This window comes from Streptococcus sp. CF8_St5-17 (assembly GCF_024295665.1).
Classification (GTDB): domain Bacteria; phylum Bacillota; class Bacilli; order Lactobacillales; family Streptococcaceae; genus Streptococcus.
In genome coordinates, this window is record NZ_JANCOU010000009.1 from 1 (window position 1) to 56,864 (window position 56,864).

Sequence of the window (56,864 nt, forward strand, 5' to 3'; positions counted from 1 at the left end):
TAAGCGGGTGTAGTTTAGTGGTAAAACTACAGCCTTCCAAGCTGTTGTCGCGAGTTCGATTCTCGTCACCCGCTTTGAACTTTTGTTCAAATACCAAGTTTTTAACTTGGGCGCGTAGCTCAGGTGGTTAGAGCGCACGCCTGATAAGCGTGAGGTCGGTGGTTCGAGTCCACTCGTGCCCATTTTTTATAAATATGGTCCGTTGGTCAAGGGGTTAAGACACCGCCTTTTCACGGCGGTAACACGGGTTCGAATCCCGTACGGACTATTTTGTTGGAGGATTACCCAAGTCCGGCTGAAGGGAACGGTCTTGAAAACCGTCAGGCGTGTAAAAGCGTGCGTGGGTTCGAATCCCACATCCTCCTTTATTATTAACGCGGGATGGAGCAGCTCGGTAGCTCGTCGGGCTCATAACCCGAAGGTCGTAGGTTCAAATCCTGCTCCCGCAATATTGGCTCGGTAGCTCAGTTGGTAGAGCAATGGATTGAAGCTCCATGTGTCGGCGGTTCGATTCCGTCTCGCGCCATTTTTTACAATCATACGGAAGGGTAGCGAAGAGGCTAAACGCGGCGGACTGTAAATCCGCTCCTTCGGGTTCGGGGGTTCGAATCCCTCCCCTTCCATCCTCTACGGGCATAGTTTAAAGGTAGAACTAAGGTCTCCAAAACCTTCAGTGTGGGTTCAATTCCTACTGCCCGTGTTTAATAGTATGGCGGGTGTGGTGAAGTGGTTAACACACCAGATTGTGGCTCTGGCATGCGTGGGTTCGATCCCCATCACTCGCCTATTTTATATTATTGGGGTATAGCCAAGCGGTAAGGCAAGGGACTTTGACTCCCTCATGCGTTGGTTCGAATCCAGCTACCCCAGTTACTATTTGCCGGCGTGGCGGAATTGGCAGACGCGCTGGACTCAAAATCCAGTGTCCGCAAGGACGTGCCGGTTCGACCCCGGCCGCCGGTATAGTTTAAAAGACAAGGTTTTCGGACCTTGTCTTTTTTTCTTTGTAGTATGTCGAGTTACCAATTTTTTCCATTTTAAAATAAATCGTCAAGTTTATTAGCTAATGTTTTCTGTTTGCTAGGGTACAAATGAGAATAAGTATCAATTGTTGTTGTAATAGATGCGTGTCCTAATCTTTCTTTGACAACAAGATAGTCTTCTCCTTGATTTATAAGTAATGATGCGTGAGAGTGTCTCAAATCATGAATTCTTATTTTCTTTAAATCTTTATCCCTTTCTAGTATTTGCTTAAACTTCTTATCAATCATATTTTTTGTAATTGTTATTGGTGTACTCTGTATCATTTGTAGTTCTTCAGTATTTTTCGTAAATTCCTCAAGTTTTTCTTTTTGTTTTACTTTCCAATCTTTTAGCATTTCTGCTAGTTTTTGATTTATTGTAATATTTCTAGTTCCTGAACGTGTTTTTGTTGTATTAATGTAGCTTGTATTATTGACAAAGTATACCGTTTTGGTAACGTAAATCGTATTTGTTAAAAGATTTATATCATTCCAGTTCAATGCGAGGATTTCTCCCATTCTCATCCCAGTAAAGAAAGCAATTACGAAAAACAGGTCATAGCTTATTTCATCATCTCGAATAAGTTCTCTAAATCTCGTGAATTCTTCTATACTCCAAAATTTGATATTAGGTTTCCTAATTGGTAATTTTCTCAGATTCTCAACAGGATTTTTATCAATGAGGGATTTTCTTATACCAGTATCAAAAATTTTTTTAAGTAGAATTAGAATTTTATTAATTGTATTATAACTTAATGTTTCGTTTTCATTTTGTTTTTTAGGTTTTGTTTTTAGGTATTCACGAAATTCGAATATATGGTCATACGTTAATTTATTTAAATTTGTATCTTTAAAATAAGGCTTAATATGACGCTCATAATTGTTTCTTTGTGTACTTGTGTAGCTTATTTTTCTGCCATTTTTTAGATCGTCTTCTTCAAGCAAGTCGAATAACATATCCGTTGTCACTACAAAGTCAAATTGTTTTTCTTTTAATTCTACAACTCGAATATGTTGTTCCAGTTCTAAGGCTTCCTTTTTAGATTTTAATCCTTTCCGAATGATACGTACTCTTTTTTGTGTGACGGGGTGGAAACCATTAGAAACATCAACAGTCCATTTACCACTTTTAGTTTTGCGAATAGTCATTCATTATGCTTCTTTCTGGAGTTCAATTCCTAATAGTTCTTCAGCAACACTGGCTGGAATTGTACCAATCCGTTTATTATCGTAGATATTAAAACCACGATTCACTAATAGTAATTTGCCAGTATGGATAATCTTTCTTGCAGTTCCTGGTGCAAATCCAAGTTCGATAAGGTCATCTTTTGTTACAGTTTTAATCATGTTATCTCCTTTTCTAATTAGATTAAGTAAGGGGAGGATTAACTCCCCTTGTCTTATACTTATTTTTGTTTTACGTCTACTAAATGGATAGCATCCGCCTTGTAATACATCGTTGAACTAATCATAGTGGCTTGTAAATTGTCAAATGTAACTGGTACTTGATCCATTGCTTGGATATAGTCATTATCAACCAAGGCATCTGGATTATCTACTGAGACTTGGGTTGATTTCTTTTTGAATTGTCCATCCTTGATTGTTACATTGTATTTCCAACCAATGATTTTATTGGTATTAAAACGTCTTTCGCTACCATCTCGGTTTTTGATAATTTCTCCGTTTGCATCTGCTCGGACTTCAGTTTCAAATTTTGGAATAACTTCATCCAATTCAAATTTTGTTCCAATGTTATTAAAATTCCAGTCATTTTGTGAAAGCATTTTTGCCATAATTAATTTCTCCTTTTGATATTTTCTTTTATTGTAGGGATTAAATCTTCTCTTTTAAAGAGAAGAGCCCTTTCTATTAATCCACTTGCTAAATCTGGTGGATATTCCATATTGTTGAGTGCGAGATAGTTAGATTTCTCATACTCATACAGTAAGTTATTGTCGTATAGAAATTTATACGCTTTTAGAATAGCTCCAGAACCTTTATAGGTAAACCATTCTAATTTTTGTTCTAGTTCTGTTTTTGGTTTTGAAATAATGATAGAGACAGGTTTTGAGTGACCTAAAAACTTTTCCCAAGATCTCAAGGGTTTTGAGAAGTGACTATCACTATAGAATCTCACTTTTTCTTTGAGATATCCCTTGGTAAAGTTGAGAAGGTCTATTTCTGAATGCAACCATTCTTGAATGAAGTAGTGAGCTTTTTCTTTCCTAAGTTCTAACTCAGTTCTTATCCAATTTTCTATAAAACGCTTGCTGATGCCGAGCTTCTCAGCTCGTTCTAAGCGTTTATCGTAAATTCTAAGTCTTTCATCATCATTGGGTTTTCTCAAATATAAGGTTTGGCCGATTGTTTCATCTCCGTAGGTATTGTAGTAAGTGCTTTTTCCATATATAAAGCGTTTCTTCTGACAAATCTTTAGAAGCTGATTAGGAGTGAAATAGGGTGTTTCATTAAAATCATCTATTGCAATATCAATTCGTCTTACTGAAAACTGATTGTAATTGTAGTAGAGGTTGTTCAGAAACTGTCTTTCGGACAGACTATTTGGATCTAATACCATATCTCTAAAGAACTCGAGTGCCTGTCCTGACATGACAAGCATGTAGGACGACTCTTTCGCTCCATAGTAGATACGGATATTCCCATGATGAAGCTGGCTATCATAGTTATAGTATTTAAGGCTCCCTTTATTCTCAATAAATAGGTCATAATCAAGAAATAGAATGTCTTCGATTATTTCTCTTGGCGAAAATTCAGTCTTATCAAACTGAATTTGAATCCAGTCAAATACAGAACGTAAATGTTCATTTTTTGCCATAGATTTTGATTCAACTTTTTGCCTAATTTTGCCACTCTTAAAATCTCCGAAACCCTTGGAAATACTGAATTCTTTCGATGGTACACCTAACTTGCAGAGGGTGGTGTTACTACACACCCTAACGGTCAAAAATGGTCCGTCCGCATCTACGCTCATTTTCGGCTTTCTGCCTCATGGCTCAGCCGAAAACTCGCTATTAGCCGAACCTATTTTTTGACCTCTTGTTAACAAACCCTAATAAGCCGGTTTGCATCGACTCTTCAATATCTTGGATTTTCTTTTTTAGATTGGCATTCTCATTTTTTATCAGTCGTATTTCTCGCTTAAATTCCTGTTTTAAGGCGCTCAGTTCATCATAGAGCTCATCTATTACTTGGTTTAGGGATTCGTGCTCATTGTCTGCTAGGCTCCCAAATACGGCTTGTATAGCCTCTTTTAGACCTATTTCAAGTTTTAGGTTAGCTAACTTTTGAAATTGTCTAAGGTCTTCGTTTGTAAAGTCATAGGCAACTGTATAACTTAATTGATGAGTTCTTGGATTTCTACTGATAGGAATTTTAATTTTTTTAAATTCCTTGCCACTTATCTCTTTAATCAGTTGAATCCAATTTTTAAGAGTAGAGGTAGAGTTTAGGCCAGAAATTTGATTGACTAACTCTTTATTGGTCATCTTTTTGTGAAACCTCCGAAATTTTCTTGTGCAACTGAAGAGTTTTCTGTGGTATAATTGTTACATAATATGTTTTGATCTTGGAACGAACGGCACATTTGTTTCAAGATTTTTTTATTTTGTCGAATCTTACCTCCTTTATTAAAATTTTTTAAATTGACTACTAATTACATACGCTTTTACCTCCTTTTATGCTATAATATTCTCAATGGAATATTTAATCTCAAAATAAATATTCCTTATGGAATAATTCTATTTTATACCGTTTAGAATATTTTGTCAAGCTAAAATATACAGAATCGAATATTAAAGAGGATACAATGTTTAGTAATAATTCTTTTGGAGATCGTCTTAAGGAACTGAGAAAGAGTAAGAAGTTAACACAGGTACAAGTTTCTGAGATGATTGATGTACAACAAGGTACTTATTCTCGTTGGGAAAACGGAACTTTAGAGCCTAATTTAGAAGCGGTTGTCAAATTAGCAAAATTATTTGATACCACGACCGACTATTTATTAGGAAAAACGACTTACAGTACTCTAGATGTTGTCCCGCATCCAATCACTAAAATTGATTTGAAAAAATTAAAAGAGTTTAATAAAACAGAACTAAATGATCTGAAGTTTGCTATTGTCATGCATGGGATAAAAAATCATTTCACTGCATTTGACTATATGGACGAGCTAGTCTCTGAATATAATTTAGATGAAGAAGAGCAAGAAATCTTGCAAACTCTCTTTAAAGAGGTTTATGATTATTTTAATGCAGATTGATGGTTTATAAGATTAAATCTCAATAGGTAAAGATGAGTATATTTTTGTTGAATGATTTTACATTTAGCTTTTTTATTATAGCATTTGATTATTAGTGAGTAGACACATAATAAGCAACACCAGCAATGATGACAACTTTAGTAACGTTGTATGCGATAGCAGCAGCAAGCATGTAATTTACCTCCATAGTTATAATGTATTTATATTTTAATATTATTTCTAATGATTCAAGTATTTTTGTTAAAAAAGGAGAACAAAATGATAAAAGTGGACAATCTTTCTAAGCGTTTTGGCAATAAAATCGCTTTAGAGGACATTTCGTTTGACATTAAGGAAGGGGAAATCTTTGGTTTTCTAGGTCCTTCTGGTGCTGGTAAAACGACGACCATAAATATTTTGACAGGACAGTTATCACAGGATAGCGGAAAAGCTTATATTTTAAATAAAGAGTCTAATCAGTTACTTCCTTCGGATTTTTTAAATATTGGTATAATGAGTGATACTGTTGGATTCTATGGAAAGATGACAGTTTATAAGAACTTGCAATTCTTTGCTAAGTATCACAATGTGAGTTTAGATAAACTTGATGTTTTGTTGAAGGAACTGGAATTATTTGAAGATAAAGATAAGAAGGCAGAAAAACTATCAACTGGTATGAAACAGCGTATGCTTCTTATTCGGTCAATTTTGCATCATCCTAAAATTCTTTTTTTAGATGAACCTACATCGGGGTTGGACCCTGCTTTATCAAATAAAGTACATGATATTCTGTTGAATTTAAAAAATGAGGGAACAACAATATTTTTAACAACTCATGATATGAGTGAAGCTACTAAAATTTGTGACCGTATATCATTGTTGAATTCAGGTCATATATTAGAATATGGTTCTCCTCAAGAAATCATAGATAAATATAGTCAGCAAGATAAGGCTGTTATTCGTTTTAAAAATGGAGATTCGATAATGGTGTCTCAAGCAGAGGCTGCTAGATATTTGGGTGGTTCTGATGTAGCTAGTGTGCATACTTTAGAAAATACGCTTGAGGATATTTTTATAAAGATTTCGGAGGATTCAAAAAATGTATAGATTGATGACACTTTTATGGTTACGTTGGGAATACTTAATTAGCAATAGAGTTTTGTTAGTTGTATGTGTAGCTACACCGTTTGTTGATTTTGCTATTTTACAAGCTATCCCTATGATTCATGGCGAATTGTATTTTTTAAACATGGGACTTAGTTTGATTTATAGTATGACAGCTGGTTCTTTTACCTCAATGATGATTTCTGAAGAAAAAGAGAAGAAGAATTTAAGAACATTGATATTGAGTGGTGTTACAAAATATAATTATATAATTTCTGTCATTTCATTCCCTTTTATTTTTTCTGTTTTATCGGCTTTGTTCATGCCTGTAATTTTTGGAGTCTCTATTCCAAATTGGCTAACGTATTTTGTTGTAGTAGTATTGACTACGTTAGCATTTATTCTGTTGAATTTATCTATAGGTTTGTTTTCTAAGACCCAAACTCATGCAACATTATTTAGTATGATTGTCTTGATTATAGCTACTTTTTTGCCTATGCTTTCATCTGATATGAGCAATAAAATTATGAGTTACATCACGAGATTTTCTTTTATAGGTGCTAACACAGAATATTTTATAAAACTTGAAAAATTTCAAATATCTGAATCAAGTGTGTTTGCTTTAATTTGTTGGGTAGTTGTACTTATCTTTATTTCAAATTTTGCATTTAAATGGAACTCTCGTGAGCATTGATTTATATAATTCTTTTAGAAATAAAGAGTTTGAGTGTATTATGCTTAAAGGTTCCTCATTTTACTACATACGGAAAGAATTACAGCCGTCGTTTTCAAGATAAAGAGCTCATTTCTGAGATTATTTCACAGGTTCTCAATCAAGTTTTATGTGATGGTTTAATTGATCGTTATCTTTTGTTTTGAATACCTTTGTATGAATATGACCGGTTGGGACATATCCTCTATTCTCTGATGATGCTCTTAGGACGATAAGGTATGAAGTGTTACCAAAAAGTTACAAAAATTTGAAAAATCAGTCTATTTTGCAAGATTCAAAATTCTTAAAACCCTATTAAATCAAGGTTATAAGATTTAAAAAATGTAGTTATGGAACTCAAAATCCAGTGTCCGCAAGGACGTGCCGGTTCGACCCCGGCCGCCGGTATAGTAATAACGACAAGGTTTTCGAGCCTTGTCTTTTTATTTTTTCTTCCAATTTTTTCTCTCAGAGTTACTTAAAATTACTATTTTTTTAAATAATTATTTTTATCTAGTAAACATTTTTTACTTTATTTTTACTAAATCTTCAATTATTTCACATTATTTTTAACTATGATAGGTCTATACCATTTACAAATTACTTATAAAGGTTTATAATGTAATTGACATAATAAATATTAGAAAATTGTATACGGAGGTTATCATTATGCCTAAATATATTAAAGCTGATCAATTTTTCTATCCTCATGGTGTTCGTCGCGGTGGTTACTTAGAACTTATTGATGGGAAATTTGGTAAGCATGTAGATCAAGTAGCTGAAGGTGCTGAAATTATTGACTATAGTGGTTATAGTATTGCACCTGGTCTTGTGGATACTCATATTCATGGTTTTGGTGGTGTCGATGTTATGGACAATAATATTGAAGGTACGCTTCATACTATGAGTGAAGGGCTTCTTAGTACTGGTGTTACAAGCTTTTTGCCAACAACTTTGACCTCTTCATATGAGCAGTTATTAGCAGTAACTGAGAATATTGGGGCTCGTTACCAAGAAGCTACTGGTGCTAAGATTCGTGGTATTTATTTTGAAGGTCCTTATTTTACTGAAAAGTATAAGGGAGCTCAAAATCCAGCTTACATGAAGGATCCTCGAATGGATGAGTTTCGTGCTTGGCAGAAGGCTGCTAATGGCCTTCTTAATAAGATTGCGCTTGCTCCAGAACGTGAAGGTGTAGAAGACTTTGTTCGTACTATTACTGGAGAAGGTGTAACGGTTGCTCTTGGTCACTCTAATGCAACATTTGATGAAGCTAAAAAAGCTGTTGATGCTGGAGCAAGTGTATGGGTACATGCTTATAACGGTATGCGTGGTTTGACTCATCGTGAACTTGGGATGGTTGGTGCCATGTATGAATTGCCTCATACTTACGCAGAGTTGATTTGCGATGGTCATCATGTGGATCCTAAAGCTTGTGATATTCTTCTTAAACAAAAAGGTACTGAAAATATTGCTCTTATTACAGACTGTATGACAGCTGGTGGTTTACAAGATGGTGACTATATGTTGGGAGAATTCCCAGTTGTGGTTGCAAATGGGACTGCTCGTCTTAAATCTACAGGGAACTTGGCAGGTTCTATTCTCAAACTTAAAGACGGTTTGAAAAATGTTGTTGAATGGGGTATTGCAAATCCTCATGAAGCAGTCATGATGGCCAGTCTCAACCCAGCAAAATCAGTTCACATTGATGATGTATGTGGACAAATCCGTGAAGGTTACGATGCTGACTTTATCGTTCTTGATAAAGATTTGGAATTGGTAGCAACTTATCTTGATGGGGAAAAACGTTATCAAGCTTAGAAACATAAAGCAGTGACTAGTTTTAGTTGCTGCTTTTTCGTTAGCTGCATTTTATTGTGTGACTTGATTAAAGAGAAAGTCCTTAAGGTAGTTACTGAAAACGAGCAAATTTCTTTCTTTGTACTTAAAATTTCGCTATAATAGACGATACAAAGGAAATGAAACTATGTATCGAGTTATAGAAATGTACGGGGATTTTGAACCTTGGTGGTTCATAGAAGGATGGGAAGAAGACGTCATTAGTAGTAAGAAATTCGAAAACTACTATGATGCCTTGAAGTATTATAAATCTTGCTGGTTTGAACTGGAAAAGAAAATTCCACTATATAAAAGTCGTGGGGACTTGATGACTATATTTTGGAATCCAGAGGATAAACGTTGGTGCGAGGAATGTGACGAATTTCTGCAACAATATCATTCACTGGCTTTGCTAGAAGATGGTCAAGTCATCCCAGACGAAAAATTCCGACCAGGTTATGAGAAACAAACTGGTATAGAAAGCCACAGAACTTGTCGTATCAAAAAAGATGGAACAACTTTTTAATGAAGTTGTTCTTTTTTTGTATTTTCTTCGAATAATTAACTGAGGAGGGAATATGGTACAAGCACTTGCACAAGAATTGATTAGTTTCGCAAAAAAGGATGGAGCTCAGGATATCTATTTTATTCCCAAGGATAAGGTCTATGAGTTGCATATGCGAATAGGAGATGAAAGGCGTTTGATTAATAGCTATGACTTTGAAAAGTTGGGAGCAGTTATTAGTCACTTTAAATTTGTTGCGGGGATGAATGTTGGAGAAAAGCGTCGTAGTCAGCTTGGGTCCTGTGATTATCAGCATGATGGCAAGGTTACTTCACTACGCTTATCGACGGTAGGAGATTATCGTGGTCATGAGAGTTTAGTTATTCGCCTTTTGCACGATGAAGAACAAGAGTTGCGCTTCTGGTTTCAAGGCCTTAAGGAACTGGGAAAGGGCTTTAGGCAACGCGGTCTTTATCTTTTTGCAGGCCCTGTAGGAAGTGGGAAAACTACCTTAATGCATGAATTAGCTAAGTCATTATTCAAGGGACAGCAGGTTATGTCTATTGAAGACCCAGTTGAGATTAAGCAAGAAGAGATGCTGCAATTACAACTTAATGAAGCTATTGGACTGAGCTATGAAAACTTGATAAAACTTTCTTTGCGCCACCGTCCAGATCTTTTAATCATTGGAGAAATCCGGGATAGCGAAACGGCTCGTGCTGTTGTAAGAGCGAGCTTAACGGGAGCTACAGTGTTTTCGACCATTCATGCAAAGAGTATTCGTGGGGTCTATGAGCGTCTTTTAGAACTTGGTGTCAGTGAAGATGAACTCGCAGTTGTTTTACAAGGTGTTTGCTACCAGAGACTAATCGGGGGAGGAGGAATTATTGATTTTGCAAACCAAAATTATTCAGAACACCAGGCAGAAAAATGGAATGAGCACATGGATCAGCTTCTTAAAGATGGACATATCACTGCCCTTCAAGCTGAAACGGAGAAAATTAGCTACCAGTAAGCAGAAGAAAATCATCACTCTCTTTAACAATTTGTTTTCGAGTGGTTTTCACTTGGTAGAAATCATTTCCTTTCTTGATAGAAGTCATTTGTTGGAGAAGGAATATGTTTCACAGATGCGCCTAGGACTATCGAAAGGAAAATCTTTCTCGGAAATGATGGGGAATTTAGGTTTTTCGAGTGCGATTGTCACGCAACTTTCTTTGGCTGAAGTTCATGGAAATCTCCATTTGAGTTTGGGGAAAATTGAAGAATATTTGGATAATCTTGCTAAGGTGAAGAAGAAGTTAATTGAAGTTGCGACCTATCCACTTATTCTGCTAGCTTTCTTACTGCTCATTATGTTGGGTTTGCGAAATTATCTCTTGCCCCAACTGGATAGTAGTAACATAGCTACCTTAGTGATTAGCAAGCTACCACATATTTTTCTTGGACTTACTCTAGTAGTAGCACTCGCATTTTTAACAGGATTGATTTTCTACAGAAAATCTAGGAAGATACAAGTCTTTTCTTTTCTAGCTAGAATTCCTTTTATCGGTGTGTTTATTCAGTATTATCTGACGGCCTATTATGCTAGAGAATGGGGAAATATGATTGGACAAGGATTAGAATTGTCACAGATTTTCCAGATGATGCAGGAGCAGGGAAATCCACTTTTTAATGAAATTAGTTTGGATTTATCTCAGTCATTACAAAATGGTCATGAATTTTCTAAAGTTGTTCAAGATTATCCCTTCTTTAGAAGAGAGTTGGGATTAATCATTGAATATGGAGAGGTCAAATCCAAGTTGGGAAGTGAATTGGAAATCTATGCGGAAAAAACGTGGGAATCATTCTTTACCCGAGTTAATAGGACTATGAACTTAGTTCAACCACTGGTCTTTATTTTTGTAGCCCTACTAATCGTTTTATTGTACGCAGCCATGTTGCTGCCAATGTATCAAAATATGGAGGTAAATTTTTAGATGAAAAAAATGTTGATGAAATTTAAAAAAGCTCAGGTTAAAGCTTTCACACTAGTCGAAATGAGGGATAGTAAAATTATTGATTTTTTAAGAAAACAAAGAGAATAGCACACCCTTATTTGAAATGTTGGTGGTGTTGCTTATCATTAGTGTCCTACTCTTACTGTTTGTGCCAAACCTAACTAAGCAAAAGGATGCAGTGAATGACAAGGGGAAAGCAGCTGTCGTCAAGGTGGTAGAAAGCCAGGCAGAACTCTATAGTCTGGATAAAAATGAAGATGCCAGTCTAAGCAAATTACAGGCAGATGGACGTATCACTGCTGAGCAGGCAAAAGCCTACAAAGAATACCATGCAAAACAAAATACAAATCAAACAGTTGCGGATTAAGGCTTTTACCATGTTAGAAAGTCTATTGGTATTAGGGATTGTTAGTCTGTTAGTCGTGGGCTTGTCGAGTTCAGTTCAGTCGACTTTTGAGACTGTAGAGGAGCAGATTTTCTTTATGGAGTTTGAGGAACTTTATCGGGAAACGCAGAAGCGAAGTCTGGCTAGTCAGCAAAAGATCAACTTAATGTTAGAAGAGAGAAGTATTGGAAATGGCTATCATAAATTAACCATCCCTAAAGGAATTCAACTACAGTCCAATCAGTCAATTTCCTTTGACAAGTCTGGTGGGAATTCGTCTCTGGCCAGCGTGAGATTTCAAACAAGGAAAGAAGTGGTTCGATACCAACTATATCTAGGAAATGGAAAGATTAAACGTATTCAAGAAGCAAAAAATTAAGGCGGTTATTTTACTGGAAGCAGTGATTTCACTAGCTATTTTTGCCAGTATAGCAACTCTCTTACTAGGACAAATTCAAGAAAGTAGAAAAAGAGAAGTAGAACTTCTAAAACAGGAAGAAGTTTTGCGAGTGGCTCGTATGGCTTTGCAGACTGGACAAAAGGAGTTGACTGTCAATGGCCTTACGGTTCATGTTGTCTCGAATGAGCGAGGTTTGGAGGTATACCATGGAACGGAGAAATTACTGGCGATTCAAGACAAGTAGGGTCAGAGCTTTTACACTATTAGAATCCTTGGTTTCCCTTATCGTTATTAGTGGTAGCTTACTCCTCTTTCAAGCTATGAGTCAGCTCTTGGTTTCAGAGGTTCGCTACCAGCAGAGAAGTGAGCAAAAAGAATGGCTTTTATTTGTGGATCAGCTGGAAGCAGAGCTGAATCGAACCCAATTTGAAAAAGTGGAGAATGATAGGCTTTACCTCAAACAGGAAGGCAAACCCATTTCCATTGGGAAATCAAGGTCAAATGATTTCCGGAAAACAGATGCTAGTGGACGTGGTTATCAACCCATGGTTTATGGCCTTAAATCAACGCATATTTACCAAAAAGGGCAAAATGTTCATTTCAATTTTCAGTTTGAAAAGGGACTAGAGAGGGAATTTATCTATCGTGTTGAAAAAGAAGAAAGTTAGAGCTGGAGTTCTCCTTTACGCTATTACTATTGCTGGAATTTTTAGTCTCTTATTGCAGTTTTATCTGAATCGACAAGTGGCTCATCATCAGGATTATGCCCTTAATAAAGAAAAGCTTCTTGCATTTGCAATGGCTAAAAGAACTTATGAAAAAGCTAATTCTGAAAGTGGAGTCCAGTCATTTGATGTCGGAAAAGCAACTTATCATACTGATGAAAAAGGCTTTTTAACGATAGTTACTAGTGGCAAAAATCAATTTGAATTTCGTTTTTCACCTTTGGAGAAAACTGAAGATAAGACTAAAAAGACAGAAAATAAGTCCAAAGAAGGAAATGAGGAGAAAAAAGAAGAAGGGGGCAAAAAAGAAACTGCAAAGTCTTCTGAAGTTACTCCTTCAAAGAAAGATACGGAATAGCTTGGATTTTTGCTTCAATTGTGAGGTTGAAGGCCAGTGAGTTAGGACGAGGTTTTTGTCTGAAATCATGCTATAATAGATACATATGGAGGATGGAATATGTCAAGTGTAAAATTGTATCTAGTACGTCATGGGAAAACAATGTTTAATACGATTGGTCGTGCTCAAGGTTGGAGTGATACTCCCCTAACAGCTGATGGAGAACGAGGCATTCATGAATTGGGGATTGGTTTGCGGGAGTCAGGTTTAACCTTTGAACGTGCTTATTCAAGCGATTCTGGGCGGACCATTCAGACAATGGGAATTATCCTTGAAGAACTTGGTTTGACAGGGCAAATTCCTTATCGCATGGATAAGCGAATTCGTGAATGGTGCTTTGGTAGTTTTGATGGTGCTTATGATGGGGACTTATTTATGGGGATTATTCCTCGTATCTTTAATGTCGATCATGTGCATCGTTTGTCCTATGCTGAGCTGGCTGAAGGTCTGGTAGAAGTGGATACAGCAGGCTGGGCTGAAGGCTGGGAAAAACTAAGTGGTCGTATCTGGGAAGGTTTTGAAGCCATTGCCAAGGAAATGGAAGCTAATGGGGGAGGAAATGCTCTGGTAGTTAGCCATGGAATGACAATCGGAACCATTGTCTATCTTATCAACGGCATGCATCCGCATGGTCTTGATAATGGAAGTGTGACGATTCTCGAGTACCAAGATGGTCAGTTCTCAGTTGAGATTGTTGGGGACTGTAGCTACCGTGAAATTGGACGAGTTAAGCTAGACGAGCAAGATAGTTCAGAACAATAAAATTCAGCACTAAATTTAGAAGAATTTTTAAAGGATTGATAGAATGCTGATGTCGTCATTGCACAAGCTTGCGAGAGCTGAGTGCTTTGACAATAGCATTCTTTTTTGTTAGAATAGCATCAACATGAAAGCATAAGAAGGGACTGACAGAGCTGTCGTTCCCTTTTGTCTATCTTATAAGGGGGAAATATGCTGTTTCAGAAAATAAAAGCCTATAAATGGCAGGCTCTGGCTTCCTTAATTATGACAGGTCTAATGGTAACGAGTTCACTCCTGCAACCACGTTATTTGCAGGAAGTTTTAGAGGCCTTGCTAGCAGGAGATAATGAAGCTATTTACAATATCGGTTTTTGGTTAATCCTGGTTGCCTTGATTGGTCTAGTCGCAGGTGGAATTAATGTTGTATTAGCAGCCTACATTGCTCAGGGAGTTTCGTCAGACTTACGGGAAGATGCCTTTCGTAAGATTCAAACTTTTTCATACGCTAATATTGAGAAATTTAATGCAGGGAACCTTGTTGTGCGTATGACCAACGATATCAATCAGATTCAAAACGTCGTTATGATGACCTTCCAAATCCTCTTTCGACTACCGATTTTATTTATTGGTTCCTTTATATTAGCCGTTGTCACTCTACCTTCGTTGTGGTGGGTGCTGGTTCTTATGGTCGTTTTGATCGTCGCCATGACAGGTCTTATGATGGGGATGATGGGACCGCGCTTTGCAAAATTCCAGACCTTATTGGAGCGTATCAATGCCATTGCCAAAGAAAATTTACGTGGTGTGCGCGTGGTTAAGTCTTTTGTTCGAGAAAAAGACCAGTTTGCTAAGTTTACGCAGGTATCCGATGAATTACTGGGTGAAAACCTTTATATCGGCTACGCCTTTTCTATCGTTCAACCTGTAATGATGATGATTTCATACGGGGCTGTCTTTCTTTCAATCTGGCTTGTAGCAGGTATGGCAGAGTCAGATCCGTCAGTAGTTGGTTCCATTGCTTCCTTTGTAAACTACCTGAGTCAGATTATCTTTACCATCGTCATGGTTGGATTTTTGGGGAACTCAGTTACTCGTGCCATGATTTCCCTTCGTCGTATTCGTGAAATCCTTGATACAGAACCAGCTATGACTTTCAATGATGTGGAAGATGAAGAATTGGAAGGAAGTCTCAGTTTTGAAAATGTGACCTTTACCTATCCAAATGATGAAGAACCTATCCTAAAGAATGTATCCTTCGATATCGCAGCTGGTGAAATGGTTGGGGTTGTCGGAGCAACTGGTGCAGGGAAATCAACCTTGGCTCAGTTGATTCCACGATTATTTGATCCTCAGCAAGGTTCGATCAAGATTGGTGGAAAGGACATTCGGACAGTTAGTGAAGGGACGCTTCGTAAGACAGTTTCTATCGTCCTACAAAAAGCCATTCTCTTTAGTGGAACCATTGCAGATAATCTCAGACAAGGTAAGGGAGATGCGACAGTTTCAGAAATGGAACGCGCAGCTCGCATCGCCCAGGCCAGTGAATTTATTAGTCGTATGGACTTAGCCTTTGAAAGTCCGGTTGAAGAACGTGGGACCAACTTTTCTGGTGGACAAAAACAAAGAATGTCCATTGCGCGTGGGATTGTCAGCAATCCTAAGATATTGATTTTCGATGATTCAACCTCTGCCCTTGATGCCAAATCAGAACGTTTGGTCCAAGAAGCCCTCAACAAGGATTTGAAGGGGACGACTACGATTATCATCGCACAAAAAATTAGTTCTGTTGTTCATGCTGATAAAATTTTAGTGCTTGACCAAGGTCGCTTGATTGGTCAAGGTAAGCATGCTGACTTGGTTGCAACGAATCCAGTTTATCGTGAAATTTACGAGACGCAAAAAGGAAAGGAGGAGTAGGATGAAGACATTTGAATTCTTTTGGAACTATTTTAAAGTTTATAAGATATCCTTCGTCGTTGTTATTGCTATGATTATCATTGCAACGATAGCACAAGCCCTCTTTCCAGTTTTTGCAGGTCAAACAGTCACAGAACTGGCTAATTTGGTTATAGCTTATCAAGATGGAAATCCTGACATGGTTTGGCAAAGTCTCTTGGGACTCCTTGTCAATCTTGCCTATATTTTGATAGTTTTAGTAGTGTCTAGTCTCATCTATATGGTCTTGATGAGCCGCATTATTGCTGAATCGACAAATGAGATGCGTAAGGGACTTTTTGGCAAGCTTTCTCGCTTGACCGTTTCCTTCTTTGACCGCCATCAAGATGGTGATATCCTGTCACGTTTCACCAGTGACTTGGATAATATCCTCCAGGCTTTCAACGAAAGTCTAGTGTCTGTTATGACCAACATTGCTCTTTATATTGGCTTGCTGATTGTCATGTTTGCAAAAAATATCACCTTGGCTTTGATTACGATTGCCAGCACTCCGATAGCTGTCATCATGTTGATTGTCATTTTGAAATTGGCAAGAAAATATACCAACCTCCAACAAAAGGAAGTTGGGAAGCTCAATGCTTATATGGATGAGAGTATCTCTGGACAAAAAGCAGTTATCGTTCAAGGTATCCAAGAAGATGTGATTGCTGGTTTTGTTGAGCAAAATGAACGGGTTCGAAAAGCCACTTTTAAGGGAAGAATGTTCTCAGGAATTCTCTTTCCTGTCATGAACGGGATGAGTTTGGTCAACACAGCAGTAGTTATTTTTGTAGGATCAGCTGTCTTACTGAATGATAAGAACATCGAGACAGCAACTGCTCTGGGTTTGATTGTCATGTTTACCCAGTTTTCTCAGCAGTATTACCAGCCCATTATCCAATTAGCGGCGAGCTGGGGAAGTTTGCAACTGGCCTTTACAGGTGCAGACCGTATCCAAGAAATGTTTGATGCAGAAGAAGAAATTCGTCCTAAAGATGCTCCAGTCTTTAACGAATTAAAAGATGGTGTGGAGATTCGTAACGTAGACTTCTCCTATCTCCCAGGGAAACCGATTCTGAAAGATGTTAGCATTTCAGCTCCAAAAGGAAAAATGATTGCGGTTGTTGGTCCGACAGGTTCAGGGAAAACAACCATCATGAACCTCATCAATCGTTTTTATGATGTGGATGCTGGTAGTATCAGCTTTGATGGAACAGATATCCGCGAGTTTGATTTAGATAGTTTGCGAAGTAAGGTAGGAATTGTCTTACAGGATTCTGTTTTGTTTAGCGGAACTATTCGGGACAATATTCGTTTTGGTGTCCCAGATGCCAGTCAGGAAATGGTTGAAGCAGCTGCTAAAGCTACACATATCCATGAATATATCGAAAGTCTACCAGATAAGTACGATACATTGATTGATGATGACCAGAGTGTCTTCTCGACCGGTCAAAAGCAGTTGATTTCCATCGCCCGTACCTTGATGACAGATCCACAGGTCTTAATCTTGGATGAGGCAACATCAAACGTTGATACTGTAACAGAAAGTAAGATTCAAAATGCCATGGAGGCAATTGTAGCTGGAAGAACTAGTTTTGTAATTGCCCATCGCTTGAAAACCATTCTCAATGCCGATCAGATCATTGTCCTTAAGGATGGTGAAGTTATTGAGCAAGGAAACCATCACGAATTACTCAAGCTTGGAGGCTTTTACTCCGAACTGTACCATAATCAATTTGTCTTTGAATAATACTCTTCGAACATCAAATTCAAACCACGTCAGCATCCCCTTGTCGTATATGTGTTACTGACTTCGTCAGTTCTATCCACAACCTCAAAACTGTGTTTTGAGCAACCTGCGGCTAGCTTCCTAGTTTGCTCTTTGATTTTCATTGAGTATAAGCAAAAAAGTTGTCCTAATTTTGGGCAACTTTTTCTTATAAAAAAAATTTATCACGGACTTAAAAAATACATATTAGACAGGAGTGGGGAAGGATGATAAGATAAGATTATCAATAGAAGACGAAAGGAAATCAGTAATGGCAAGAACAGTTGTTGGAGTTGCAGCAAACCTATGTCCTGTGGACGCAGAAGGTAAAAATATTCATTCATCAGTCTCTTGTAAATTTGCTGAGAGTATTCGTCAGGTTGGTGGACTTCCTTTGGTGATTCCGGTAGGAGATGAGTCGGTGGTCCACGACTACGTAGAAATGATTGATAAGCTTATCTTGACTGGAGGACAAAATGTTCATCCTCAGTTTTATGGTGAAGAAAAAACGATTGATAGCGACGACTATAACCTGGCTCGTGATGAGTTCGAGTTGGCTCTTCTACAAGAGGCTCTACGTCAGAACAAACCAATCTTAGCCATTTGCCGTGGCGTTCAGCTTGTCAATGTTGCCTTTGGTGGCACACTCAATCAGGAGATTGAAGGTCACTGGCAAGGTCTACCTTTTGGGACTTCACATTCTATTGAGACAGTTGATGGCAGTGTAGTGTCTAAATTATTTGGTAAGGAAAGTCAAGTTAACTCAGTTCATCGTCAAAGTATTAAAGACTTGGCACCTAATTTCCGTGTAACGGCAGTAGATCCTCGCGACCAAACGATTGAAGCAATCGAATCTATCGACGAACACCGTATTATTGGTTTGCAGTGGCATCCAGAGTTTTTGGTTAATGAAGAAGATGGAAATTTAGAATTATTTGAGTATTTATTGAATGAATTGTAACGACTAGAAACCTAGTCGTTTTTTTGTTTTGCTTCTTCAAATTTTAATATTGTAACATTTTTTACGCAAACGTTTGAATTATGATAAAATTTGGAAAAATTCAGTATAAAAACTTGAAAAAATCCAAGGTAAGCGTTATGATAGAAAAGAAGAAATTTTGGAGGAATACTATGTCACATATTAAATTTGATTATTCAAAAGTATTAGACAAATTTGTTGCACCACATGAAGTGGAATACATGCAAGCACAAGTTACAGCAGCAGACGAATTGATCCGTAAAGGAACTGGTGCTGGTAGCGACTTCTTGGGTTGGTTGGACCTTCCTGAAAACTATGACCGCGAAGAATTTGACCGCATCTTGAAAGCTGCTGAACAAATCAAAGCAGACAGCGATGTTTTGGTCGTTATCGGTATTGGTGGATCATACCTTGGAGCGAAAGCTGCCATTGACTTCTTGAACCACCACTTTGCAAACTTGCAAACAAAAGAAGAACGCAAAGCTCCACAAATCCTTTATGCTGGAAACTCAATCTCATCTACTTACCTTGCTGACTTGGTAGAGTATGTTGCAGACAAAGACTTCTCAGTAAACGTGATTTCTAAATCAGGTACAACAACTGAACCAGCGATTGCTTTCCGTGTCTTTAAAGAACTCTTGGTGAAGAAATACGGACAAGAAGAAGCAAACAAACGGATCTATGCAACAACTGACCGCCAGAAAGGTGCTGTTAAGGTTGAAGCAGATGCTAACGGTTGGGAAACTTTTGTGGTTCCAGATGATATCGGTGGACGTTTCTCAGTATTGACAGCAGTTGGATTGCTTCCAATCGCTGCATCAGGTGCAGACATCAAAGCCCTTATGGAAGGTGCGAACGCAGCCCGTAAAGATTACACATCAGATAAACTTTCAGAAAACGAAGCATACCAATACGCAGCAGTTCGTAACATCCTTTACCGTAAAGGATATGCTACTGAAATCTTGGTAAACTACGAGCCATCACTTCAATACTTCTCAGAATGGTGGAAACAATTGGCTGGTGAGTCAGAAGGAAAAGACCAAAAAGGGATTTACCCAACTTCAGCTAACTTCTCAACAGACTTGCACTCATTGGGTCAATTTATCCAAGAAGGAACTCGTATCATGTTTGAAACAGTTGTCCGCGTTGACAAACCTCGTAAGAATGTGATCATCCCTACTTTGGAAGAAGACCTTGACGGACTTGGCTACCTCCAAGGAAAAGACGTTGATTTCGTTAACAAAAAAGCGACTGATGGTGTTCTTCTTGCCCACACTGACGGTGATGTACCAAATATGTACGTGACTCTTCCTGAGCAAGACGCCTTCACTCTTGGTTACACTATCTACTTCTTCGAATTGGCAATCGCCCTTTCAGGTTACTTGAATGCTATCAACCCATTTGACCAACCGGGTGTTGAGGCTTACAAACGCAACATGTTTGCCCTTCTTGGTAAACCAGGATTTGAAGAATTGAGCAAAGAACTTAATGCTCGTCTATAATTAAATAATAAAGAGTGGGCTTACCACTCTTTTTGCTATTTCTCGAAAAGAGAAATTGGACTATGGCAAGACTTGTGATATAATATAGAGAGCAAAAAGGCAGATGCCTAGAGACTTTACAGGAGAAACTATGTCAAAAGATATTCGTGTGCGTTATGCACCAAGTCCAACAGGACTACTACACATCGGAAATGCCCGTACAGCATTGTTTAACTACTTGTATGCACGCCACCATGGTGGAACTTTTATCATCCGTATTGAAGACACAGACCGCAAGCGTCACGTTGAAGACGGAGAACGTTCTCAGCTTGAAAACCTTCGTTGGTTGGGCATGGACTGGGATGAAAGTCCAGAGACTCATGAAAACTACCGCCAGTCTGAACGTTTGGAACTCTATCAAAAATACATTGACCAACTCTTGGCTGAAGGAAAAGCCTACAAATCTTACGTTACAGAAGAAGAGTTGGCGGCTGAGCGCGAACGCCAAGAAGCAGCTGGGGAAACACCTCGCTACATCAACGAATACCTTGGTATGAGCGAGGAAGAAAAAGCAGCTTACATTGCAGAACGTGAAGCAGCAGGAATCATCCCAACGGTTCGTTTGGCAGTCAATGAGTCTGGTATTTACAAATGGCATGATATGGTCAAAGGCGATATCGAGTTTGAAGGTGGCAATATCGGTGGAGACTGGGTTATCCAAAAGAAAGATGGCTACCCAACTTACAACTTTGCCGTTGTCATCGATGACCACGACATGCAAATCTCTCACGTCATTCGTGGAGACGACCACATTGCTAACACACCAAAACAGCTTATGGTTTATGAAGCACTCGGATGGGAAGCTCCAGAGTTCGGTCACATGACCTTGATTATCAACTCTGAAACAGGTAAGAAATTGTCTAAACGTGACACCAACACCCTTCAATTTATCGAAGATTACCGTAAGAAAGGTTACCTTCCAGAAGCAGTCTTTAATTTTATCGCTCTGCTTGGTTGGAATCCTGGTGGGGAAGACGAAATCTTCTCTCGCCAAGAACTCATTCAACTCTTTGATGAAAACCGTCTCAGCAAGTCTCCAGCAGCTTTCGACCAGAAGAAAATGGACTGGATGAGCAATGAGTATATCAAGAATGCGGATCTTGAGACTATCTTTGAAATGGCAAAACCATTCCTTGAAGAAGCAGGACGTTTGACAGACAAGGCTAAAAAATTGGTGGAGCTCTACAAACCACAAATGAAGTCAGTTGATGAAATCGTTCCATTGACGGACCTTTTCTTCTCAGACTTCCCAGAATTGACAGAAGCTGAGCGAGAAGTCATGGCTGGCGAAACTGTTCCGACTGTACTTGAGGCTTTCAAAGCGAAACTTGAAGCCATGTCAGACGATGAGTTTGTGGTAGAAAATATCTTCCCACAAATCAAAGCAGTTCAAAAGGAAACTGGTATCAAAGGGAAAAATCTCTTCATGCCAATCCGTATCGCCGTTTCAGGTGAAATGCATGGTCCTGAATTGCCAGATACCATCTACTTGCTTGGACGTGAAAAATCCATCCAACACATTGAGAAAACGTTGGCAGAAATTGTAAAATAGCATACAAAAAGAACTCAAATATTGAGTTCTTTTTGTATGCATACTTGTTTGAAAATGCAAAAATTTTAGTGTATAATATGAATTGACAGGGCAAGGAAATAAGTTGGTGAGATGGTATTGTTACAACTAGACTCGGCTTAGTCTAACATTATTCCTAATGTTGGTCAGTCTACTTATTTTTTCTTTGCGTTTTGCTGAATAGAAGCAGAAATTCTTTTGTTCATGCAGTTACCATCCCTTACAATGACTTTGTTTTCGATCACCAGAGTTTCTCTACAAAGATTTTGGTCCAATTTATCCAGCTTTTTAGAGGACCTATCAACTCTTTCTTCTCCAAAAATAGAAAGAAATCGGATTTGTCCTGTTACCTTGCGTTAAGCAAGGTTTTTTTGTGGAATAGTACTGGGAAATTTGCGATTTCGTTTTGGAGTGGTATAATATTAACTATCCTGATGAATAGAGGAACTCAAATGAAAGAATTTAACAAATCAATTAAATTAGAGCATGTGGCTTATGATATCCGTGGTCCAGTTTTGGAAGAAGCTATGCGCATGCGCGCAAATGGAGAAAAAATTCTTCGTTTGAATACAGGGAACCCAGCTGAGTTTGGCTTTACAGCTCCGGATGAGGTGATTCACGACTTGATTATGAATGCCCGTGATAGTGAAGGTTATTCAGATTCAAAAGGTATCTTTTCAGCTCGTAAGGCGATTATGCAATATTGCCAACTGAAAAACTTCCCTAATGTAGGCATTGATGATATTTACCTTGGAAATGGAGTTAGTGAGCTAATCGTTATGTCCATGCAAGGGCTTTTGGACAATGGTGATGAAGTCTTGGTTCCTATGCCAGACTATCCTCTTTGGACTGCTGCAGTCAGCTTGGCCGGAGGAAATGCCGTACACTATATTTGTGACGAAGAAGCTGAATGGTATCCAGACCTAGATGATATTAAGTCTAAGATTAGTTCCAATACCAAGGCCATTGTTTTGATCAATCCAAATAATCCAACGGGTGCCCTCTATCCCAAAGAACTCTTGTTAGATATCATCGAGATTGCTCGCCAAAATGACTTGATTATTTTTGCGGATGAAATCTACGACCGTATGGTTATGGATGGGAATGTCCACACACCAGTAGCAAGTTTGGCTCCAGACCTTTTCTGTGTCAGCATGAACGGTCTTTCTAAATCTCACCGTATCGCTGGATTCCGTGTGGGTTGGATGGTCTTGTCTGGGCCTAAACACCATGTAAAAGGCTACATTGAAGGGCTCAATATGCTCTCAAATATGCGTCTCTGTTCGAATGTGCTTGCTCAACAGGTTGTTCAAACTTCACTAGGTGGTCACCAGTCAGTGGATGAATTGCTCTTGCCAGGTGGTCGCATCTACGAGCAAAGAAACTTTATTTATAATGCCATTCAAGATATTCCAGGCTTGTCTGCTGTTAAACCAAAAGCAGGTCTTTATATCTTCCCTAAAATTGACCGCAATATGTATCGTATCGACGATGATGAACAATTTGTCCTTAATTTCTTGAAACAAGAAAAGGTTCTCTTGGTACATGGACGTGGCTTTAACTGGAAAGAACCAGATCACTTCCGAATCGTTTATCTACCACGTGTTGATGAGTTAGCCCAAATACAGGAAAAGATGACTCGCTTCTTGAAGCAGTATCGTAGATAAGGCTTTCATAGCAAAAAAGCTGGAAACATTTGTCAGAGCTATTGACAAATAAGTAAGAATCAGATAGAATAGTAAAGTATGTTTAGTAACTGATCACTTTATAGCCGGCTAAACGAATACAAAATCTATGAGGAGGTATTCATCGTGAAACGTACTTATCAACCAAGTAAACTTCGTCGTGCGCGCAAACACGGATTCCGTAACCGTATGTCAACTAAAAACGGTCGTCGCGTATTGGCAGCTCGTCGTCGTAAAGGACGCAAAGTTTTGGCTGCATAATCCAAACAAATGAAACAAAGAAGTCAGTAGGAACTCGAGCCTACTGACTTTTCTGTTTATCTAAAAGAGAGAAACTTCTATGGCAATTGATGTAATGTGAAAACCGTAGGAGATGTATTGGAAAGCTGATTAATAGAAAAAGCTCAAAAGCAGAAGGCGAATTTCTGATTTTGAGCTTTTCTTTATTCTTTCAAATGATAAGAGTAGCTAGCCACGACGACATCTTCGTGCCATCTGAGAGCGTATTTCAATTTGAGGCTCATTTGATTGTGTAGGATATTTTGCCAAGGCTTGTTAGGGATAAATTGAGGTACTAGAACTGTAACCGTGTAGTTCTTTTTCTTGGCTTCTTGAGAGATTTTTCGGACATATCGAACTGTAGGAGTGATGATATCTCGATAGCTAGTATTAATGTTTTTTAGAGTGATATTTGGGAAGTAGTCAGCGAATTCTTGAAGGATTTCTTGGTCTTTTTCCTCCGTTTCCTTGGTGGAAATATGCATAGCCAAAACCTCATCTCCTATGCTTTGAGCGTAATTAATCGCTCCGACGCTGACTCGAGTCACATTTCCCACTAAGACAAGGACGACATTGCCATCGTAGGTTTTCTTTTGAACTCCTTCATAAAGTCGAAGTTGTTTGGCCACCTTTTGGTAATGACTGTGGATGGCTAAAAAGAGGAAGGTTAAGACTAGGATAATTGGGAAGAATGGCCAGATATCTCCAAGTCTGAAGAAGAGTAGGATAAGAACGATAGCGTAACAAATGATAGCGCCGAGGATGTTAGCAAAGGCAGATTTTAAGAAATGAGAGCCTTTTTCTTTTTTCCAGTGGCGAATCATCCCTGTTTGAGAAAGTGCAAAAGGAACGAAAACTCCGATAGTATAGAGAGGAATCAAGCGTTCTGTATTTCCGTTAAAAATGAGCAGAAGAATCATAGCGCCAAAGGCCAAGGTTAGGATACCGTTTGAGTAACCTAGACGATCTCCCTTTTCCATAAAGAGATGGGGCATGTACTTGTTCTTAGCCATATTGTAAGCCAACATCGGAAAGGCAGAAAAACCAGTATTTGCAGCAACGGCTAGGATTAGGGCAGTTGAGAATTGGAAGAGATAATAAACAATCTGACCGAGAGCAGAATCCCCTAAAATTCCTTTAGCCATTTGTGAAAGGATTGTTTCTCCGTGTTGAGGTGTAATCCCCATCCAGTAGTTTAGGAAGGTAATTCCTGCAAATAGAAATCCAAGAATCAGAGACATGATGGTCAATGTTTGAGCCGCATTCTTTTCTTTTGGGGTCTTGAAAAATGGAACAGCATTTGAGATAGCTTCAACTCCAGTTAGTGAAGCCGAACCGCTTGTGAAGGCCCTTAAAATTAGGACGATTGAGAGACTTGGGACAGTTTGACCAATTGCAGAAGTTGCATGATAGCTGAGAGAACCTGTCAATAGTTGGAATAAGCCAAACAATAAGAGGAAGACCGTGCTAAAGATAAAGAGATAGACAGGGATCATCAGAGAACTAGCAGATTCCCTCAAGCCTCTCAGATTCAAAAGCATGAGCAAACATACTAGAAAAATAGAGATGTGGAGATTGTAAGGATGGAGAGCAGGAAGTGCAGCTGTGATCGCATCAGCACCTGCAGCCACAGATACGGCTACTGTTAGCATGTAGTCAACAAGCAGGCTTCCCCCAGCAATCAAACCTAACTCAGGGGAGAGGTTTTCTCGAGTAACCATATAGGCACCTCCACCTTGAGGGTAGGCATGGATGATTTGTCGATAAGAAATGGTCAGGCTAGCTAATAGTAAGAGGACAAAGATACCAATAGGGAGACTCCACCAAATAGCTAGGGGAGAAAGACTAGCCAAGACGAGGACGACCTGCTCGGGTCCATAAGCGATAGAAGATAGAGCATCGCTTGAGAGCATTGCGAGTGCTTGTGTTTTTCCAAGAAGTCCTCCTTCACCTTCTGTTAAGGATTTAAGGGGACGACCGATAAAGGTATATTTTAGTTTTGTAAACATTTTCTTTCCTTTTTTGAAATTTTCAACAAGAGCTATTATACTGCTATGAAAAAATACCGTCAAGGGAAAATCATTGATTTCAAAATATTTTTTTCCTATAAGGATGCGACTAGTTTTTTGGTATAATAGAAAGTAGAAAAAACGAGGAAATATAAATGATTTTTGATACTCATACACATTTAAATATAGAGGAATTTTTGGGACGTGAAGAAGAAGAGCTTGCCTTAGCAGCGGAAATGGGTGTAACTCGGATGAATATCGTTGGTTTTGATAAGCCGACGATTGAGCGTGCCCTAGAGTTGGTGGAAGAATATGACCAACTCTATGCGACAATTGGATGGCATCCAACAGAAGCAGGAGATTATACAGAGGATATTGAGAATTACTTGCTAGAAAAACTAAAACATCCAAAAGTTGTTGCCCTAGGTGAGATTGGTTTGGACTATCACTGGATGACAGCGCCTAAAGAAGTTCAAGAGAAGGTTTTCCGTCGTCAGATTCAGCTATCAAAGGAATTGGACTTACCTTTTGTAGTTCACACCCGTGATGCGCTCGAAGATACCTATGAGATTATCAAAAGTGAAGGAGTCGGTCCCCGTGGTGGCATCATGCATTCCTTCTCTGGTTCTCTGGAATGGGCTGAAAAGTTTGTGGAACTGGGTATGACTATTTCCTTTTCTGGGGTGGTGACCTTCAAAAAGGCAACAGATATTCAAGAAGCAGCAAAAGAGTTACCTTTGGATAAGATTTTGGTAGAAACAGATGCCCCTTATTTAGCCCCTGCACCCAAGCGTGGTCGCGAAAACAAGACAGCTTACACGCGCTATGTAGTGGACTTTATCGCGGACTTGCGTGGCATGAAGACAGAAGAATTGGCAGCTGTGACAAGTGCTAATGCAGAAGGCATCTTTGGATTGGAACATAAATCATGAAAGAGAAAATTTCCCAAGTCATCGTAGTCGAAGGGCGTGATGATACGGCAAATCTTAAACGTTATTTTGATGTGGAGACCTATGAAACACGAGGTTCCGCAATAAATGACCAGGATATAGAACGCATCCAACGTCTACACCAACGTCATGGGGTGATTGTCTTTACAGATCCTGATTATAATGGGGAGCGAATCCGTCGTATGATTATGACGACCATTCCGACAGTGCAACACGCCTTTCTCAAACGAGACGAGGCAGTGCCTAAGTCTAAGACCAAGGGACGTTCTCTAGGAATCGAACATGCCAGCTACGAGGACCTGAAAACAGCACTGGCTCAAGTAACAGAGCAATTTGAAGTAGAAAGTGATTTTGATATTAGCCGTAGTGACTTGATTCGATTGGGATTTTTGGCTGGGGCAGATAGTCGAAAACGCAGAGAATATCTAGGAGAAAGTCTACGTATCGGTTATTCCAATGGGAAGCAACTTCTCAAGCGTTTGGAATTATTTGGCATCCGTTTAGCTGAAGTTGAAGATGCCATGAAATCATATGAGAATTGAGAAACTCCCCCAAAATGTAGGGGGAATATGATACAATAGAAGTAAGTTTATACGGTTTAATCAGGCTTGCTTGCAAGCATTAGAAAAGTGACTCCATAGGCTTTGTGCTAAGTGGAGACAATGAGGAAAAGTTATGGGAATCTTTGATTTTTTAAAAAAGACAGAAACAACAAAAACAACTGAATCCAATAAGGAAACAGAAGAGGCGAAAGGCAATGCTTGTTTGGGAGTTCTAGATTTGTTCCCGATGAAGGAAACGAATCAATTATTGATTGTTGGGAGTCTAGAAGGAAGTATCAAGGTTGGAGATCAGTTGCAATTTTGCAATCCCGACCAAGGAATGGAAATTCTTGGCTCTGTAGAGGTTAAAAAACTCAGCAGTCAAAACAAAGATGCAGATAGTCTAACTGATGAAGTTCTTGCCCATCTAGTGGTTGATAGGATTCCTTCTTTGGATAAACTGAAAAAAGGAAGTGTGCTCTTTAGTTCAGGTATTGAGGAAGAGCAAAAATTATCTAGCTATTCAGATGCTCTTTATCGTGCTTTTGTAGCCATTCAAGAAGGTCAATTGACTAATGAAGACTATTTGGCATCTAGTCTTGATGATAGCGTAGAGATTTTACGCCTCTTTTTATGGAAATGCCGTCAAAATCAGGAAACTGAAAGTGAAGAAAGCTATCAAGCTAACACCCGCAAGTTGGAGCGTCTAGCAGAAATTGTCAAGGATAAGTTGTTAGCAGCAGATTCTGTTTATGCAGTTTATTCAGAAAAAACAGGTGAACCCTATCTTTTCTCAACGACCTATGACAGGGGAGAAGAGGGATACCTATGTACTGATCCCATGATCATGCTTTTGACACCATCTTGGTATCGCCAATTTAAGGAAACCATTGATAGTCGACCAAACTCAGTCGTAAAACTGATTGAAAATACGGAAGATAAAAAAGGGATTGAAAATTTCCTTGGGACAGCCTTTTACTTAAATGGTGCCTTGGGAGCAATCTTTAATTCCAAGGAAGTCAGCATCAGTGCCTCTGCCTTAGTTCAAAAACCAGATTTTTCTGATTTGCCTGAAATACAAGTTCCTGTAATGAACCCTGACCTAGTAAGATGGATGCTGTTAATGGGACAACTGGATAGCCCGACGACAGAAGATGAAGAAGTAATTTACAAACTCTATTATAAGTTCTTCTCTGAAGCTATGCTGAAAGCAAAATTCCTAATTCCTTTAGATGCTGCTTCGGAATTTAAGGACGATAGTCAGGAAGGAAGCTCCTTTGTCTTGGAAAAAGATTCTAGTTTCAACATTCCAGTCAAAGAAGGAAAAGATGGCAGAAATTCTGTGCCGGTATTTACCGATTGGAAACGTCTGCGAATGGTCTTTGACGAAAAATGGAATGGCATGATTGAAGAAGCGGGAGGCATGATTGAAGGCTTTGACTATGCTATAAACCCAACGGAATACTATGAAGCGGGTGCCTATGTTAGTCTAACAGCTTTTAGAGACATGCAAAAACTTAGTGAGGAACAAGAAGGAAGAGCTCAAGATTAGAAAGATCTTTACATTGGGAAACTTTATAGTTTTATCCACACTTACTTGAACCAGTAACCTTTTTCAAAGATTGTGAAAGGAAACGATATGGCAAATAGAAGTTATATTTACTTAAAAAACGGAGATGAAGCCCGTATTCTAACAGAGGGAATTTACACAATACCTTATTTTTGGCAATTGTTTTGGGATGAAGAAGATTTAAAAGCTCCTATTGCTCTCTGGGAAACAGCAGAAAAACTCGAAGAAGATGAAGAGCAAGCAGAAAAGTTTTACCAAGAGCAGAATGTAGATATCTTGCTTCCTATTGAAAAATTCCAGCAAAACGCCCTCCAAAACCGCTCTTTTTTAGAAGATAATGTCCCACAAGCCTTGAAACTATATGATGCCTTTGTTCGTTATATTCTTGCAAACGTAAAAGATGGTGATGTGTTAGGATTTGATCTTTTGGATGTAGTTTTTATGGACCAAGTCTCTGTAGTCGCTGATAAACTGTTAAAAAATATCCGAGCTATTCGGGAAAATCAACCAAAAGATTTGGACTTTTCTCTAACGGATAAGAACCTAATTGGTCTTGCTATGGGCTTTCCTGACTATTATGCTTCAGAATTATTGCCAGAAGACAATATTCTAGATTCGGTTGCCTATCAGGATGAACTAAATAAAATGAACCCTCAAGATGATAAGCAAGGGGACGATATGACTGGAGCCGATACAAAAGCGAACAAGTGGAGGAATGGTATAGTATATTTGCTCATACTTGCACTAGTAATTAGGTTGATTTTTTATATGATGGTTAAGAGATAGAAAAGAGAATAAATGAGAATTGCAGATTATAGCGTGACCAAGGCAGTGCTGGAGCGTCACGGTTTTACCTTTAAAAAATCTTTCGGGCAAAATTTCTTGACGGATACCAATATCCTTCAAAAAATCGTGGATACAGCTGAAATTGATGATCAGGTTAATGTTATCGAAATCGGGCCAGGGATTGGTGCCTTGACAGAATTTTTGGCTGAGCGTGCAGCTCAAGTCATGGCATTTGAGATCGACCACCGCTTGGTACCAATCCTAGCCGATACCTTGCGAGATTTTGACAATGTGACCGTAGTCAACGAGGACATTCTAAAAGTTGACTTGGCACAGCACATCCAGAATTTTAAAAATCCTGACTTACCAATCAAGGTAGTAGCCAACTTGCCCTACTATATCACGACGCCTATTCTCATGCACTTGATTGAAAGTGGCATTCCTTTTAGTGAGTTTGTGGTTATGATGCAAAAAGAAGTGGCAGATCGTATCTCTGCTAAGCCCAATACCAAGGCTTACGGCAGCTTGTCGATTGCCGTTCAGTATTACATGACAGCTAAGGTTGCTTTTATCGTACCTCGTACGGTCTTTGTGCCAGCACCAAATGTGGATTCAGCTATCCTGAAAATGGTACGTCGCCCAGAACCGGCTGTAGCAGTGGAAGACGAGAAATTCTTCTTTAAAGTTTCCAAGGCTAGTTTTATCCATCGTCGTAAGACCTTGTGGAATAATCTGACAGGTTACTTTGGCAAGACTGATGAAATCAAGGATAAATTGACTAAGGCATTGGATCAGGCAGGACTATCCCCAAGTGTACGCGGTGAAGCTCTTGGCTTAGAAGAATTCGCTAGTCTAGCAGATGCGCTTAAAGGACAAGGACTCTAGGATGCAGGGACAAATCATTAAAGCTTTGGCCGGATTCTACTATGTGGAGAGTGATGGTCAGGTTTATCAAACACGCGCGCGTGGAAATTTTCGTAAAAAGGGTCATACGCCCTATGTTGGAGATTGGGTAGATTTTTCTGCGGAGGAAAATTCCGAAGGTTATATTCTCAAGATTCACGAACGAAAAAATAGTCTGGTTCGTCCACCGATTGTCAATATTGACCAAGCTGTGGTGATCATGTCGGTCAAAGAGCCTGACTTTAATAGCAACTTATTGGATCGGTTCTTGGTTCTTTTGGAGCACAAGGGCATTCATCCTATCGTCTATATTTCCAAAATGGACTTACTAGAGGATAGGAGAGAACTGGATTTCTACGAGAAAACCTATCGTGCTATTGGTTACGATTTTGTGACGAGTAAAGAAGAACTTTTACCCTTGTTGACAGGCAAGATTACGGTCTTCATGGGGCAGACGGGTGTTGGAAAGTCAACTTTGCTCAATAAAATCGCACCTGATCTCAATCTAGAAACGGGAGAAATCTCAGACAGTCTGGGTCGTGGTCGTCACACTACTCGAGCGGTTAGTTTTTACAATCTCAATGGTGGGAAAATCGCAGACACACCAGGTTTTTCATCGCTGGATTACGAAGTAACAACAGCAGAAGATCTGAATCAGGCTTTTCCAGAGATTGCTAGTGTCAGTCGTGATTGTAAATTCCGCACTTGTACCCATACCCATGAGCCATCTTGCGCTGTAAAACCAGCAGTAGAAGAGGGCATCATTGCTACCTTCCGTTTTGACAACTACCTGCAATTCCTCAGTGAGATTGAAAATCGTAGAGAAACCTATAAAAAAGTCAGCAAAAAAATTCCAAAATAAGGAGAAACCTATGTCTCAATACAAGATTGCTCCGTCAATTCTGGCAGCGGATTATGCCAACTTTGAACGTGAAATCAAACGCTTAGAAGCAACTGGGGCTGAATATGCCCACATCGATATCATGGATGGTCACTTTGTACCCCAAATCAGTTTTGGTGCAGGTGTGGTCGAAAGTCTTCGTCCTCATAGCAAGATGGTCTTTGATTGCCATTTGATGGTATCAAATCCCGAACATCATTTAGAAGACTTTGCGCGTGCAGGTGCAGACGTCATCAGCATCCATGCAGAAGCAACACCTCATATCCATGGGGCCCTTCAAAAAATTCGATCTTTGGGAGTGAAGCCTTCTGTTGTCATTAACCCTGGAACACCTGTTGAGGCGATTAAACATGTGCTTCATTTGGTTGACCAAGTATTAGTCATGACCGTTAACCCTGGATTTGGTGGGCAAGCTTTTCTGCCTGAAACCATGGATAAGATTCGTGAGTTAGTGGCACTTCGTGAGGAGAAGGGCTTGAACTTTGAAATCGAAGTTGATGGTGGGATTGATGATAAAACTATTGCTCAAGCCAAAGAAGCTGGTGCAACAGTCTTTGTAGCAGGGTCCTATGTCTTTAAGGGAGATGTCAATGAACGAGTGCAAGCTCTCAGAAAACAACTGGACTAAAGTTGCAGTTTTTGCAGGCGGAGACCGCGGTCACTATCGGACAGATTTTGACTGCTTTGTCGGTGTGGATCGAGGCTCACTTTGGGTACTGGAGGAAAAACTTCCTCTTGCTTTAGCCGTTGGGGATTTTGATTCTGTGACTGTAGAAGAACGTCAGTTGATTCAAAAACGTGCCCAGCATTTTGTTCAAGCCCAGCCAGAAAAAGATGATACCGATCTGGAACTAGCACTTTTAACGATTTTTGAAAAGAATCCTCAAGCTCGGGTGACTATTTTTGGTGCCCTAGGTGGTCGCATTGACCATATGTTGGCTAATGTCTTTCTGCCTAGCAATCCTAAATTGGCGCCCTATATGCGTCAGATAGAGATTGAGGATGGGCAAAACTTGATTAGCTATTGTCCAGAAGGAACCAGTCAGCTAGAACCACGTTCGGACTATGATTACCTTGCTTTTATGCCTGTGAGGGATAGTCAGTTGACTATTATCGGAGCCAAGTATGAACTAACTGAGGAGAATTTTTTCTTTAAGAAAGTTTATGCTTCTAACGAATATATAGATAGGGAAGTTTCGGTAACATGCCCGGATGGCTATGTGGTCGTACTGCATAGTAAGGACAGGAGATAGGATGGAGATTGTATTACTACTGTTATTAATTGCTAACCTGGCTGGCCTCTTTCTCATTTGGCAAAGGCAGGACAAGCAGGAGCAATATTTGACCAAGAGTTTAGAAGACCAGGCAGATAATCTCTCAGACCAGTTAGATTATCGATTTGAACAAGCACGACAAGCTAGTCAGTTGGACCAAAAAAATCTAGAAGTGGCTGTTAGCGACCGTTTGCAGGAGGTGCGGATTGAATTGCACCAAGGTCTGACTCAGGTTCGACAGGAGATGAATGAAAACCTCCTCCAAACCAGAGATAAGACTGACCAAAGACTACAGGCCTTGCAGGAGTCAAATGAGCAACGTTTAGAGCAGATGCGCCAAACGGTCGAGGAAAAGTTAGAAAAGACCTTGCAGACACGTTTGCAAGCGTCTTTCGAGACAGTTTCAAAACAACTGGAATCTGTCAACCGAGGTTTGGGTGAAATGCAGACGGTTGCCCGTGATGTCGGCGCTCTTAATAAGATCTTATCTGGTACAAAAACTCGAGGAATTCTAGGAGAATTACAACTGGGACAGATTATTGAAGATATCATGACACCTGCCCAGTATGAACGAGAATTTGCAACGGTTGAAAACTCTAGTGAACGTGTGGAATACGCCATCAAGTTACCTGGACAAGGTGACCAGGAATATGTCTATCTACCGATTGATTCTAAGTTTCCACTGGCAGATTATTACCGTCTGGAAGAAGCCTATGAAGCAGGTGACAAGGACGAGATTGAGCGCTGTCGTAAGTCTCTCCTAGCAAGCGTCAAGCGTTTTGCTAAGGATATTAAGAGTAAGTACCTGGCGCCACCTCGGACAACCAATTTTGGAGTCTTGTTTGTTCCGACAGAAGGTCTTTACTCAGAAATCGTTAGAAATCCGATTTTCTTTGATGGTTTGAGACGGGAAGAGCAGATTATCGTTGCGGGACCAAGTACCTTGTCAGCCCTTCTTAACTCCCTATCTGTTGGCTTCAAGACTCTGAGTATCCAAAAGAGTGCTGACCATATTAGCCAAACTCTAGCCAACGTCAAAACCGAATTTGGCAAGTTTGGTGGTATTCTGGTTAAAGCGCAAAAACACCTCCAACATGCCACTGGTAATATTGATGAATTGTTAAACCGACGTACTTCAGCTATTGAGCGAACTCTCCGACATATTGAATTGTCAGAAGGTGAGCCTATGCTTGATTTGCTCCAGTTCCAAGAAGATGAGGAAGAATATGAAGATTAGTCACATGAAAAAAGATGAACTGTTCGAAGGCTTTTACCTAATCAAATCAGCCGATCTGAGACAGACGCGTGCTGGGAAAAACTACCTAGCTTTCACCTTCCAAGATGATAGTGGGGAAATCGAAGGAAAGCTCTGGGATGCCCAACCTCATAACGTTGAGGCCTTTACTGCAGGAAAAGTTGTCCACATGCAAGGGCGTCGTGAAGTTTACAACAACACTCCACAGGTAAATCAAATTACCCTTCGCTTACCTCAGCCTGGCGAACCCAATGACCCAGCAGACTTCAAGGTCAAATCACCAGTGGATGTTAAAGAAATCCGTGAGTACATGGCACAGATGATTTTCAAGATTGAAAATCCCATCTGGCAACGAATCGTTCGGGCCCTCTATACTAAATATGATAAAGAATTTTATTCCTATCCAGCTGCAAAAACCAACCACCATGCCTTTGAAACAGGGCTAGCTTATCATACAGCGACTATGGTTCGTTTAGCAGAGGCAATTGCTGATGTGTACCCACAACTCAATAAGAGCTTGCTCTATGCGGGAATTATGCTTCATGACCTGGCTAAGGTTATTGAGTTAACAGGTCCGGACCAGACAGAGTATACAGTGAGAGGAAATCTTATCGGGCATATCGCCTTGATTGATAGCGAGATTACCAAAGCAGTTATGGAACTTGGCATTGATGATACTCGAGAAGAAGTGGTGCTTCTGCGCCATGTGATTCTCAGCCACCATGGATTACTCGAGTATGGTAGTCCTGTTCGTCCTCGTGTGATGGAAGCTGAAATTATTCATATGATTGATAATTTGGATGCGAGTATGATGATGATGTCAACAGCGCTCGCCCTTGTTGATGAGGGGGAAATGACCAATAAGGTCTTTGCAATGGACAATCGTTCCTTCTACAAGCCAAAATTAGACTAGAAACTAAAAAAATGAGCTTTATTTAGACAATAAAGTTCGTTTTTTTGCTTTAGTGTGTTATAATGAGAAAAAGACTAATTAAAAAGAATGGTGAATAACTAATGAAATTAAGAAGAAGTGATCGGATGGTTGTTATTTCCAATTATTTGATTAACAATCCATACAAATTAACCAGTCTCAATACCTTTGCGGAAAAGTATGAATCTGCCAAGTCTTCTATTTCAGAAGATATTGTCATTATTAAGCGCGCCTTTGAAGAAATTGAAATTGGTCATATTCAAACGGTGACAGGTGCTGGTGGTGGGGTTATTTTCACACCTTCTATCTCTACCCTTGAGTCCAAAACAATCATCCAAGAGCTTCGCGATAAACTTTCAGAGAGCGACCGCATTCTTCCAGGAGGCTACATTTATTTGTCTGATCTCCTTAGCACTCCAGCTATTTTGAAAAATATTGGACGTATTATTGCCAAGAGCTTTATGGACCAAAAGATTGATGCTGTTATGACGGTAGCGACCAAAGGGGTTCCGCTTGCAAATGCAGTAGCAAATGTTCTCAACGTACCTTTTGTCATTGTTCGTCGTGACTTGAAAATCACAGAAGGTTCAACTGTGAGTGTTAACTACGTCTCAGGTTCTAGCGACCGTATTGAAAAAATGTTCCTTTCAAAACGTAGCCTTAAGGCAGGAAGCCGTGTCCTGATTGTTGATGACTTTTTGAAAGGCGGAGGAACGATTAACGGTATGATTAGCCTTTTAACAGAGTTTGATTCTGAGTTAGCTGGTGTAGCTGTCTTTGCTGATAATGCGCAGGAAGATCGTGAACAGCAGTTTGACTACAAATCACTCTTAAAAGTTACCAATATTGATGTGAAGAACCAACAAATTGAAGTTGAAGTTGGGAACATCTTCGAAACAGAAAAATAAGAGAGAATAAGATGCTTAAAGGTTGGAACTTTCGTCCCAGCCTTTCTTTGATAATGAATATGAAGGAGCCCTATGAAGACGCCATTTATTAAACGTGAAGACTTAGAAAAGATTGTTGAAGAGTTTCCAACTCCATTCCATCTCTACGATGAAAAAGGTATTCGCAAGAAAGCACGCGCAGTAAACAAAGCCTTCTCTTGGAATAAAGGCTTTAAAGAATACTTCGCAGTTAAGGCAACCCCAACTCCAGCTATCTTGAAGATTTTGCAAGAAGAAGGATGTGGAGTGGATTGTTCTAGTTATGTAGAACTCTTAATGAGTCATAAGCTCGGGTTTTCAGGGGCGGAGATGATGTTTTCATCTAACAATACACCAGACCAAGAGTACGCTTATGCCCGTGAATTAGGGGCGACTATCAACTTGGATGCCTTTGAAGATATCGACCATTTAGAGCGCGCTGCGGGGATTCCTGAGATTATCTCTTGTCGTTACAATCCTGGAGGCGTATTTGAACTAGGGACAGACATTATGGATAATCCTGGTGAAGCTAAGTTTGGGATGACCAAGGAGCAACTCTTTGAAGCCTTTGCTATCCTGAAAGAAAAGGGAGCTAAAACCTTTGGGATTCATTCCTTCCTAGCTTCCAATACTGTGACCCACCTCTACTATCCAGAATTAGCACGTCAGCTCTTTGAGTTAGCAGTAGAAATCAAGGAAAAGTTGGGTATTTCGCTGGACTTTATCAACCTTTCTGGAGGTATCGGAGTCAACTATCGTCCAGATCAAGAGCCAAATGACATCGCCTTGATTGGTGAGGGAGTTCGTCAGGTTTATGAAGAAGTTCTTACGCCAGCAGATCTTGGTCAGGTTAAAATCTTTACAGAACTAGGTCGCTTTATGTTGGCACCTCATGGCATTCTCGTTACAAAAGTTACTCATAAAAAGAAAACCTACCGTACTTATCTAGGAGTAGATGCGTCAGCTGTCAATCTTATGAGACCAGCTATGTACGGTGCTTACCATCATATTACTAACATGATGCATCCTGATGGTCAGACTGAAATGGTTGATGTTGTTGGTTCTCTTTGTGAAAACAACGACAAGTTTGCAGTAAATCGTGAGTTGCCTCAAACAGAAATTGGTGATTTGTTAGTGATTCATGATACAGGTGCCCATGGCTTCTCTATGGGATACCAGTACAATGCGAAACTTCGTTCGGCAGAGATTCTCTACACAGAGGACGGTGGTGCTCGACTAATCCGTAGAGCAGAGCGACCTGAGGACTATTTTGCGACTCTCTATGGCTTTGACTTTGACAAGGAATAGAGGAATTTTGAAAATCATGAAAGTTGAAAGTGAAAAACAGATTGTTTTCTAAAAAATAGACAAAATCTATTGTTTTTCCTTTCAAGCGTGATATAATAAAATTATAAAACGGTTTCAAGGAAGGTGACGTGATGTCAGAAGAAACAATAGACTACGGACAAGTGACAGGAATGGTACATTCGACAGAGAGTTTTGGGGCGGTAGATGGTCCCGGAATTCGTTTCATTGTCTTTTTGCAGGGCTGTCAGATGCGTTGCCAGTATTGCCATAACCCTGACACATGGGCAATGGAAACCAATAAATCTCGTGTACGAACAGTAGACGATGTTCTAGAAGAAGCGCTTCGTTTTCGTGGTTTCTGGGGAGATAAGGGTGGAATTACTGTCAGTGGAGGAGAAGCTCTCTTACAGATTGATTTCCTAATTGCTCTCTTTACAAAAGCAAAAGAAAAAGGCATCCACTGTACCTTGGATACTTGTGCCCTTCCATTCCGTAATAAACCACGTTATTTAGAGAAATTCAATAAACTAATGGCCGTGACAGACTTGGTTCTTCTTGATATCAAGGAAATCAACGAAGCACAGCACAAGATTGTAACCAGTCAAACCAACAAAAATATCTTGGCGTGTGCGCAGTACTTGTCAGATATTGGGAAACCTGTTTGGATTCGTCATGTTCTCGTGCCAGGATTGACAGACCGTGATGAAGATTTGATTGAGCTTGGGAAATTCGTAAAAACTCTTAAAAATGTTGATAAATTTGAGATTTTGCCTTACCATACCATGGGTGAGTTCAAGTGGCGTGAACTTGGGATTCCGTATTCACTTGAAGGGGTTAAACCTCCAACAGCAGATCGTGTTAAAAACGCTAAGGAATTGATGGATACAGAAAGCTATCAAGATTACATGAAACGTGTTCATGGATAAAAAATAAGCCTGATGAAAATATCGGGCTTTTCTGATATAAAAAAAGCTTAGCTCGAATGCTAAGCCTTTTATTTTTTATCTAGAATGTTGTTTTCCAGAATTGCGTTTTTTGTTCTTCTTAGCAGAAGTTGAGATAACTGCAGCTGATTCAGGGGTTACATCTTTACGAGCACCTGAAGTTTTACTTGCTTTTGGTGGGTTCTTGGCATATTCTTCACGTACTTTTTTACGAAGTTTTGGACGAATCATGTAGTTGACGATGAATTGTTGAAGGATCATCATGAAACCACCGACAACCCAGTAAAGCGTTACACTAGCTGGTGAGAAGATTGAGAACATGACAATCATCAACGGACTCATGTAAATCATTTTCTTGAGTTGTTCTCTTTGAGTCTCGTCTTCAACTCCGTGTAGAGAAAGGAGTGATTGGATGTAGTAGAGAATACCTGCGCAGGCAATGAGAATCCAACTTGGAGAACCCAGTGCAATACCTAAGAAGCTAGCTTCAGAAACACCTTCTGTGTGTTGAGCAGCAAAGTAGATAGCAGAGAAGAAAGGCATTTGAATGAGGATAGGGAAACATCCTACACCACCAAACATACTAATACCATGCTCTTTTTGAGCAGCAAAGAGAGCTTGTTGGGCTTCTAGTTTTTCTTCTTGAGTCGTTGCTTCTTTGAGACGAGTCTGATGTGGCTCAAGGACATGCTTGAGGGCGTTCATCTTCTCAGAGTGAAGGGTAGCCTTCCATGATTGGTAGATACCAAGTGGAAGGATAATCAAGCGGACGATAATAGTTACGATGATAATACCAACACCGAAACCAAGACCTTGGTCATTGGCAAAATATTTGATAGCCTCTGCCATAGGTGCTCCGATGGTATTCCAGATAAATCCGGTTGGCTGACCTGTTGCTTTATCAACCTGGACACATCCTGTCAAGACTAATAGCATAGCCACTCCCATGACTGAGAGGGCGATTCGTTTAATTGATTTCACTGTTTTTATTCCTTCTTAAAAAATTATACCTTTCTATTCTACTGCTTTTTTTGAAAATATACAATAGTTCTAGAGACCTAATTTGCGACTTTGAAATCTGAATAGGATGGAAAGTTGCTTAATTGGACGTCGAGATAGGTTACTTTTGAGAAGGGAGTGGGCCCTTTTCGGATCTCTTGGATGAACTTAGCCATGATAGCTGAAGACTCTGCTTGGGCAAGAATTTCAACTGTTCCGTCATCGTTGTTCCAGACCCGACCGGTGATTCCACCTAGCTCGAGGGCAAGGGTATAGACGCCCCAGCGGAAACCAACGCCTTGGACGCGTCCCTGTGCGATCATTTTGACCTTTTGCATACTAAACCTCCTTGATTGTGTTATAATATTTCTATGACTATTATAACCTCTAAAGCAAATTCTGTGGTAAAAAATGCCAAGAAATTGCATCAAAAAAAATATCGAAAATCTTCTTATTTAATTGAAGGATGGCATTTGTTCGAAGAAGCTATTCAGGCTGGTGCAAAGATAGAGAAAATATTTGCTCTAGTAGAGTATGGAGATAAACTAGTAGATTATCCTCAGACTGTCTTTGTGACAGAGGAAATTTTATTCGATTTAGCAGATTCCCAGACGCCTCAGGGCATCGTTGCCATTGTTCAAAAGGAAGAGGAGCAGTTGCCGGATTTGACCTCTGGAAAATATCTTTTCTTGGAAGATGTGCAGGATCCTGGAAATGTGGGGACCATGATTCGGACGGCAGATGCTGCAGGTTTTTCTGGAGTCATCGTTTCAAGCAAGTCGGCTGATATCTACAGTCTCAAAACACTTCGTTCCATGCAGGGCAGTCATTTACATTTGCCGATTTATCGCATGTCTGTTGAAACATTCGTTGAAGAGGCTAAAAAGAATCACTTGTCCATTCTAGCAACTACCTTGTCCCAGAACTCTAAAGATTATCGTGAACTGGATCGGTTAGAGGATTTTGCTTTGGTTATGGGAAATGAAGGGCAAGGCATTAGTCCCTTCATGGCAGATCAAGCAGATCAACTGGTTCATATCAGCATGAAGGGGCAGGCGGAAAGTCTGAATGTCGCCATCGCTGCAGGCATACTCATGTTTTATTTGAGTTAAAATAGTTAATTTTTGTTATAATCAGTAAAAAGATTTCATAAGGAGAAGAAATATGAATCAAACAATTATTCAAGAACGTTCTGGTTTGAATCAATTTTATGCAAAAGTTTATGCTTTTGTAGGGATTGGGATTGCCTTATCTGCAATTGTCTCAGCCTTAATGTTAACAACCTTCCAAGACCTTCTCGTACAGTTAATGTTAAATGCACGCATATGGCTAATCGTGACAGGAGTAGTTGAAGTTGCTCTTGTAATTGCAGCCAGCAATATGGCTTATAAAAATAGCCCAGCAGCTCTTCCGATGTTTCTCATCTATTCAGTAGTGAACGGTTTTTCGCTGAGTTTCATCGTATCGCTCTATCTTCCAGGAACAGTTTTGACTGCCTTTATTTCCAGTGCAGCCCTCTTCTTTGTCATGGCTATCATAGGAGTCGTCATCAAAAAGGATTTGAGTGGTATCGGACGTGCATTGATTGCAGCTTTATTTGGTCTAATACTGGCCATGGTTGTCAATATCTTCTTAAATAGTGGCCTAATGGACTACATTATTAGTATTGTTATGGTGCTTGTTTTTGCAGGTTTGATTGCTTGGGATAATCAAAAGATTCGTTATGTTTACGAAGAGTCAGATGGTCAAGTCGCTACAGGCTGGGCAATTTCTTTAGCACTTAGCCTCTACCTTGACTTTATCAACCTCTTCCTTAGCTTCCTACGTATCTTTGGACGTGACGATTAATGCTTTTAGAGCTCAAATGAGCTCTTTTTTCTTTTATTTTTACTGATAAAAAGGTATAATCTTTATTATTATTCTAAAGGAGGAATGTATGAAGAAAAGTTTTATCCATCAGCAAGAAGAGATTTCATTTGTGAAAAATACCTTTACCCAGTATTTAAAAGATAAGTTAGAAGTAGTAGAAGTACAAGGCCCAATCTTAAGTAAGGTTGGAGACGGGATGCAGGATAACCTTTCAGGGATTGAACATCCAGTATCTGTTAAGGTTCTGCAAATTCCAGACGAAACCTACGAGGTGGTACATTCACTTGCTAAGTGGAAACGCCATACTTTGGCACGTTTTGGTTTCGGTGAAGGAGAAGGTCTCTTCGTTCACATGAAGGCTCTTCGTCCGGACGAAGATTCACTAGATGCGACTCATTCGGTTTATGTGGACCAGTGGGACTGGGAAAAGGTTATTCCTAATGGAAAACGCAATCTAGCCTATCTTAAAGAAACAGTTGAAAAGATTTATAAGGCTATTCGTTTGACTGAGCTAGCAGTTGAAGCACGATACGATATTGAGTCAATTTTGCCTAAGCAAATTACCTTTATCCATACAGAAGAGCTTGTTGAACGCTATCCAGACTTGACACCGAAAGAACGTGAAAATGCTATCTGTAAGGAATTCGGTGCTGTCTTCCTAATTGGTATCGGTGGTGTATTATCGGATGGGAAACCTCATGATGGCCGTGCACCAGACTATGATGACTGGACAACTGAATCTGAAAATGGTTATCATGGCTTGAATGGAGATATCCTTGTCTGGAATGATAACTTGGGTGCAGCCTTTGAATTATCTTCAATGGGAATTCGTGTCGATGAAGATACCCTCCGTCGACAAGTAGCTATTACAGGAGATGAAGATCGTCTTTCTTTGGAATGGCACAAAGCTCTCTTAAACGGTCTCTTCCCATTGACAATTGGTGGAGGAATTGGTCAATCACGTATGGCTATGTTCTTACTTCGTAAGAAACATATCGGTGAAGTTCAAACAAGTGTTTGGCCACAAGAAGTCAGAGATACTTACGACAATATTCTTTAATCAATCGAGCCGCAAGGTTCGATTTTCTTTTTTTTATCAGAATTTGGTATAATATACCTTATGAAAATCGTATCAGGAATCTACGGAGGACGTCCTTTAAAGACGTTGGAGGGCAAAACAACGAGGCCGACATCAGACAAGGTCCGAGGAGCTATTTTCAATATGATTGGTCCCTACTTTGAAGGAGGACGTGTACTAGATCTTTATGCGGGTAGCGGCGGTTTATCCATCGAAGCAGTTTCAAGGGGAATGTCAAGTGCTGTTCTGGTCGAGAGGGATAGACGGGCCCAGAATATTGTGGCAGAAAATATCCGGATGACCAAGGAAACCTCAAAGTTTCAATTATTGAAAATGGAATCTAGCCGTGCATTGGAACAGATTGATGGTGTCTTTGATCTTATTTTCTTGGACCCTCCCTATGCAAAAGAACAAATCGTGTCGGATATTGAAAAAATGGCGGAGAGAAATCTTTTTTCAGAAGATGTCATGGTGGTCTGCGAGACTGATAAATCAGTAGAACTTCCAGAAGAAATCGCCTGTTTGGGCATCTGGAAGGAAAAAATATATGGGATTAGTAAGGTGACGGTTTATGTCAGATAAGATTGGGTTGTTTACAGGTTCATTTGATCCAATGACGAATGGGCATATGGATCTCATTGAGCGTGCAAGTAAGCTCTTTGATCAATTGTATGTAGGAATTTTTTATAATCCACACAAAAATGGATTTTTACCGATAGAAAGCCGACTAGAGACGGTTGAAAAAGCAGTGGTACATTTAGAAAATGTTCAAGTCATAGCTTCTCACGATGAGTTAGTGGTTGATGTTGCTAGAAAACTAGGTGTAGAGGTCTTGGTGCGTGGCTTGCGTAATGCTACTGATCTTCAGTATGAAGCTAGTTTTGATTTTTACAACCATCAATTAGCAGGAGAAATGGAGACAGTCTATCTCCACAGTCGCCCAGAACATATCTATATTAGTTCTTCAGCTGTGAGAGAATTGTTGAAATTTGGTCAAGATATCAGTGAGTATGTCCCAAATGCTGTCTTAGAGGAGTTAAAACATGAAGAAAAAAACTAGATGGCCCATATATTTAATCATTGGGCTTGTTATTACTTTTATAGCTTTTACGGTACCCCTGCCTTATTACATTGAGGTTCCAGGGACTTCAGAAGATATTCGAAAAGTCTTACAAGTCAATAATCAAGCTGACCAAGAGGAAGGTTCCTATCAATTTGTGACAGTTGGGGTTAAACATGCTAGACTGGTGGACTTGGTTTATGCTTGGCTGACGCCTTTTACGGATATTCGAAGTGCTAAAGAGATGACAGGTGGTTCTTCAGATGCAGAATTTATGCGAATCAACCAGTTTTACATGGAAACTTCGCAAAACATGGCCAAATATCAAGGTCTGAAATCTGCTGGTAAGGAAATAGAGCTCAAATATCTGGGGGTCTATGTTTTGACTGTGACGGATAACTCGACTTTCAAGGGGATTCTCAATATCGCTGACACCGTGACGGCTGTAAACGATAAGACTTTTGAAAGCTCCAAGGAGATGGTCGACTACGTCAACTCTCAAACTCTTGGAGACAAGGTTAAGGTTACCTACCAGGAAGACGGAAAAGTCAAGACTGCTGAAGGAAAAATCATTACTCTGGAAAATGGGAAAAACGGTATTGGAATCGGTTTGATTGACCGCACAGAAGTGTCAAGTTATGTGCCAATCAAGTTTTCAACTGCTGGCATTGGTGGTCCGAGTGCTGGAATGATGTTTAGTTTATCCATCTATACGCAAATTGCAGACCCTACTCTTCGAAATGGACGAATCATTGCTGGTACAGGAAGTATCGACAGAGATGGAAATGTTGGTGATATTGGTGGAATTGACAAAAAAGTTGTTGCTGCTGCAAAAAAAGGAGCTACTGTATTCTTTGCTCCAAACAATCCAGTAACTGAAGAAGCTAAAAAGGCCAATCCTAATGCTAAAAGTAATTATGACACGGCTGTAGAAGCTGCTGAAATGATTAAAACAGACATGAAGATTGTTCCTGTAAAAACACTTCAGGATGCAATTGATTACTTGAAAAACAACCCATAAAATATAGTGCAAGTCCATAGACTAGCGTAGAAAAAGAGAAGATGGTATAATAGGCAGATGATTCAATTGTTTTTTACCCTCAGTAGTCATATGTTTTTTGTCTACCTAGTTTTTCAACTGTTGAAAGATTTGGTCAAATGGGATCAAATTTTAAAGGTAACTAAGGACAATGCGAGGAAGGTACGACTTTTAGTAGTATTGTGTAGTATCGGTTTAGGGTATCTGATTAGTTCTTTTTTCCTAAATCTCTATCAATTATGGCAAGAAGCAGTACGAGGATTATTATAATTTTTAAGAATTAATAAAGATATTTGGAGAAAGAGATTTAATGGATATTGTAATCTTATTGTTGATAACGCTATTACTTTATTTGTTGCCTCAAAACAAGGAGTATCTCAATGTTAAGTCCACATCAGGTCTTAGAGGTTTTTTAGCTTTAGGAATAATATTTCATCATATATCACCATTGGTTAAAACTGGTGAGGAGTTTTCTAATTTTTCGTATATGGGGACCTATATCGTTTCTATATTTTTCTTTTTATCTGCATACGGGTTGTATGTTCAAAATGAAAGCAGAGAAAACTATCTGGATAATTTTTTAGTAAAAAGACTTTCCAAAATTATAGTTCCATTTTTTATTATATCTTTGATTTATATGTTTTATAGATTCGTAAATGGTCAATTAATTGATTTAAATTTCTTTATTAATTTATTTAAACAAGGAAGTACTATTATCTATAATGGTTGGTTCGTAGACATTATAATTTTAATGTATATATTTTTTTATTTATCGTTTAAGTTTTTTCAAAATAAGTTCTTGTCTATTGTTTTCAATACAATATTTATAATCTGTTACATCTGCTTGGCTATAAAGTTAGGTTATAATTTTTGGTGGTATAATAGCGTTCTTGCCTTCGCTATTGGCCTAATATGGGCTAAAAATCAAAATAAAATTGATAGATTTTTAGAAAAATATTACTTTATCGTAATTGTTTTAGTCACTGTGTTACTCTTTGTTTCACATAGATACGATATTTTACTTAAGTATTTACACATAGAAGATAGCTATAGTTATGCACTAGCTGCTAATTTAGATAATATTATTTTTACAATCTATTTTATTATAGTTTTTTTGAAAAAAATAAATTTTTCAAATGTCTATTTAAATTTAATTGGTCGTATATCGTTTGAATTATATATGATACATGGATTAGTAATTTCTATGTTAGCAAAAATATTTGTGTCATCTAGAGTAAACGATGTACTATTCACATTATTTGTGTTGATAATTAGTCTGATTTTGGCGTGGATTGTTAATAAAATAGATAAAAGGATTATTCAAAAAGTAAGTCTAATACAAAATCAATAGTAAAGGAAAATATCCATGGAAAAAATTGTAGTTCAAGGTGGAGATAATCGCCTAGTTGGAAGTGTTACGATTGAAGGTGCGAAAAATGCAGTTTTACCACTACTTGCGGCGACTATTTTAGCAAGTGAAGGAAAAACAGTTTTAAAAAATGTTCCGATCTTATCAGATGTCTTTACCATGAATCAAGTGGTTCGTGGATTAAATGCGAAAGTGGACTTTGATCAAGAAGCACATATTGTTGAAGTTGATGCGACAGATGATATCACAGAAGAAGCACCTTATAAGTATGTTAGCAAGATGCGTGCGTCTATTGTAGTCTTGGGTCCAATTCTAGCTAGAGTTGGTCATGCTAAAGTTTCCATGCCAGGTGGCTGTACGATTGGTAGTCGTCCGATTGACCTTCACCTTAAAGGTTTGGAAGCAATGGGGGCTAAGATTACCCAAACAGCTGGTTATATCGAAGCTAAGGCAGAACGCTTGCATGGAGCCCATATCTATATGGACTTTCCTAGTGTTGGGGCAACCCAAAACTTGATGATGGCTGCAACGCTAGCTGATGGCGTAACTGTTATCGAAAATGCTGCGCGTGAACCTGAAATTGTAGACTTGGCTGTCTTCTTGAATAAAATGGGAGCTAAAGTCAAAGGTGCGGGAACAGAGAGCATTACCATCACTGGTGTTGAAAACTTGCATGGTGCAACCCATAACGTTGTTCAAGACCGCATCGAAGCAGGGACATTCATGGTTGCTGCTGCAATGACAGGTGGAGATGTCCTGATTCAAGATGCTATCTGGGAACACAACCGTCCCTTGTTGGCGAAATTACAAGAAATGGGTGTTGAAGTCATCGACGAAGATGAAGGAATCCGCATCCGTTCTCAACGAGACAAACTAAAAGCAGTTCATGTCAAGACCTTACCACATCCAGGGTTTCCTACGGACATGCAGGCGCAGTTTACTGCTCTTATGACGGTTGCTCAAGGAGAATCGACTATGATTGAGACAGTCTTTGAGAATCGCTTCCAACATCTAGAAGAAATGCGTCGCATGGGCTTGCATTCTGAGATCATCCGTGACACTGCTCGTATCGTTGGCGGGCAACCTCTCCAAGGGGCAGAAGTGCTGTCTACGGACCTTCGTGCCAGTGCAGCCTTGATCCTGACAGGTTTAATAGCTGAAGGTGAGACTGTTGTTGGGAAACTTGTCCATTTGGATAGAGGTTATTATCGTTTCCATGAAAAATTAGCTCAGTTAGGGGCTAATATTGAACGGGTAAGTGTGGAAGCTGATGAAGATGAATAAAGAAGTATCTTATGTGCTACGTCGATTTCTATTGGTCATTATTGTTTTGCTTCTAGGGATTTTGGCGCTTGGAATTGGCTTGATGATTGGCTATGGTATCGTAGGAAAAGGTCAAGATCCGTGGGCAATTTTGACACCCGATAAATGGCATGAACTGATTGCAAAATTTACAGGGAAATAGGCTGGGGAACCGGCCTTTTTCTAAGGATAAAAAATAAGGAGGAAACATGAATAAAAAAACCAGACAGGCCCTCATAGGTCTCCTGATTTTTCTACTTTTGTCGGCAGGAAGTTACTACATAAGAGAAATGCAGGCTTCCAATAATACACCACAAACACAGGTACAGCAAAAGTCAGAGTCACCTGATACTCCTAGTCAAGAATTGGCTGAGAGTGTATTGACTGATTCGGTCAAAAAACAAATAAAGGGATCCCTTGAGTGGAATGGAGCAGGTGCCTTTATTGTAAATGGGAACAAAACCAATCTAGATGCTAAGGTATCAAGTAAACCCTATGCTGATAATAAAACTAAAACTGTAGGTGGTGAGACCGTTCCTACCGTAGCCAATGCTCTCATGTCAAAAGCAACTCGACAGTATAAGGATCGCGAAGAGACGGGTAATGGTTCGACCTCTTGGACTCCAGCAGGCTGGCATCAGGTCAAGAACCTAAAAGGAAGTTATAATCACGCTGTAGATAGAGGACATTTATTAGGCTATGCCTTGATTGGTGGTCTAGATGGCTTTGATGCATCTACTAGTAATCCTAAAAACATCGCTGTACAAACAGCCTGGGCCAACCAAGCTCGCGCAGAAGATTCAACAGGACAAAACTATTATGAAGGTTTAGTTCGAAAAGCGCTAGATAAGAATAAACGAGTGCGTTACCGCGTTACGCTACTGTATGCGACAGAAGAGGACCTAGTACCTTCTGCCTCTCAAATTGAAGCAAAATCCTCTGACGGAGAATTGGAGTTTAATGTAGTAATTCCTAATGTTCAAAAGGGAATTCGGTTAGATTACCGAACAGGGGAAGTTACGGTTACAAAAGACTAATAAATAGATAATCCCTTATCGTTTTGATAGGGGATTTACTATAGAAATCGAAAATTAATGTGTAGAAATTGAAAAATATGGTATAATAGTCTCAATTATACTTTTTAGGAGAAGGAAAATGGAAGACCCGAGCAGTCAGGATTTGTTACTGCAGTTTGTATTATTAGTTGTTTTGACCTTTTTAAATGCTTTTTTCTCTGCGACAGAGATGGCTATGGTTTCCCTTAGTCGTTCACGTGTTGAACAAAAGGCTGAAGAAGGTGATAAACGTTATATCCGTTTGCTAAAGGTACTTGAAAACCCAAATCACTTTTTATCAACCATTCAAGTTGGGATTACTTTAATTACAATCTTGTCAGGGGCTAAACTTGCAGACTCTCTTGGACAATTGATAGCCTCATGGATGGGGAATAGCGAAACTGCGCATGCAATCGCAAGCTTCCTGTCACTTGCTTTTTTGACCTATATTTCAATCGTTTTTGGTGAACTTTATCCTAAACGCATTGCTCTAAATCTAAAAGATGCCTTGGCAATCCGAACAGTGCCATTTATTATTGCTCTCGGTAAGATTGTGAGTCCCTTTGTTTGGATGCTATCAGCATCAACCAATCTCTTGAGTCGTTTGACACCAATGACATTTGACGATGCAGATGAAAAAATGACTCGGGATGAGATTGAGTATATGCTTACCAATAGTGAAGAAACTTTGGATGCGGATGAAATCGAAATGTTGCAAGGAATTTTCTCACTAGATGAGCTCATGGCACGTGAAGTCATGGTTCCTCGAACAGATGCCTTCATGGTAGATATCCAAGATGACACTCAGACCATTATCGAAAGTATTTTAAAACAAAACTTTTCTCGAATTCCTGTCTATGATGATGACAAGGACAACGTGATTGGTTTGATTCACACCAAGAGTCTGCTAAAAGCGGGTTTTACCGATGGTTTTGATAATATTGTATTGAAAAAGATATTACAGGAACCTCTCTTTGTACCTGAAACTATTTTTGTTGATGATTTGTTAAAAGAACTGAGAAATTCACAAAGACAGATGGCTATTCTTCTTGATGAATACGGAGGAATGGCTGGTTTGGTAACACTCGAGGACCTCCTTGAAGAGATTGTTGGTGAGATTGATGATGAGACTGACCGTGCTGAAGTCTATGTTCATACTATCGGCGAGGGCACTCATATTGTCCAAGGGACAATGAATTTGAACGATTTCAATGATTATTTTGATGTCGAGCTTGAAAGTGACGATGTAGATACCATTGCTGGTTATTATTTGACTGGTGTGGGAACTATTCCAACATCAGAAAAACTCAGTTATGAGTTAGATAGTGGCAACAAGCATATCACCTTGACAAATGACAAGGTAAAAAATGGTCGTGTCACCAAGCTTAAGGTTCAAATTCAAGAACTTGAATCAGAAGAAGAAACTGAATAAAACAAAAGCTTTATCAGAGAATACTGATAAAGCTTTTTAAGTGCAAAAAAGAAAAGACTCCGTTAGGAGTCTTCGTTTATATAGAGGCGGTAGACGGATTTGAACCGACGATCAAGCTTTTGCAGAGCCGTGCCTTACCACTTGGCTATACCGCCTTAACTTTTATTATTATACCTTGAAAATTGTTTCTCGTCAATAGTTTTCTTTTCTGAAAACATAAGATTCAAATGTTTAAAAAAACATGCGACAAAATATTCTGAAAATTCGTTTACTTTTTAAAAAAACTGTGGTATAATCTTCAATATCCACAATTTAAAACGAGGAGTTTAAAAATATGAAAAAAAGTCGGATTCTTGCGGTAGCGGGTGTTGCGCTACTTGCTACAGGTGTTCTTGCAGCTTGCGGTTCTTCAAAATCATCAAATGCTGAAGCACCAAAGGCTTATGGCTATACTTATACTGCTGACCCAGAAACATTGGACTACCTAATTTCTGGTAAACAAAGTACAAAAGTTGCTACTTCAAATGGTATCGATGGTCTCTTTACAAATGACCAATATGGAAATCTAACTCCTGCAGTCGCTGAAGACTGGTCAGTATCTCAAGATGGATTGACATATACATACAAGATTCGTAAAGGTGTAAAATGGTTCACATCTGATGGTGAAGAATATGCAGAAGTAACTGCAAATGACTTTGTTACAGGTTTAAAACACGCAGCTGACAATAAATCAGCCGCTCTTTACCTAGCACAAAATTCTGTTAAAGGATTGGCTGACTATATATCAGGGAACAATACAGACTTTTCTGCAGTAGGTATTAAAGCTGTTGATGATTACACTCTTCAATATACATTGAACAAACCTGAACCATACTGGAACTCTAAATTATCTTATGGAATCTTCTGGCCTTTGAATGCAGAGTTTGAAAAATCAAAAGGTAAAGACTTTGGTAAAGCGACAGATCCAACATCATTGCTTTACAATGGTCCATTCTTGCTTAAGGGATTGACAGCTAAGTCTTCTATCGAATTTGCAAAGAATGATCAGTATTGGGATAAAGACAATGTTCACATCGATACTGTAACACTTTCTTACTATGATGGTTCAGACCAAGAGTCACTTGAGCGTAACTTTACAAATGGTGCATATAGTTATGCACGTCTCTTCCCTACTAGCTCAAACTATTCTAAAGTAGCAGAAACATATAAAGATAATATCTACTATACCCCACAGGGAGCTGGTATTGCTGGTTTAGGTGTTAACATTGACCGTCAAAGTTATAAATATACATCAAAAACAACTGACGAGGAAAAGACTTCTACTAAGAAAGCTCTTCTTAACAAAGACTTCCGTCAAGCTTTGAACTTTGCTTTTGACCGTACTGCTTATTCAGCTCAGCTAAATGGTAAGGATGGAGCCGCCCTTGCTGTTCGTAACCTCTTTGTCAAACCTGACTTTGTTTCTGCTGGAGATAAGACATTTGGTGACTTGGTTACTGAGAAAGTTGTTTCTTATGGTGATGAATGGAAAGACGTAAACTTTGCGGATGCTCAAGATGGTCTTTACAATGCTGATAAGGCTAAAGCAGAACTAGCTAAAGCTAAAAAAGTCCTTGAAGCAGATGGTGTAAAATTCCCAATCCACTTGGATATTCCAGTTGACCAAACATCTAAAAACTATATCGCTCGTATCCAATCATTTAAACAATCTGTTGAGACGGCTTTGGGTACAGATAATGTAGTTATCGATATTCAACAAATCACTACAGATGAATTACAAAATGCCACATACTACGCAGCTAGTGCGGCAGCAGAAGATTGGGACCTTTCAGGTGCTGTTGGATGGAATCCAGACTATGATGATCCATCAACATACCTTGATATCTTGAAAACAACTAACAGTGAAACAACTAAGTCCTACATGGGCTATGATAATCCATCAAACCCAGCGGTTGCTCAAGTTGGTTTGAATGATTATGACAAATTAGTTGATGATGCAGCTAGTGAAACAACCGATCTTAATAAACGTTATGAGAAATATGCAGCAGCTCAAGCTTGGTTGACAGATAGCTCACTCTTCCTTCCAGCTATGTCTTCTTCAGGAGCAGCACCAATCATTTCTCGCGTAGTACCATTCTCAGCATCTTATACTCAATCTGGTGATAAAGGTTCAGATGTTTACTTCAAATATCTTAAATTGCAAGCGAACACTGTAACTGCTAAAGAGTACAAAGAAGCTCGTGAAAAATGGCTCAAAGAAAAAGCTGAATCAAACGAGAAAGCTCAAAAAGAATTAGAGAGCCACGTGAAATAAATAATGCTCATTAGAACTTTCTCTCCAAAAGGAGAAGGTTCTTTTGGGATTTTAAAGGAAATAATATGAAAAAATATGTTTTTATGCGTATCTTGCGGTCGTTAGTTTCTATCTTTTTAGTAACGACCTTGATTTACACAATCATCTATACGATGGTTCCACGGAAGTTGATCTTCAAACAAGATACTAACTACAATAAAATTGCAACTACAGCTGATAAACGCGATAACTATGAAAATACCGTTTATGAGCGTATGGGTTATATCGAATATTACGATACAAAAGAGTTGCAGGAAAAAGCTAGTAGCATTGACCCTTCTGTTACAGTAGATGCAAATGATACAAATAAAGCTATCTATGAAAAATACATCCAACAACTTGGGAACGGTTGGACTTTAGGTGAGTTTACAGAGAGCGGTCAATTCTATGCTACTCGTGAAATCCCTATTTTCGAGCGTGTGTTCAAATTCTATGCAAACTTGCTTGATATTGACCATACAAACAAGATTCAAGACCCAGAAAATCCTAACTTAGAGCGTTATTTGCGTTTTGAAAACGATCCAGCTATTGGATGGTCTTTAGTAGGTTCAGGGACTAAACATAAATACCTCTTGTACTTCAACAGTCAGTTCCCATTTGTTCATCAGAACTTTGTGAACTTGAACCTAGGAGATTCTTACCCAACTTATGCCAATACTCCTGTACTTCAAGTTATCACACAAGGTCAAGGACAAACGAAGACTTCTGAAGTTCAATTCCCAACTGGGAAGAAAACTTCATCAGTCAATATCTACACAAGAACTTATAAATCACCAAGTCAGGCGGATGCACGTGAAGTAGCGAACTACGGTAAAGGTGATCCATATACAGCTACTGAAAGCAACTATCAGTATCCATCTATGATTACCAGTTCTGCTATTGCTGGTTTGATTGGCCTTGCAATTTCGTATGCGATTGCGGTTCCACTTGGTTCTGCAATGGCTCGTTACAAGAATACTTGGATTGATAGTTTCTCTACAGGAGCTTTAACATTCTTACTTGCTCTTCCAACTATCGCTCTTGTCTATATCATTCGTTTGATTGGTTCTTCAATTGGACTCCCTGATTCATTCCCTATCTTGGGTGCTGGAGACTGGCGTTCATATGTACTACCTGCAGTTATTCTTGGTTTACTTGGTGCTCCTGGTTTGGCTATCTGGATTCGTCGTTACATGATTGACTTACAATCACAAGACTTTGTTCGTTTTGCACGTGCAAAAGGTCTTTCTGAGAAAGAAATTTCAAACAAACACATCTTTAAAAATGCCATGGTACCACTTGTTTCAGGTATTCCTGGTTCTATTATCGGTGTTATTGGTGGAGCTACTCTTACTGAAACAGTCTTCGCCTTCCCAGGTATGGGTAAAATGTTGATTGACTCTGTAAAAGCGTCAAATAATAACATGGTTGTTGGTCTAGTTTTCATCTTTACTTGCGTCTCAATCTTCTCTTACTTAATTGGGGATATTTGGATGACAATTATTGACCCACGTATTAAGTTGACAGAGAAAGGAGGCAAATAATGTCTACAATTAGTAATGATAAATTTCAGTTTGTAAAACGCGATGACTTTGCCTCTGAAGCAATTGATGCTCCTGCCTACTCATATTGGGGTTCTGTTTTTAGACAATTTTTGAAAAAGAAATCAACCATCATCATGCTTGGTATTTTGATTTCAATCGTTTTGATGAGTTTCATCTACCCAATGTTTTCTGATTTCGACTTCAATGATGTAAGTAAGGTAAATGATTTTAGCGCTCGCTACATTAAACCAAATGCGGAACATTGGTTCGGTACAGATAGTAATGGTAAGTCTCTTTTTGATGGTGTCTGGTTTGGAGCCCGTAACTCTATCTTGATTTCCGTTATTGCGACCTTTATCAATATTGTAATTGGTGTTATTGTCGGCGGTATCTGGGGTATTTCAAAATCAGTTGACCGCGTCATGATGGAAGTTTATAACGTTATTTCCAACATCCCACACTTATTGATTGTTATCGTCCTAACATACTCAATCGGAGCAGGTTTCTGGAATTTGATTTTTGCCATGAGTGTAACGACTTGGATTGGGATTGCCTACTCAATTCGTATCCAAATCATGCGTTACCGTGACTTAGAGTACAACCTTGCTTCACGCACACTCGGAACTCCAACATACAAAATTGTCATTAAAAATATCATGCCACAATTGGTATCTGTTATTGTTACGACTACATCACAAATGCTTCCAGCATTTATCTCATATGAAGCCTTTCTATCATTCTTTGGACTTGGATTGCCTATTACAGTACCAAGTTTAGGTCGATTGATTTCAGATTACTCACAGAACGTAACAACAAATGCATACCTCTTCTGGATTCCATTGACAACTTTGGTCTTGGTATCCTTGTCACTTTTCGTAGTTGGTCAAAACCTAGCGGATGCTAGTGATCCACGTACACATAGATAGGAGTAGACATGACAAAAGAAAAAAATGTAATTTTGACTGCTCAAGATATTGTCGTGGAATTTGATGTTCGTGACAAAATTTTGACAGCTATTCGTGGAGTATCTCTGGAGTTGATTGAGGGCGAAGTGCTTGCACTCGTTGGAGAATCTGGTTCAGGGAAATCTGTTTTAACAAAAACTTTTACAGGAATGTTGGAAGATAATGGTCGTATTGCGAACGGTAGTATTCTTTACCGTGACCAAGATTTGACTGAATTTTCTTCTCATAAAGATTGGGAGCAAATTCGTGGTGCGAAGATTGCAACGATCTTCCAGGACCCGATGACCAGTCTTGACCCAATCAAAACAATCGGAAGTCAAATCACAGAAGTTATTGTTAAACACCAAGGGAAAACGGCTCAAGAAGCAAAAGACTTGGCGATTGACTATATGAATAAGGTTGGTATCCCTGACGCTGAGAGACGTTTTAATGAATATCCATTCCAGTATTCTGGAGGAATGCGTCAACGTATTGTTATTGCGATTGCCCTTGCGTGTCGTCCAGATGTTTTGATTTGTGATGAACCAACAACAGCCCTTGATGTGACCATCCAAGCTCAGATTATTGACTTGTTGAAAACACTTCAACAAGAATACCACTTTACAACTATCTTTATCACACACGACCTTGGTGTTGTAGCAAGTATTGCTGATAAAGTTGCAGTTATGTATGCTGGTGAAATCGTTGAGTATGGTACAGTTGAAGAAATCTTCTACGATCCACGTCACCCATACACATGGAGCCTCTTATCAAGTTTGCCACAGCTGGCTGACGATAAAGGAGAATTGTATTCAATTCCGGGAACACCTCCATCACTGTATACTGAATTGAAGGGAGATGCTTTTGCTCTTCGTTCAGATTATGCGATGAAGATTGATTTCGAAGAAAAAGCTCCTCAGTTTGCAGTATCTGATACTCACTGGGCTAAAACATGGTTGCTTGATGAACAAGCTCCAAAAGTTGCAAAACCAGCAGTAATTGCAGATTTACACGATAAGATTCGTGAAAAGATGGGCTTTGCTCATCTTGAGGACTAGGAGGAAGGAAATGTCTGAAAAATTAGTAGAAGTTAAAGACTTAGAGATTTCCTTCGGTGAAGGAAGCAAAAAGTTTGTAGCCGTTAAAAATGCAAACTTCTTTATCAACAAAGGCGAAACATTCTCACTTGTTGGAGAATCTGGTAGTGGTAAGACAACAATTGGTCGTGCCATTATCGGTCTTAATGATACCAGCAAGGGAGATATCATCTTTGATGGTAAAAAAATTAATGGTAAAAAATCACGTGAACAAGCAGCGGAATTAATCCGTCGCATTCAAATGATTTTCCAAGACCCAGCTGCAAGTTTGAATGAACGTGCGACAGTGGACTATATCATCTCTGAAGGTCTTTACAACCACCATTTATTTAAAGACGAAGAAGAAAGAAAAGAAAAAGTTCAAAATATCATTCGTGAAGTGGGACTTTTGGCTGAACACTTAACTCGTTATCCTCATGAGTTCTCAGGTGGACAACGTCAACGTATTGGGATTGCCCGTGCTTTGGTTATGCAACCTGACTTCGTTATCGCGGATGAGCCAATCTCAGCCTTGGACGTTTCTGTACGTGCCCAAGTTTTGAACTTGCTCAAGAAATTCCAAAAAGAATTGGGCTTAACCTATCTCTTTATCGCCCACGATTTGTCAGTAGTTCGTTTTATTTCTGATCGTATCGCGGTAATTTATAAGGGTGTCATTGTAGAAGTGGCTGAAACTGAAGAATTGTTTAACAATCCAGTTCATCCATATACACAAGCACTTCTATCAGCTGTTCCTATTCCAGATCCAATCTTGGAACGTAAAAAAGTTTTGAAAGTCTATGATCCAGATCAACATGACTATGAAACTGACAAACCTTCTATGGTTGAAATTCGTCCAGGACATTATGTTTGGGCTAACCAAGCAGAATTGGAACGATATAAAAAAGAAATTAAATAATGAAAAGTTTTATAATCTTCCTAGTATTATTCTAGAAAGGTTATGAAACTTTTTTATTTTGCAGATAAAAGCTTGATTATCTATAAAAAATTGATATACTGAATACAATGAAAACAGAATAGTAATAGTCGGAGTAATCAAGGGAGAATCGCATGGATCAACAACCAAATTTTTTTACAGGAATAGCTAGAGCGATTGGGATATGCCTCTGGGTAAAAGGAATGGAAGTACTGACTGAGAAGAAGGAATCTGAGCCAAAAGTCATAGAGCTTGCTAAATTTCTTACGGCTTATAAAATGATATCTACTCTGCCTTGGATTGCGGGACTTCCTAGAAAGGAAGATAAAAAATGAAATTTATTTGGGATATTTTATTTTATATCATAGTCAAGCCACTAATCGCCATTCTAGAATTCATTTGGTATCACATTTGTTTAATTTTTTATGAATTCCTTTTGAATTTGTTATATTCGATTTTTAACTGGATTTATAACTGGCTTTTTAGTTTATTTTAAAATACTCTGAAATAAATCAAAAGGATGAGTAATTTACTCATCCTTTTTCTATTTATCTAAATCTTTATAGATTTATTGGGATCACTCTTTTTTGCCTTTAAGCAAGAAGGCAGCAGTTAAGGCTAGACTGAGACTTGCCATGAAGAGGAGTGGGCTAGACTCTTCTCCAGTAGCAGGAAGCTGCTTGT

The 56,864-nt window shown here is 39.1% G+C and carries 60 protein-coding genes, 12 tRNA genes and 1 pseudogene (1 of these 73 running past the window's edge); 63 read left to right on the forward strand and 10 right to left on the reverse strand.

Annotated features, from left to right (window positions below; all coding sequences use genetic code 11):
• Positions 1–3 precede the first annotated feature (3 nt).
• From NMM19_RS07190 to NMM19_RS07240, 11 genes are all read left to right on the forward strand, one after another.
• Positions 4–74, forward strand: a tRNA-Gly gene (locus NMM19_RS07190).
• Between the two features lie 34 nt (positions 75–108).
• Positions 109–182, forward strand: a tRNA-Ile gene (locus NMM19_RS07195).
• A gap of 14 nt (positions 183–196) precedes the next feature.
• A tRNA-Glu gene (locus tag NMM19_RS07200) sits at positions 197–268 on the forward strand.
• Positions 269–275: 7 nt separating this feature from the next.
• Positions 276–365 (forward strand) — tRNA-Ser (locus tag NMM19_RS07205).
• A 10-nt stretch (positions 366–375) separates the two neighbouring features.
• A tRNA-Met gene (locus NMM19_RS07210) sits at positions 376–449 on the forward strand.
• A 4-nt stretch (positions 450–453) separates the two neighbouring features.
• Positions 454–526, forward strand: a tRNA-Phe gene (locus NMM19_RS07215).
• A gap of 16 nt (positions 527–542) precedes the next feature.
• Positions 543–623: transfer RNA gene (locus tag NMM19_RS07220), tRNA-Tyr, on the forward strand.
• A gap of 6 nt (positions 624–629) precedes the next feature.
• A tRNA-Trp gene (locus NMM19_RS07225) sits at positions 630–700 on the forward strand.
• A 12-nt stretch (positions 701–712) separates the two neighbouring features.
• Positions 713–785 (forward strand) — tRNA-His (locus NMM19_RS07230).
• 13 nt (positions 786–798) lie between these two features.
• A tRNA-Gln gene (locus tag NMM19_RS07235) sits at positions 799–870 on the forward strand.
• A gap of 9 nt (positions 871–879) precedes the next feature.
• Positions 880–963, forward strand: a tRNA-Leu gene (locus NMM19_RS07240).
• A gap of 74 nt (positions 964–1,037) precedes the next feature.
• Here the strand turns inward: NMM19_RS07240 and NMM19_RS07245 are convergent.
• Genes NMM19_RS07245 through NMM19_RS07265 form a run of 5 tightly spaced genes read right to left on the reverse strand, consistent with a single transcriptional unit; the run spans position 1,038 to position 4,528 of the window.
• Positions 1,038–2,171 carry a site-specific integrase gene (locus NMM19_RS07245; protein ID WP_254730718.1) on the reverse strand — a complete coding sequence of 378 codons (1,134 nt, stop codon included), beginning with the start codon at positions 2,169–2,171 and terminating at the stop codon, positions 1,038–1,040.
• A 3-nt stretch (positions 2,172–2,174) separates the two neighbouring features.
• Positions 2,175–2,369 (reverse strand): DUF3173 domain-containing protein, encoded by a 195-nt coding sequence (locus NMM19_RS07250; RefSeq protein ID WP_000598356.1) that lies wholly within the window; start codon positions 2,367–2,369, stop codon positions 2,175–2,177.
• Between the two features lie 59 nt (positions 2,370–2,428).
• Entirely contained in the window at positions 2,429–2,815 is a 387-nt protein-coding gene (locus tag NMM19_RS07255) for a hypothetical protein (RefSeq protein WP_254730721.1), read from the reverse strand.
• Between the two features lie 2 nt (positions 2,816–2,817).
• Positions 2,818–4,014, reverse strand: coding sequence for a replication initiation factor domain-containing protein (locus NMM19_RS07260; protein ID WP_254730724.1), 1,197 nt, complete (start codon positions 4,012–4,014; stop codon positions 2,818–2,820).
• A gap of 40 nt (positions 4,015–4,054) precedes the next feature.
• On the reverse strand, positions 4,055–4,528 hold the full coding sequence (locus NMM19_RS07265; protein ID WP_254730727.1) for a hypothetical protein: 474 nt from the start codon (positions 4,526–4,528) through the stop codon (positions 4,055–4,057).
• Between the two features lie 320 nt (positions 4,529–4,848).
• Between NMM19_RS07265 and NMM19_RS07270 the strand changes: the two genes are divergently transcribed.
• From NMM19_RS07270 to rpmH, 21 genes and pseudogenes are all read left to right on the forward strand, one after another.
• Complete coding sequence (locus NMM19_RS07270; protein WP_254730730.1) at positions 4,849–5,301, forward strand: helix-turn-helix domain-containing protein; 453 nt, start codon at positions 4,849–4,851, stop codon at positions 5,299–5,301.
• A 258-nt stretch (positions 5,302–5,559) separates the two neighbouring features.
• Positions 5,560–6,387, forward strand: a complete 828-nt coding sequence (locus NMM19_RS07275; protein ID WP_155168025.1) for an ABC transporter ATP-binding protein — start codon at positions 5,560–5,562, stop codon at positions 6,385–6,387.
• Positions 6,380–7,078 (forward strand): ABC transporter permease, encoded by a 699-nt coding sequence (locus NMM19_RS07280; RefSeq protein WP_023919729.1) that lies wholly within the window; start codon positions 6,380–6,382, stop codon positions 7,076–7,078. The genes NMM19_RS07275 and NMM19_RS07280 overlap by 8 nt, the downstream gene beginning before the upstream one ends.
• Before the next feature lie 687 nt (positions 7,079–7,765).
• Positions 7,766–8,917, forward strand: coding sequence for an N-acetylglucosamine-6-phosphate deacetylase (gene nagA, locus NMM19_RS07285; protein WP_178895509.1), 1,152 nt, complete (start codon positions 7,766–7,768; stop codon positions 8,915–8,917).
• A gap of 166 nt (positions 8,918–9,083) precedes the next feature.
• Entirely contained in the window at positions 9,084–9,461 is a 378-nt protein-coding gene (locus NMM19_RS07290; RefSeq protein WP_178895508.1) for a DUF1033 family protein, read from the forward strand.
• A 52-nt stretch (positions 9,462–9,513) separates the two neighbouring features.
• Positions 9,514–10,455: a competence type IV pilus ATPase ComGA gene (gene comGA, locus NMM19_RS07295; protein WP_178895507.1), complete on the forward strand. Its 942-nt coding sequence runs from the start codon at positions 9,514–9,516 to the stop codon at positions 10,453–10,455.
• Positions 10,403–11,419, forward strand: coding sequence for a competence type IV pilus assembly protein ComGB (gene comGB, locus NMM19_RS07300; RefSeq protein WP_178895665.1), 1,017 nt, complete (start codon positions 10,403–10,405; stop codon positions 11,417–11,419). Before comGA ends, comGB begins: the two co-directional genes overlap by 53 nt.
• A 124-nt stretch (positions 11,420–11,543) precedes the next feature.
• Entirely contained in the window at positions 11,544–11,807 is a 264-nt protein-coding gene (comGC, locus tag NMM19_RS07305; protein WP_254730733.1) for a competence type IV pilus major pilin ComGC, read from the forward strand.
• Positions 11,770–12,204, forward strand: coding sequence for a competence type IV pilus minor pilin ComGD (gene comGD, locus NMM19_RS07310; RefSeq protein ID WP_254730736.1), 435 nt, complete (start codon positions 11,770–11,772; stop codon positions 12,202–12,204). Before comGC ends, comGD begins: the two co-directional genes overlap by 38 nt.
• Positions 12,167–12,469 carry a competence type IV pilus minor pilin ComGE gene (comGE, locus tag NMM19_RS07315; RefSeq protein ID WP_178895505.1) on the forward strand — a complete coding sequence of 101 codons (303 nt, stop codon included), beginning with the start codon at positions 12,167–12,169 and terminating at the stop codon, positions 12,467–12,469. The genes comGD and comGE overlap by 38 nt, the downstream gene beginning before the upstream one ends.
• Positions 12,432–12,893 carry a competence type IV pilus minor pilin ComGF gene (gene comGF, locus NMM19_RS07320; protein ID WP_178895504.1) on the forward strand — a complete coding sequence of 154 codons (462 nt, stop codon included), beginning with the start codon at positions 12,432–12,434 and terminating at the stop codon, positions 12,891–12,893. The genes comGE and comGF overlap by 38 nt, the downstream gene beginning before the upstream one ends.
• On the forward strand, positions 12,871–13,308 hold the full coding sequence (gene comGG, locus NMM19_RS07325; protein ID WP_178895503.1) for a competence type IV pilus minor pilin ComGG: 438 nt from the start codon (positions 12,871–12,873) through the stop codon (positions 13,306–13,308). Before comGF ends, comGG begins: the two co-directional genes overlap by 23 nt.
• Positions 13,309–13,407: 99 nt before the next feature.
• Entirely contained in the window at positions 13,408–14,109 is a 702-nt protein-coding gene (locus NMM19_RS07330; protein WP_178895502.1) for a histidine phosphatase family protein, read from the forward strand.
• Between the two features lie 189 nt (positions 14,110–14,298).
• Entirely contained in the window at positions 14,299–16,005 is a 1,707-nt protein-coding gene (locus NMM19_RS07335) for an ABC transporter ATP-binding protein (protein WP_178895501.1), read from the forward strand.
• A gap of 1 nt (position 16,006) precedes the next feature.
• Positions 16,007–17,773, forward strand: coding sequence for an ABC transporter ATP-binding protein (locus tag NMM19_RS07340; RefSeq protein WP_178895500.1), 1,767 nt, complete (start codon positions 16,007–16,009; stop codon positions 17,771–17,773).
• 289 nt (positions 17,774–18,062) lie between these two features.
• On the forward strand, positions 18,063–18,752 hold the full coding sequence (locus NMM19_RS07345; protein ID WP_016466883.1) for a gamma-glutamyl-gamma-aminobutyrate hydrolase family protein: 690 nt from the start codon (positions 18,063–18,065) through the stop codon (positions 18,750–18,752).
• Positions 18,746–18,936, forward strand: a pseudogene (locus tag NMM19_RS08405) (hypothetical protein). The gene NMM19_RS07345 and the pseudogene NMM19_RS08405 overlap by 7 nt, the downstream one beginning before the upstream one ends.
• A complete protein-coding gene (locus NMM19_RS07355) occupies positions 18,923–20,272 on the forward strand; it encodes a glucose-6-phosphate isomerase (RefSeq protein ID WP_061564458.1) in 1,350 nt (449 codons plus the stop codon). The pseudogene NMM19_RS08405 and the gene NMM19_RS07355 overlap by 14 nt, the downstream one beginning before the upstream one ends.
• A gap of 130 nt (positions 20,273–20,402) precedes the next feature.
• On the forward strand, positions 20,403–21,863 hold the full coding sequence (gene gltX, locus NMM19_RS07360; RefSeq protein WP_178895499.1) for a glutamate--tRNA ligase: 1,461 nt from the start codon (positions 20,403–20,405) through the stop codon (positions 21,861–21,863).
• Positions 21,864–22,333: 470 nt separating this feature from the next.
• Positions 22,334–23,548, forward strand: coding sequence for a pyridoxal phosphate-dependent aminotransferase (locus NMM19_RS07365; protein WP_016466880.1), 1,215 nt, complete (start codon positions 22,334–22,336; stop codon positions 23,546–23,548).
• Positions 23,549–23,692: 144 nt separating this feature from the next.
• Positions 23,693–23,827, forward strand: coding sequence for a 50S ribosomal protein L34 (gene rpmH / locus NMM19_RS07370; RefSeq protein ID WP_000831905.1), 135 nt, complete (start codon positions 23,693–23,695; stop codon positions 23,825–23,827).
• Positions 23,828–24,009: 182 nt separating this feature from the next.
• Here the strand turns inward: rpmH and NMM19_RS07375 are convergent, their stop codons facing one another.
• Entirely contained in the window at positions 24,010–25,854 is a 1,845-nt protein-coding gene (locus NMM19_RS07375; protein ID WP_178895498.1) for an APC family permease, read from the reverse strand.
• Between the two features lie 155 nt (positions 25,855–26,009).
• Between NMM19_RS07375 and NMM19_RS07380 the strand changes: the two genes are divergently transcribed.
• The 13 genes from NMM19_RS07380 (at position 26,010) to pflA (ending at position 38,126) form a co-directional block, all read left to right on the forward strand.
• Positions 26,010–26,786: a TatD family hydrolase gene (locus NMM19_RS07380; protein WP_178895497.1), complete on the forward strand. Its 777-nt coding sequence runs from the start codon at positions 26,010–26,012 to the stop codon at positions 26,784–26,786.
• On the forward strand, positions 26,783–27,346 hold the full coding sequence (gene rnmV, locus NMM19_RS07385) for a ribonuclease M5 (RefSeq protein ID WP_178895496.1): 564 nt from the start codon (positions 26,783–26,785) through the stop codon (positions 27,344–27,346). Before NMM19_RS07380 ends, rnmV begins: the two co-directional genes overlap by 4 nt.
• Before the next feature lie 133 nt (positions 27,347–27,479).
• Positions 27,480–28,898, forward strand: coding sequence for an SseB family protein (locus tag NMM19_RS07390; RefSeq protein ID WP_178895495.1), 1,419 nt, complete (start codon positions 27,480–27,482; stop codon positions 28,896–28,898).
• Between the two features lie 87 nt (positions 28,899–28,985).
• Entirely contained in the window at positions 28,986–29,702 is a 717-nt protein-coding gene (locus NMM19_RS07395) for a dimethyladenosine transferase (protein ID WP_178895494.1), read from the forward strand.
• A 12-nt stretch (positions 29,703–29,714) separates the two neighbouring features.
• A complete protein-coding gene (rsmA, locus tag NMM19_RS07400) occupies positions 29,715–30,587 on the forward strand; it encodes a 16S rRNA (adenine(1518)-N(6)/adenine(1519)-N(6))-dimethyltransferase RsmA (protein WP_178895493.1) in 873 nt (290 codons plus the stop codon).
• 1 nt (position 30,588) lies between these two features.
• The gene (gene rsgA, locus NMM19_RS07405; protein WP_178895663.1) at positions 30,589–31,467 is read left to right on the forward strand and encodes a ribosome small subunit-dependent GTPase A; all 879 of its coding nucleotides are present in this window, start codon (positions 30,589–30,591) and stop codon (positions 31,465–31,467) included.
• Between the two features lie 10 nt (positions 31,468–31,477).
• Positions 31,478–32,134, forward strand: a complete 657-nt coding sequence (gene rpe, locus NMM19_RS07410) for a ribulose-phosphate 3-epimerase (RefSeq protein ID WP_178895492.1) — start codon at positions 31,478–31,480, stop codon at positions 32,132–32,134.
• Positions 32,097–32,759 (forward strand): thiamine diphosphokinase, encoded by a 663-nt coding sequence (locus tag NMM19_RS07415; protein ID WP_225750747.1) that lies wholly within the window; start codon positions 32,097–32,099, stop codon positions 32,757–32,759. The genes rpe and NMM19_RS07415 overlap by 38 nt, the downstream gene beginning before the upstream one ends.
• A gap of 1 nt (position 32,760) precedes the next feature.
• Positions 32,761–34,017, forward strand: coding sequence for a DNA recombination protein RmuC (rmuC, locus tag NMM19_RS07420; RefSeq protein WP_178895490.1), 1,257 nt, complete (start codon positions 32,761–32,763; stop codon positions 34,015–34,017).
• A complete protein-coding gene (locus tag NMM19_RS07425; RefSeq protein WP_006152067.1) occupies positions 34,007–34,948 on the forward strand; it encodes a 3'-5' exoribonuclease YhaM family protein in 942 nt (313 codons plus the stop codon). Before rmuC ends, NMM19_RS07425 begins: the two co-directional genes overlap by 11 nt.
• A gap of 101 nt (positions 34,949–35,049) precedes the next feature.
• Complete coding sequence (gene purR / locus NMM19_RS07430) at positions 35,050–35,874, forward strand: pur operon repressor (RefSeq protein WP_006147832.1); 825 nt, start codon at positions 35,050–35,052, stop codon at positions 35,872–35,874.
• 72 nt (positions 35,875–35,946) lie between these two features.
• On the forward strand, positions 35,947–37,200 hold the full coding sequence (locus NMM19_RS07435) for a diaminopimelate decarboxylase (protein WP_178895489.1): 1,254 nt from the start codon (positions 35,947–35,949) through the stop codon (positions 37,198–37,200).
• A gap of 131 nt (positions 37,201–37,331) precedes the next feature.
• A complete protein-coding gene (gene pflA / locus NMM19_RS07440; RefSeq protein WP_178895488.1) occupies positions 37,332–38,126 on the forward strand; it encodes a pyruvate formate-lyase-activating protein in 795 nt (264 codons plus the stop codon).
• A 75-nt stretch (positions 38,127–38,201) separates the two neighbouring features.
• Here pflA and yidC read toward each other — a convergent pair whose 3' ends face one another.
• Both yidC and NMM19_RS07450 read right to left on the reverse strand, forming a co-directional pair.
• On the reverse strand, positions 38,202–39,125 hold the full coding sequence (gene yidC / locus NMM19_RS07445) for a membrane protein insertase YidC (protein WP_178895487.1): 924 nt from the start codon (positions 39,123–39,125) through the stop codon (positions 38,202–38,204).
• A 77-nt stretch (positions 39,126–39,202) separates the two neighbouring features.
• Positions 39,203–39,481 (reverse strand): acylphosphatase, encoded by a 279-nt coding sequence (locus NMM19_RS07450; RefSeq protein WP_001174501.1) that lies wholly within the window; start codon positions 39,479–39,481, stop codon positions 39,203–39,205.
• 33 nt (positions 39,482–39,514) lie between these two features.
• Between NMM19_RS07450 and NMM19_RS07455 the strand changes: the two genes are divergently transcribed.
• The 12 genes from NMM19_RS07455 (at position 39,515) to NMM19_RS07510 (ending at position 49,347) form a co-directional block, all read left to right on the forward strand.
• A complete protein-coding gene (locus NMM19_RS07455) occupies positions 39,515–40,255 on the forward strand; it encodes an RNA methyltransferase (RefSeq protein ID WP_178895486.1) in 741 nt (246 codons plus the stop codon).
• A 52-nt stretch (positions 40,256–40,307) separates the two neighbouring features.
• The gene (locus tag NMM19_RS07460; protein WP_178895485.1) at positions 40,308–40,991 is read left to right on the forward strand and encodes a Bax inhibitor-1/YccA family protein; all 684 of its coding nucleotides are present in this window, start codon (positions 40,308–40,310) and stop codon (positions 40,989–40,991) included.
• 88 nt (positions 40,992–41,079) lie between these two features.
• Positions 41,080–42,072 (forward strand): aspartate--ammonia ligase, encoded by a 993-nt coding sequence (gene asnA / locus NMM19_RS07465; protein ID WP_178895484.1) that lies wholly within the window; start codon positions 41,080–41,082, stop codon positions 42,070–42,072.
• 60 nt (positions 42,073–42,132) lie between these two features.
• Positions 42,133–42,672 carry a 16S rRNA (guanine(966)-N(2))-methyltransferase RsmD gene (gene rsmD / locus NMM19_RS07470; protein ID WP_178895483.1) on the forward strand — a complete coding sequence of 180 codons (540 nt, stop codon included), beginning with the start codon at positions 42,133–42,135 and terminating at the stop codon, positions 42,670–42,672.
• Complete coding sequence (gene coaD / locus NMM19_RS07475; RefSeq protein ID WP_178895482.1) at positions 42,662–43,150, forward strand: pantetheine-phosphate adenylyltransferase; 489 nt, start codon at positions 42,662–42,664, stop codon at positions 43,148–43,150. The genes rsmD and coaD overlap by 11 nt, the downstream gene beginning before the upstream one ends.
• Positions 43,134–44,171 (forward strand): SepM family pheromone-processing serine protease, encoded by a 1,038-nt coding sequence (locus tag NMM19_RS07480; protein ID WP_178895481.1) that lies wholly within the window; start codon positions 43,134–43,136, stop codon positions 44,169–44,171. Before coaD ends, NMM19_RS07480 begins: the two co-directional genes overlap by 17 nt.
• Positions 44,172–44,228: 57 nt before the next feature.
• Positions 44,229–44,459, forward strand: coding sequence for a DUF1146 family protein (locus NMM19_RS07485; protein WP_178895480.1), 231 nt, complete (start codon positions 44,229–44,231; stop codon positions 44,457–44,459).
• Between the two features lie 40 nt (positions 44,460–44,499).
• A complete protein-coding gene (locus NMM19_RS07490) occupies positions 44,500–45,540 on the forward strand; it encodes an acyltransferase (protein ID WP_178895479.1) in 1,041 nt (346 codons plus the stop codon).
• Between the two features lie 15 nt (positions 45,541–45,555).
• Complete coding sequence (gene murA, locus NMM19_RS07495) at positions 45,556–46,842, forward strand: UDP-N-acetylglucosamine 1-carboxyvinyltransferase (RefSeq protein ID WP_178895478.1); 1,287 nt, start codon at positions 45,556–45,558, stop codon at positions 46,840–46,842.
• Entirely contained in the window at positions 46,829–47,023 is a 195-nt protein-coding gene (locus NMM19_RS07500) for a DNA-directed RNA polymerase subunit beta (protein WP_178895477.1), read from the forward strand. Before murA ends, NMM19_RS07500 begins: the two co-directional genes overlap by 14 nt.
• A 46-nt stretch (positions 47,024–47,069) precedes the next feature.
• Positions 47,070–47,897, forward strand: coding sequence for a DNA/RNA non-specific endonuclease (locus NMM19_RS07505; protein ID WP_178895476.1), 828 nt, complete (start codon positions 47,070–47,072; stop codon positions 47,895–47,897).
• A 118-nt stretch (positions 47,898–48,015) separates the two neighbouring features.
• Complete coding sequence (locus NMM19_RS07510; RefSeq protein WP_178895475.1) at positions 48,016–49,347, forward strand: hemolysin family protein; 1,332 nt, start codon at positions 48,016–48,018, stop codon at positions 49,345–49,347.
• Between the two features lie 84 nt (positions 49,348–49,431).
• Here NMM19_RS07510 and NMM19_RS07515 read toward each other — a convergent pair.
• Positions 49,432–49,502: transfer RNA gene (locus NMM19_RS07515), tRNA-Cys, on the reverse strand.
• A 179-nt stretch (positions 49,503–49,681) separates the two neighbouring features.
• Between NMM19_RS07515 and NMM19_RS07520 the strand changes: the two genes are divergently transcribed.
• From NMM19_RS07520 to NMM19_RS07545, 6 genes are all read left to right on the forward strand, one after another.
• Positions 49,682–51,661, forward strand: coding sequence for a peptide ABC transporter substrate-binding protein (locus NMM19_RS07520; RefSeq protein WP_254730739.1), 1,980 nt, complete (start codon positions 49,682–49,684; stop codon positions 51,659–51,661).
• 65 nt (positions 51,662–51,726) lie between these two features.
• Entirely contained in the window at positions 51,727–53,223 is a 1,497-nt protein-coding gene (locus NMM19_RS07525) for an ABC transporter permease (RefSeq protein ID WP_178895474.1), read from the forward strand.
• On the forward strand, positions 53,223–54,149 hold the full coding sequence (oppC, locus tag NMM19_RS07530; protein ID WP_006150281.1) for an oligopeptide ABC transporter permease OppC: 927 nt from the start codon (positions 53,223–53,225) through the stop codon (positions 54,147–54,149). The genes NMM19_RS07525 and oppC overlap by 1 nt, the downstream gene beginning before the upstream one ends.
• A gap of 8 nt (positions 54,150–54,157) precedes the next feature.
• Positions 54,158–55,225: an ABC transporter ATP-binding protein gene (locus tag NMM19_RS07535; protein ID WP_006150205.1), complete on the forward strand. Its 1,068-nt coding sequence runs from the start codon at positions 54,158–54,160 to the stop codon at positions 55,223–55,225.
• A gap of 10 nt (positions 55,226–55,235) precedes the next feature.
• Positions 55,236–56,162, forward strand: a complete 927-nt coding sequence (locus NMM19_RS07540) for an ATP-binding cassette domain-containing protein (RefSeq protein WP_178895473.1) — start codon at positions 55,236–55,238, stop codon at positions 56,160–56,162.
• Between the two features lie 152 nt (positions 56,163–56,314).
• Positions 56,315–56,515, forward strand: coding sequence for a mechanosensitive ion channel protein MscL (locus tag NMM19_RS07545; RefSeq protein WP_178895472.1), 201 nt, complete (start codon positions 56,315–56,317; stop codon positions 56,513–56,515).
• 242 nt (positions 56,516–56,757) lie between these two features.
• Here the strand turns inward: NMM19_RS07545 and NMM19_RS07550 are convergent.
• Positions 56,758–56,864: part of an SIALI-17 repeat-containing surface protein coding region (locus NMM19_RS07550; protein ID WP_254730742.1), annotated on the reverse strand (this coding region is incomplete at its 5' end). 532 nt of the annotated region lie beyond the right edge of the window; the window shows 107 of its 639 annotated nt.

Bases quoted from the DNA above. Each gene is read 5' to 3' on its own strand.
- asnA (WP_178895484.1), top strand. From the start codon at position 41,080: ATGAAGAAAAGTTTTATCCATCAGCAAGAAGAGATTTCATTTGTGAAA.
- NMM19_RS07275 (WP_155168025.1), top strand. From the start codon at position 5,560: ATGATAAAAGTGGACAATCTTTCTAAGCGTTTTGGCAATAAAATCGCT.
- rsgA (WP_178895663.1), top strand. From the start codon at position 30,589: ATGCAGGGACAAATCATTAAAGCTTTGGCCGGATTCTACTATGTGGAG.
- NMM19_RS07280 (WP_023919729.1), top strand. From the start codon at position 6,380: ATGTATAGATTGATGACACTTTTATGGTTACGTTGGGAATACTTAATT.
- rsmD (WP_178895483.1), top strand. From the start codon at position 42,133: ATGAAAATCGTATCAGGAATCTACGGAGGACGTCCTTTAAAGACGTTG.
- NMM19_RS07535 (WP_006150205.1), top strand. From the start codon at position 54,158: ATGACAAAAGAAAAAAATGTAATTTTGACTGCTCAAGATATTGTCGTG.
- rpe (WP_178895492.1), top strand. From the start codon at position 31,478: ATGTCTCAATACAAGATTGCTCCGTCAATTCTGGCAGCGGATTATGCC.
- comGF (WP_178895504.1), top strand. From the start codon at position 12,432: ATGGAACGGAGAAATTACTGGCGATTCAAGACAAGTAGGGTCAGAGCT.
- NMM19_RS07290 (WP_178895508.1), top strand. From the start codon at position 9,084: ATGTATCGAGTTATAGAAATGTACGGGGATTTTGAACCTTGGTGGTTC.
- NMM19_RS07270 (WP_254730730.1), top strand. From the start codon at position 4,849: ATGTTTAGTAATAATTCTTTTGGAGATCGTCTTAAGGAACTGAGAAAG.
- NMM19_RS07355 (WP_061564458.1), top strand. From the start codon at position 18,923: ATGTCACATATTAAATTTGATTATTCAAAAGTATTAGACAAATTTGTT.
- murA (WP_178895478.1), top strand. From the start codon at position 45,556: ATGGAAAAAATTGTAGTTCAAGGTGGAGATAATCGCCTAGTTGGAAGT.
- NMM19_RS07520 (WP_254730739.1), top strand. From the start codon at position 49,682: ATGAAAAAAAGTCGGATTCTTGCGGTAGCGGGTGTTGCGCTACTTGCT.
- NMM19_RS07505 (WP_178895476.1), top strand. From the start codon at position 47,070: ATGAATAAAAAAACCAGACAGGCCCTCATAGGTCTCCTGATTTTTCTA.
- purR (WP_006147832.1), top strand. From the start codon at position 35,050: ATGAAATTAAGAAGAAGTGATCGGATGGTTGTTATTTCCAATTATTTG.
- NMM19_RS07365 (WP_016466880.1), top strand. From the start codon at position 22,334: ATGAAAGAATTTAACAAATCAATTAAATTAGAGCATGTGGCTTATGAT.
- comGB (WP_178895665.1), top strand. From the start codon at position 10,403: ATGGACATATCACTGCCCTTCAAGCTGAAACGGAGAAAATTAGCTACC.
- comGA (WP_178895507.1), top strand. From the start codon at position 9,514: ATGGTACAAGCACTTGCACAAGAATTGATTAGTTTCGCAAAAAAGGAT.
- NMM19_RS07480 (WP_178895481.1), top strand. From the start codon at position 43,134: ATGAAGAAAAAAACTAGATGGCCCATATATTTAATCATTGGGCTTGTT.
- NMM19_RS07450 (WP_001174501.1), bottom strand. From the start codon at position 39,481: ATGCAAAAGGTCAAAATGATCGCACAGGGACGCGTCCAAGGCGTTGGT.
- NMM19_RS07245 (WP_254730718.1), bottom strand. From the start codon at position 2,171: ATGACTATTCGCAAAACTAAAAGTGGTAAATGGACTGTTGATGTTTCT.
- rnmV (WP_178895496.1), top strand. From the start codon at position 26,783: ATGAAAGAGAAAATTTCCCAAGTCATCGTAGTCGAAGGGCGTGATGAT.
- rsmA (WP_178895493.1), top strand. From the start codon at position 29,715: ATGAGAATTGCAGATTATAGCGTGACCAAGGCAGTGCTGGAGCGTCAC.
- NMM19_RS07390 (WP_178895495.1), top strand. From the start codon at position 27,480: ATGGGAATCTTTGATTTTTTAAAAAAGACAGAAACAACAAAAACAACT.
- NMM19_RS07525 (WP_178895474.1), top strand. From the start codon at position 51,727: ATGAAAAAATATGTTTTTATGCGTATCTTGCGGTCGTTAGTTTCTATC.
- comGD (WP_254730736.1), top strand. From the start codon at position 11,770: ATGCAAAACAAAATACAAATCAAACAGTTGCGGATTAAGGCTTTTACC.
- NMM19_RS07455 (WP_178895486.1), top strand. From the start codon at position 39,515: ATGACTATTATAACCTCTAAAGCAAATTCTGTGGTAAAAAATGCCAAG.
- NMM19_RS07435 (WP_178895489.1), top strand. From the start codon at position 35,947: ATGAAGACGCCATTTATTAAACGTGAAGACTTAGAAAAGATTGTTGAA.
- NMM19_RS07265 (WP_254730727.1), bottom strand. From the start codon at position 4,528: ATGACCAATAAAGAGTTAGTCAATCAAATTTCTGGCCTAAACTCTACC.
- NMM19_RS07460 (WP_178895485.1), top strand. From the start codon at position 40,308: ATGAATCAAACAATTATTCAAGAACGTTCTGGTTTGAATCAATTTTAT.
- coaD (WP_178895482.1), top strand. From the start codon at position 42,662: ATGTCAGATAAGATTGGGTTGTTTACAGGTTCATTTGATCCAATGACG.
- NMM19_RS07500 (WP_178895477.1), top strand. From the start codon at position 46,829: ATGAAGATGAATAAAGAAGTATCTTATGTGCTACGTCGATTTCTATTG.
- NMM19_RS07395 (WP_178895494.1), top strand. From the start codon at position 28,986: ATGGCAAATAGAAGTTATATTTACTTAAAAAACGGAGATGAAGCCCGT.
- nagA (WP_178895509.1), top strand. From the start codon at position 7,766: ATGCCTAAATATATTAAAGCTGATCAATTTTTCTATCCTCATGGTGTT.
- NMM19_RS07255 (WP_254730721.1), bottom strand. From the start codon at position 2,815: ATGGCAAAAATGCTTTCACAAAATGACTGGAATTTTAATAACATTGGA.
- comGC (WP_254730733.1), top strand. From the start codon at position 11,544: ATGTTGGTGGTGTTGCTTATCATTAGTGTCCTACTCTTACTGTTTGTG.
- NMM19_RS07485 (WP_178895480.1), top strand. From the start codon at position 44,229: ATGATTCAATTGTTTTTTACCCTCAGTAGTCATATGTTTTTTGTCTAC.
- oppC (WP_006150281.1), top strand. From the start codon at position 53,223: ATGTCTACAATTAGTAATGATAAATTTCAGTTTGTAAAACGCGATGAC.
- NMM19_RS07260 (WP_254730724.1), bottom strand. From the start codon at position 4,014: ATGAGCGTAGATGCGGACGGACCATTTTTGACCGTTAGGGTGTGTAGT.
- NMM19_RS07330 (WP_178895502.1), top strand. From the start codon at position 13,408: ATGTCAAGTGTAAAATTGTATCTAGTACGTCATGGGAAAACAATGTTT.
- NMM19_RS07375 (WP_178895498.1), bottom strand. From the start codon at position 25,854: ATGTTTACAAAACTAAAATATACCTTTATCGGTCGTCCCCTTAAATCC.
- NMM19_RS07425 (WP_006152067.1), top strand. From the start codon at position 34,007: ATGAAGATTAGTCACATGAAAAAAGATGAACTGTTCGAAGGCTTTTAC.
- NMM19_RS07540 (WP_178895473.1), top strand. From the start codon at position 55,236: ATGTCTGAAAAATTAGTAGAAGTTAAAGACTTAGAGATTTCCTTCGGT.
- NMM19_RS07510 (WP_178895475.1), top strand. From the start codon at position 48,016: ATGGAAGACCCGAGCAGTCAGGATTTGTTACTGCAGTTTGTATTATTA.
- gltX (WP_178895499.1), top strand. From the start codon at position 20,403: ATGTCAAAAGATATTCGTGTGCGTTATGCACCAAGTCCAACAGGACTA.
- NMM19_RS07335 (WP_178895501.1), top strand. From the start codon at position 14,299: ATGCTGTTTCAGAAAATAAAAGCCTATAAATGGCAGGCTCTGGCTTCC.
- pflA (WP_178895488.1), top strand. From the start codon at position 37,332: ATGTCAGAAGAAACAATAGACTACGGACAAGTGACAGGAATGGTACAT.
- NMM19_RS07545 (WP_178895472.1), top strand. From the start codon at position 56,315: ATGGATCAACAACCAAATTTTTTTACAGGAATAGCTAGAGCGATTGGG.
- NMM19_RS07250 (WP_000598356.1), bottom strand. From the start codon at position 2,369: ATGATTAAAACTGTAACAAAAGATGACCTTATCGAACTTGGATTTGCA.
- NMM19_RS07340 (WP_178895500.1), top strand. From the start codon at position 16,007: ATGAAGACATTTGAATTCTTTTGGAACTATTTTAAAGTTTATAAGATA.
- NMM19_RS07490 (WP_178895479.1), top strand. From the start codon at position 44,500: ATGGATATTGTAATCTTATTGTTGATAACGCTATTACTTTATTTGTTG.
- NMM19_RS07415 (WP_225750747.1), top strand. From the start codon at position 32,097: ATGAACGAGTGCAAGCTCTCAGAAAACAACTGGACTAAAGTTGCAGTT.
- NMM19_RS07380 (WP_178895497.1), top strand. From the start codon at position 26,010: ATGATTTTTGATACTCATACACATTTAAATATAGAGGAATTTTTGGGA.
- comGE (WP_178895505.1), top strand. From the start codon at position 12,167: ATGGAAAGATTAAACGTATTCAAGAAGCAAAAAATTAAGGCGGTTATT.
- NMM19_RS07345 (WP_016466883.1), top strand. From the start codon at position 18,063: ATGGCAAGAACAGTTGTTGGAGTTGCAGCAAACCTATGTCCTGTGGAC.
- rmuC (WP_178895490.1), top strand. From the start codon at position 32,761: ATGGAGATTGTATTACTACTGTTATTAATTGCTAACCTGGCTGGCCTC.